Raw genomic sequence first — 56377 nt, 5'->3', positions numbered from 1 at the left:
GCCGTCACGAGGCCGTTACGGGCGAACGGGTCGTTGGTGAAGAGCTGTTCCACGGCCGCCGCGTCGGCGGCGTCGACGAGGATGAACGCGCCGCTGCCGTCGGCGAACGGGCCGGACGACACGACGGTCTTCTGCTCGGCCAGTTCACCGAGCCACTCCCGGTGGGCGGGGCGATGCTCGTCGCGTCCGGCGACGGTATCGGCCGAATACGTGTACTCCACTACGAACAGGGACATGTTCTCGCTCTCTCGGGACGGGTACATCTGACAAAAAATGGGATCAGGCCCCATCTGTCTCACGCACTGGGATTTCAGAGGGTGAGAAGCATTCGGGTGTTGCCGAGGGTGTTCGGCTTGACGTAGCTCAGGTCGAGGAACTCGGCGACACCGGTGTCGTACGAACGGCACATCTCCGCGTACACCTCGGCGGTCACGGGTGTGCCGTCGATCTCGACGAACCCGTGCTTGCCGAAGAAGTCGACCTCGAACGTGAGAACGAACAGACGCTCGAGTTCGAGTTCCCGCGCGACCTCGATCAACTTGGCCACCACATGATGGCCGGCACCCTGGCCCTTGGCCGACGGATCGACCGCGATCGTGCGTACCTCGCCGAGGTCCCCCCACAGCACGTGCATTGCGCCACAACCGATCACGTTGCCGTCGCGTTCGGCCACCCAGAACTCCTGAACGGATTCGTACAGGGTCACGAGGTTCTTCTCGAGCAGGATCTTGCCGGAGTAGATGTCGATCAGACGCTTGATCTCGGGAACGTCGGAGGTTCGTGCTCGCCGCACGATCAGCTGATTGTCGGCGGTGTCCGGCGTCCGAGAAGTCATGTCGTGAACATTAGCCAACGGCCGTACCGATATTCTTAGGCACGTGCCGGTACGACCTACGAATCCCTCCCACTCCCCGCCGCGTCCCGGGGTGCAGTTCGACGCTGCGGTGCTCCGATGAGCGCGCAACGTGAGGAATGGACGGCCGCCGACACTCCGGCGGCCCCGGATCCGTCGGTCGAGCCCGCGAGTGAGACGGCCGTACCACTGCTGAACATCGCGAACATCCTGACGATCCTCCGGATCCTGCTGGTCCCCGTCTTCCTGGTTGTGCTGTTCGTCGGCGACGGACACTCGACGACGTGGCGCCTGATCGCCACCGGTGTGTTCGCCGTCGCCGCCATCACCGACCGGATCGACGGGCAACTCGCCCGCAAGTACGGCCTCGTCACCGATTTCGGCAAGCTCGCCGACCCCATCGCGGACAAGGCGCTGATCGGTGCCGCGCTCGTGGGGCTGTCGATTCTCGGGGACCTGCCCTGGTGGGTGACCGCGGTGATCGCGGTCCGGGAACTGGGCATCACCCTGCTCCGGTTCGCGGTCCTGCGGCACGCCGTCATTCCCGCGGGCCGGGGCGGCAAGCTCAAGACTCTCGTCCAGACGATCGCGATCGGCTTCTACCTGCTGCCGCTGCCGGACGGATTCGACATCCTCGGATGGGTGCTGATGGGTGCTGCCGTGCTGCTGACCGTCGTCACCGGGCTGGACTACGTCGTGCAGGCCGCCCGCCTGCGGGCCGGGGTGCACAAGGTCGAGGCGAACGCGAGCACCGGCGCGTGACCGACCCGCTGGTGGACGGCACGAGGGCCGCCGACCTCGTCGCCGTGCTCACTGCTCGCGGCGAGACCGTCGCGACCGCGGAATCGCTCACCGCGGGACTGCTCACCGCGACCATCGCCGGTGTGCCCGGCGCGAGCAACGTGCTCCGCGGCGGACTCGTCGTCTACGCCACCGACCTGAAGGCCACCCTCGCCGGGGTGGATCCCACCCGGCTGGCGGAGGACGGGCCGGTGGCGGCGTCCACGGCACACGCACTGGCGGACGGTGCCCGCGACCGCTGCGGCGCCGACTGGGGCGTCGGACTGACAGGTGTCGCCGGCCCCGACACGCAGGACGGACATCCCGTGGGCACGGTGTTCCTGAGCATTTCCGGGACGGCCGGAACGTCGGTCCTCGAGCTCGGATTGTCCGGCGACCGGTGGCATATCCGTAAATCTGCGGTTTCCGCCGCCGTGTCGGGACTCCTCGATCGTGTGCAGGAAACATCCGCAGGCTAAGGTCGGGAACCAATCGGTCCTGTTCGCGCGTTGAGATAGGCGAGACAGGTGACGGATGAAGGAGGAGCGAGATGGCGCTGCTATTGCGTGAGGCAATCGGTGACAGTCTTCGGCGTACGCGCGTTTCGCAGAGCCGGACCCTGCGTGAGGTCTCCAACAGTGCTCGTGTGAGCCTCGGGTACTTGTCCGAGGTCGAACGAGGGCGCAAGGAAGCCTCGAGTGAGCTCCTGGCGGCGATCTGCGACGCGCTGGCGGTCCCACTGTCCGACGTGCTCGTCGACGTCAGCGAATCGCTGTCCGACGGGTCTACGGCCAAGCGTGCGGACACCGAGCGGCACGCGGTCGAATCGACGCCCGCAGAGGCCCCTGCCGCGAGCGCACGACCGGGTTCGACGACCATCGCCCGCGACACCCGGGTGGTCATCCCTGCACCCGCGCAGGCGCTGGCTGCCGCATAGCAACACCCGTGCCGAACCGATAGATTTCAGTCAACCGCCGATCTCGTCGGCGGTTGAGCCAGGTAGTCGGGGCGCAGCCCTTGTTCCGGTGCGTGACGGTCGCGTATCGGGTCGCGCATCGCGCGGCGCAACAGATGGAGGCAGGATCAAACCCATGGCTAATCCTTTCGTCAAGGGATGGAAGTACCTGATGGCGCTCTTCAATTCCAAGATCGATGAGAAGGCTGACCCCAAGGTTCAGATTCAGCAGGCGATCGAGGATGCGCAGCGTCAGCACCAGGCCCTGTCTCAGCAGGCCGCGTCTGTCATCGGCAACCAGCGCCAGCTCGAGATGAAGCTCAGCCGCCAGCTCGACGAGGTGGAGAAGCTCAACGCCAACGCCCGTCAGGCCGTCAACCTGGCAGACCAGGCGCAAGCCGCCGGCGACACCGAGAAGGCCATCCAGTACACCAACGCCGCCGAGGCGTTCGCCGCGCAGCTCGTCACCGCCGAGCAGGGCGTCGAGGACCTCAAGGCACTGCACGACCAGTCGCTGCAGGCAGCTGCCCAGGCGAAGAAGGCCGTAGAGCAGAACGCGATGGCCCTGCAGGCCAAGGTCGCGGAACGCACCAAGCTGCTCAGCCAGCTGGAGCAGGCCAAGATGCAGGAACGGGTCAGCGAGTCGCTGCGCTCGATGGACAGCACACTCTCCGCTCCCGGCAACACACCCAGCCTCGATGCTGTGCGCGACAAGATCGAGCGGCGCTACGCCGATGCCCTCGGTTCCGCAGAGTTGGCGCAGAACTCGGTGTCGGGCCGCATGATGGAAGTGCAGCAGGCGAGCATCCAGATGGCCGGACACAGCCGGCTCGAGCAGATCCGGGCCTCCATGAAGGGCGATGCCCTGCCCTCCGGCGGTGCCGCAGGCGCACCGGCGACCCCCGCCGCCAACCCGAACCTCGACAAGCAGCCGCCGGCCGCGGGCCAGACCGGCACGGCGCAGTAACCGAATCGCCTGTGAGCATGAGTTCCACCCGACGTGGCCGACCTGGACGTGCAGTCCGGTCGGCCACTGTCGTGTCCGGGCTCGCCGGGATCCAGGGCGCACTGCGCGAGGCCGGTGAGTCCGTTGCGGACGCGGCGCAGCGGTGGCGCGACCCTCGTGAACGTCTCCTGCGCAAGAAGCGGCGGGCCCGGCGTCGCGCGAAGCGCTACGGCATCGTGTCCGGATCCTCGGCCACCGGCGCCGCCGGTCTCGCGCTGATGGCTGCGCCGGAGTGGTCGATGCTGATGGCCGGTGGCGGCGCGGTCGTGTTCGCGGTTCCCGCGGTGCTGGCCGTCAGCCGTTACCGCAAGCTCGACGCCGTGACCCTGCCGCCGGGTCTGCCTGCCCGCCGGGTGCTTCCGGCGCCGTCCTCGGCGGCCCGCGAGCCGATGGAGAGGCTCGTGCACAGCGAACGAGCACTGCACGGCATCCTCGGCGTGCTCTCTCGGTCCGGGACCATCAGCGCCGAGGACATCGAGGACACCCATTCCACGGCCCGCTCCGCGGCAGCCGCGTTGCAAGCGGTAGCCCTCGACATCACGTCCATGGAGGACGCCGCCCAGGGGAGCCGGGCCGCGGCAGCGCCGCTCCAGCGGGCGATCGCCTCGGCCGCCGGGCAACTCGGCGACGGCGTCGAGCAGTTCGAAGAACTGGTGGCCGCTGCCGCCGAGGTCGCCGTGCCCGGAACGGCGAGTGCCGTCGGCGAACTCGCCTACGAACGCGCGGAACTCGTGTCGGCGACCGAAAAACTCGCCGGCCTCGCGGCGGCCCTCGGCGAGATCGACGACATCGTTCGCCGCTACCGCTGACCCGGTCGACCGACACGAGAAACTCTGGGACCTTGTGTGGGGGAGAACCCTGATCTTTCCCTGATCTTTACGTTGACCTGGTGATTTACCCGAGCCGGCGTGCCAGGCTGGTGTGCGTACCCGATACATGGGGTCGACCGGACGTCGGGCGCAGAAATCGATCGGGGAGACGTGAGTGGAGGAAATCATGTTCTGGAAGATTGTTCTGGCTGTCGCGGCGATCTGGATCGCTCTCGCAGTGGTCGGTGCCCTCGTCAAGGGCCTGTTCTGGATTCTCGTCGTCAGCGCCGTTGTATTCGGTGTGTACCTGTTGATCAAGGCGATGTCGGGATCCGGCGAGAAATCGGACATCACGCGTAGCTGACGGGCATGCTCTACCCATGGAACCGGTACCGGAGGACTGGCATCGTGGGCTCGTCGTGGTCGCGCACCCCGACGACATCGAATACGGCGCAGCGGCGGCCGTGGCGCGCTGGACCGGGCAGGGCAAGGACATCCGCTACGTGCTCGCCACCAGCGGAGAGGCCGGGATCGCGGGCCTGAACCCGACGGAGTCGGGCCCGCTGCGGGAGGCGGAGGAGCGGCGCTCCGCGGCCGTGGTGGGGGTGACCGACGTCGAGTTCCTCGGTTACCCCGACGGCACTCTCGTCGAGAGTCTCGCGCTCCGACGCGACCTCGCCACGGCGATCCGTCGTCATCGCCCGGATCTCGTGGTCACGGCGAACTTCGGCGACACCTGGGGGCCGGGGCAGCTGAACAGTGCGGACCACCGTGCGCTCGGGCGAGCCGTCCTCGACGCCACCGCGGACGCCGCGAACGAATGGATCTTCCCCGAACTGGGGGAGTCCGGGTTGCCGCCGTGGCGCGGAGTCCGGTGGGTGGCGGTCCACACGATGACCCCCACCCACGCCGTGGACGTCACCCACACGGTGGATCGGGCGGTGCTCTCCCTGGCCGAGCACGTCCACTACCTGGAGGCGCTCAGCGACGTGCCGGTGGGGCAGCAGGCACGGGCGCAGGTCGAGATGGTGACCGGGCCGGAACCGGGATTCGACGCCGAACGCGCGGTGGGGTTCGAGCTCTACTACTTCGGCTGAGTTCGCGAGTGACCGTGATCGTGACGATGCGCGGGATGGTGCCGGCGAGGCATTCATGCGTTACGGTGTTACATACAATGTCTATTCGTAATCCACCGTCGCGTGACGACACCTCAGCGAGCGTCGAAGACTCCATCCTCGACGCCGCACGCTCGTGCATCCTCGATTTCGGACTGCGCCGCACCACCCTCGCGGAGGTCGCGCGGAGGGCCGGCGTCAGCAGGCCGACCGTCTACCGGCGCTGGTCGGACACCAGGGCGGTGGTCGCCGATCTCATGACCCGCGAGATCGCTGCGGTGATGCCCGAATTCTCCACCGAGGAATCGGTTCACCGCCAACTGGTCGACGCCGTGGTCCACGTGTCCACCGAGGTGCGTGACCATCCGCTGTTCGTGAAGATCCTGCGCTCGGATCAGGAACTGTTCACCACCTACATCCTCGAGCGGCTCGGTACCAGCCAGCGGGCGATCATCGACCAGGTCTCGGCCGCGGTGTCGGCGGGGCAGGCCCAGGGCTCGATCCGCGCGGGGGACAGCCGTCAGATCGCCACCATGGTGCTGCTGATCGCACAGTCCGCGGTCCAGTCGGCCGTGATGGTCGCCGAGGAACTTCCCGGCGACGCCCTGACCGAACAACTCCGGCACGCCGTCGGCACCTATCTGGCACCCGACGCAGCCGACACCCACTCGACAAATCGAGGAGACCGGTGAGCAACTCCAGCACGCCGCCCGTGAGCCGCTCGTCGGCGCTGAACGCCGCGCGCCGGACACGCGAACTCGACCAATTGTCGGACGGCGCACGCGTCGACGTCCTGGTGATCGGCGGCGGCGTGACCGGCGTCGGTGTCGCGCTCGACGCGGCGTCACGCGGCCTCGACGTCGTGCTCGTGGAGAAGCGGGACCTCGCGTTCGGGACCAGCCGGTGGAGTTCGAAACTTGCCCACGGCGGATTGCGGTACCTGGCGTCGGGCAACGTCGGCATCGCCCGCGAGAGCGCGGTCGAACGCGGAATCCTCATGACCCGCACCGCACCCCACCTCGTCCGGGCGCTGCCACAGCTCGTCCCCGTACTCGATTCCACGACGCTGTTCGGAAAGTCTCTCGTCCGCACGGGATTCCTCGCCGGTGACCTGCTACGTGCGAGCGCCCGCACACCGTCGGCGGTCCTGCCGCGATCGCGGACGGTCCGGGCGGACCGGGTGGTCGAACTGACCCCCGCGGTGCGCCGGGACGGTCTTCGGGGGGGTCTGATGGCATTCGACGGCCAGTTGGTCGACGACGCCAGGCTCGTGGTGTCCCTCGCGCGCACCGCTGCGCTGCACGGCGCGAAGGTGCTCACCCGGACGGGCGCCTACGACGTGACCGGGACCTCCGCGACCCTGCGCGACGAGCTGACCGGCGCGGAACTGTCGATCACGGCGCGCGCCGTGGTCAACGCGGCAGGAGTGTGGTCGGGTGAGATCGATCCGTCGATCACGTTGCGGCCCAGTCGCGGCACACATCTGGTCCTGCCGGCGGAACGACTCGGGAACCCGACGGCGGCGCTCACGGTTCCGATCCCCGGGGAGACCAATCGCTTCGTCTTCGCGCTGCCCGCACAGCTCGGCCGCGTGTACCTCGGCCTGACCGACGAGGCGGCGCCGGGACCCGTCCCCGACGTCCCGGAAGCGTCGGAGCAGGAGATCGACTTCCTGCTCGACACGGTGAACACCGCACTCGAAGTGCCGTTGCAGCGTTCGGACGTCCTCGGCACGTTCGCCGGACTGCGACCGCTGCTCGACACCGGCGACGGATCGACCGCCGACCTCTCGCGCAACCATGCAGTCCTCCGCTCGGACACCGGTCTGGTCAGTGTGGTGGGCGGCAAGCTGACCACGTACCGCAAGATGGCGGAGGACGCCGTCGATGCCGCGGTGGCGGCGGCGGGGCTGGACGCGCGCCCCTGCCGGACTCGCGCCCTCCCGCTCGTCGGCGCCGCGACTCCCGAAGCGCTGCGGCAGGTTTCGGCCCCGCCGGCGCTGCTCGCCCGCTACGGAACGGAGGCGGCGCTGATCGCCGCGGCCGACCCGGAACTGCTGGCCCCGATCGCCGAGGGCGTGAACGTGAGCCGTGCCGAGTTCGCGTTCGCGGTGACCCACGAGGGCGCACTCGACGTCGACGACCTCCTCGACCGGCGCACCCGGATCGGGCTCGTCCCCGCCGACCGTGCGCGGTCCCTCGCCGCCGCCGAAGCCGTGTTCGAGAAACGGTGACGCCGGCCGTGTGACACCCTGTGCTTCGTGCGAGTCGCCGTGGTCGCCGGGCCTGATCCCGGACATGCCTTTCCCGCCCTGGCGTTGTGCCTCGCCTTCATCGAGGCCGGGGACGAACCGGTCCTGTTCACCGGCACCCGGTGGGTCGAGCCCGCGCGGGCAGCGGGTGTGCCTGCGGAGGTGCTGAAAGGTCTCGCACCCCGCCCGACGGACGACGACCTCGACGCGGGCGCGCGCATCCACGCCCGCGCCGCGCACATCTCCACCGAGTTGCTCCCCGACCTGCGCGCGATGGGACCCGACCTCGTGGTCTCGGACATCCTCACCGCAGGTGGCGGCATGGCCGCGGAGCGGCTGGGGATCCCGTGGGTCGAGTTGTCCCCGCACCCGCTGTACGCGGCGTCCCGGGGATTGCCGCCCATCGGAAGCGGGTTGGCTCCGGGGGTGGGAATCCGGGGCCGGGCCCGAGACACGCTCATGCGGGCGGCGACGGCGCGGTCGATCCGGCAGGGCGAGCGGCAGCGCTCCGAGGCCCGGGTCGGCGTCGGGTTGCCTGCGAAGGATCCGGGACCGGTGCGCCGGCTGATCGCGACGCTCCCCGCGCTCGAGGTGCCGAGACCGGACTGGCCCGCCGAGGCGCACGTGGTCGGGCCGCTGCTGTGGGAACCGACGAACAAGGTGCTCGAGCCGCCGGACGGCACTGATCCGCTGGTCATGGTGGCCCCGTCGACCGCGTTCACCGGTGTCGAGGGCATGCTCGAGACGACGCTCGCCGGGCTCGACGGGGCCGGCGTCCGCGTGATCGCGTCCATCCTGGAGGGATCGTCGGCCGCGGTTCCGCCCTGGGTGCGAGCGGGTCTCGGCCGTCAGGACGCGATGCTCCGCGAGGCCTCCGCCGTCGTCTGCGGCGGGGGGCACGGGATGCTGGCGAAGGCCCTGCTCGCGGGTGTCCCGGCGGTGGTGGTCCCCGGCGGCGGCGATCAGTGGGAACTCGCGAATCGCGCCGCGCGGCAAGGGAGTGCCGTCGTGGTGCGTCCCCCGAGCGCCGAGGCGCTCCGTGCGGCGGTCGACCAGGTGCTCTCGAACGGCGCCCACGCGGAGGCCGCGCAGCGCGCCGCGCGGAGCGTCACGGATGTGGCGGATCCGGTGGAGGTCTGCCGCGACGCGCTGCGGTGAGAGCCCCGCTCGGGGTTCGGCTAGCGTGGAAGCGTGCGACTGACAGAATTTCACGAACTCGTCCGCGAAGAGTTCGGGCAGATGCGCGGCGACGCACTACTGGTCGACCACGTGCTGCTCAGCCTCGGGGGCAAGACCGCCGCCGAGGCCATCGAGGACGGCCGGGAACCCCGCGAGGTGTGGCGTGAACTGTGCGCCGAGTTCGACGTCCCACCGCAGCGCCGGTAGAAATCCGGCGTGTCGAACGGACCGGTCGCACCAATCGAACACACGTTCCCCTATGCTGGAGATGTTCGGTGGTCACGGTTCTTGTCGGTACCTGGATCTAACCTGACCGCAGATCACTGATGAGACTCGAGAATGGGGACGACGATGGCACCACAGGCACACGATCGAGACAAGGCGCTCGACCTCGCGCTGGCGCAGATCGACAAGAACTTCGGCAAGGGCTCGGTGATGCGCCTGGGCGAAGGTGTCCGTCAGCCCATCGCCGTCATCCCGACCGGCTCCATCGCGCTGGACGTCGCCCTCGGTATCGGCGGGCTGCCCCGCGGCCGTGTCGTCGAGATCTACGGCCCGGAGTCCTCGGGTAAGACCACCGTCGCTCTGCACGCGGTCGCCAACGCCCAGGCGGCCGGCGGCATCGCCGCGTTCATCGACGCCGAGCACGCGCTCGACCCCGACTACGCCCAGAAGCTCGGCGTCGACACCGACGCGCTGCTGGTGTCGCAGCCCGACACTGGTGAGCAGGCGCTCGAGATCGCAGACATGCTGATCCGCTCCGGCGCCCTCGACATCCTCGTCGTCGACTCCGTGGCGGCTCTCGTCCCGCGCGCCGAGATCGAGGGCGAGATGGGCGACAGCCACGTGGGTCTGCAGGCACGTCTGATGAGCCAGGCGCTTCGTAAGATGACCGGTGCGCTCAGCAACTCCGGCACCACCGCGATCTTCATCAACCAGCTGCGCGAGAAGATCGGCGTCATGTTCGGTTCTCCCGAAACCACCACCGGTGGTAAGGCGTTGAAGTTCTACTCGTCCGTGCGCCTCGACGTGCGGCGGATCGAGACCCTGAAGGACGGCACCGACGCGGTGGGTAACCGCACCCGCGTCAAGGTGGTCAAGAACAAGGTCGCGCCGCCGTTCAAGCAGGCCGAGTTCGACATCCTCTACGGCCAGGGAATCAGCAAGGAAGGCTCGCTGATCGACATGGGTGTCGAGCACGGGTTCATTCGCAAGTCGGGTTCCTGGTACACCTACGAAGGCGACCAACTGGGGCAGGGCAAGGAGAACGCCCGCAAGTTCCTGTTGGAGAACACCGACATCCGGGACGAGATCGAGAAGAAGATCAAGGAAAAGCTCGGAATCGGCGCCGACGTCACTGCTGCTGCTACGGACGACGCCGCACCGGTCGAATTCTAGGCGCTGCCGTGCGTCCCACGGACGAAGGTGGAACGGAGACGCAGGCCAAGGATTTGTGCCTGCGTCTCCTGACGGACCGTGCCCGGAGTCGAGCGGAGCTGTCCGACCGTCTGGCGAAGAAGGGGTACTCGGCCGACATCGCCGAGCGCGTACTCGATCGGCTCACCGAGGTGGGGCTGGTCAACGATGCCGACTTCGCCCAGCAGTGGGTGCATTCGCGGCACACGTACTCCGGCAAGGGGAAACGTGCGCTCGCACTGGAACTGCGCCGCAAGGGCATCGGTCAGGAAGACGCCACCGAGGCGCTCGCTCAGATCGACAGCGAAGACGAACGAGCGCGAGCCACCGAACTGGTCGCGAAGAAACTGCGCACCGTGTCGGCGGACGACCGTGACCGGGCGGTCCGCCGGCTGGTGTCCATGCTGGCGCGTCGCGGGTTCCCCCAGGGCATGGCGTTCGAGGTCGTCAAGGAGCAACTCGACCGTGCCGGCGCGGAGACCGACGGCCTGTTCGACGAGACCTGACTCGGACACTGCCTGAATTGGACACGACGACCAACAACACTGCGGTCGGACGGGAACCGAGTTCCCATCCGACCGCAGTTGCCGTCTCGGACACAGTGCCGTGTCAGGAGCAGTGCCGGGTCACAGCCGCTTGTCGGTGATGTCCATGCCCGGGACCGATACCGCGGGAAGTTCGGGAACGGCCCCCTTGGGCCCTCCGCCCTTGCGGGCGGCCCGCAGCCGCTTCTCCACCCTGGTCGCCACCACGGTGAGCGTGTAGTTGAGGACGATCATGATGATCGCCACGACGATCAGGGCGGGCAGGTAGTTGCCGTAGAACGCACCGAGTTGCTGACCGGACCGCACCACTTCGACGTACCCGATGAGGTAACCGAGCGCGGAGTCCTTCAGGGCGACCACCATCTGCGAGATGATCGCGGGGAGCATCGCCGTCACGGCCTGCGGCAGCAGGATGGTGCGCATGACCTGGCTCTTGCGCATGCCCAGTGCCATGGCGGCCTCGCTCTGGCCCTTGGGGAGCGAGTTGATGCCGGCCCTGACGATTTCGGCGATCACCGAGCCGTTGTACAGCGTGAGGCCCACGATGACCGCGGCGAGCGCCAGGTATTTCGACTTGAAAACCTCGTACTCGGCGAACAGCTGGTACGAGAAGATCATCAGGATCAGCACCGGGATGGCGCGGAACAGTTCGACGATTCCGCCCGCCACCCATCGCACCAGGCGGTGGTCCGACAGGCGTCCGATGCCGAGGATCGCGCCGAGGATCAACGCGAACACGATCGACACGGCGGCCGCGACGAGGGTGCCGCGGATACCGGGAATGAGATACGTGGTCCACGAGGTCGATTCGGTGAACGGTTCCCATTTCGCCGCGGTCAGCTGGCCCTTGTCGTCGAGTGCGGCGTAGACGAGGTAGCCGATTCCCAGCAGTGCGAGGGCGACGGCGACGGAGATCAGGCGGTAGACGTTCTTCGCCTTCGGGCCCGGCGCGTCGTAGAGGACGGTGGCGGAATTGCTCATCGTGCAACCTCGAATCGCTTGCTCAGGTATCCGAAGAGAAGCCCCATCGGCAGGGTCAGGATCACGAATCCGAGCGCGAAGATGCCACCGACGACGAAGATGGCGGCCTCGTTCTCGATCATTTCCTTCATCAGAAGCGATGCCTCCGCCACGCCGATCACCGAGGCGATGGTCGTGTTCTTCGTCAGGGCGATCAGCACGCTGCCGAGGGGTGCGGTGACCGCGCGGAATGCCTGCGGCAGCACGATGAGCCGCAGATTCTGGGAGAACGTGAGGCCGAGCGACCGGCCCGCCTCCGCCTGGCCGACGTGCACGGTGTTGATACCGGACCGCAACGACTCGCAGACGAAGGCCGCGGTGTAGATGCTGAGGCCGAGCACGGCGAGCCGGAAGTTGTTCTGCTCGAAGAACGTCGGTGACTGCTCGGGGGCGAGCTTGACGCCCATCGTCTGGAACAGCCCGAACGAGCAGAAGATGATGATCAACGTCAGGGGAGTGTTCCGGAAGATCGTCACGTACGCCGCGCCGACACCGCGTGCGACCGGGATCGGTGACACCCGCATCGCCGCGAGGATCGTGCCGAGTATCAGAGCGCCGACAGCCGAGAACGCGGTCAGCTGCACCGTCGTCCAGAACGCGTCGATCAGCTGATCGCTGTATTTGCTCAGTAGGTCCACTTACCGTCTCCCCAGGTCACCGGTGGTTGGTGTCGAACCGGGCCGGACGACTCCACGAAAGGGGAGTCGTCCGACCCGGATGAGTGAGTTGCTCAGTACCGATCGACGGTCGGCGGTGCGGGGATCGGGTAGCCCGACGCGCCGACGGTCTCGTTGAACGCACGCGCCCACGAACCGTCCGCGATCATCGCCTCGATGGCGTCGTTGATCTTGGCGCGGGTCTCGTCGTCGCCCTTGGCCAGGCCGACGCCGTAGCGCTCCTGGGTGAACGGCGCGCCGACCACCTTCAGCTCGCCCGGGTACTGCGCCGCGTAACCGGCGAGGATGATGTCGTCGGTGGTGACGGCGTCGACTGCGCCGTTCCGCAGCGCCTCGACGCAGGCGGAGTACGTGTCGAACTCCTGCAGTTGCACGTCCTTCGCGTACTGGTCCTTGACCTTCTGCGCCGGGGTGGACCCGGTGACGGAGCACAGCTTCTTGCCACCGTTGAGCGACTCGGGGCCGGTGATGTCGGTGTTGTCGGACTTCACCAGGAGCGACTGTCCGGCGATGAAGTACGGCCCGGCGAAGTCGACCTTCTCCTTGCGGGCGTCGGTGATCGAGTAGGTGGCGACGATGTAGTCGACCTCACCGTTCTGAATCAGCGTCTCGCGCTGAGCCGACGGGGACTCCTTGAACTCGATGTTCTCGGGCGCGACACCCAGCTTGCCCGCGATGTACTCGGCCACCTCGACGTCGAAACCGCTGAAGGAACCATCGGGGTTGCGCAGTCCGAGGCCGGGCTGGTCGTACTTGATTCCGACCGTGAGCTTGCCCTCCGACGCGCTCTGGGAGGCGCTCTTCTCTTCACCTCCGCCACAGGCCGATGCGACGACGGCGAGCGCCATGACGCCGATTCCCACACGAATCGAGCGGTTGATCCTCATCGAGTTCCTCCAATTGAAATGACGGGTGTTGCCTGTGGAGCACGGTCGACCGGGAGGGCACCGCAGCGGCGCCCTCCCGGTCAGTGGCTGAGAATTTTGCCGAGGAAGTCCTTCGCGCGCTCGGATTTGGGAGCGGTGAAGAACGTGGCGGGCTCGGAATCCTCGACGATCTGGCCGTCGGCCATGAAGAGGACACGGTCGCCGGCCTTGCGGGCGAAGCCCATCTCGTGGGTCACCACGAGCATGGTCATGCCTTCCTTGGCGAGTGAGGTCATGACGTCGAGGACCTCGTTGACCATTTCCGGGTCGAGCGCGGACGTCGGCTCGTCGAACAGCATGACCTTGGGGTTCATGGCGAGTGCGCGGGCGATCGCGACGCGCTGCTGCTGACCGCCCGACAACTGCGCCGGGTACTTGTCCGCCTGGTTGGCGATGCCGACCCGTTCGAGAAGTTCGTAGGCCGTCTTCTTCGCGTCGGCGCTGCTCTTCTTCCGCACCTTGACCGGTGCGAGCATCACGTTCTCGAGGATCGTCTTGTGGGCGAACAGGTTGAACGACTGGAACACCATCCCCACGTCGGCGCGCAGCGCGGCCAGTGCCTTGCCCTCGGCAGGCAGCACCTTGCCGTCCACGGCGATCTCACCGGAGTCGATGGGCTCGAGGCGGTTGATGGTGCGGCACAGCGTCGACTTCCCGGATCCGGACGGTCCCAGGACGATCACGACCTGTCCCCGAGGAACTTCGAGGTCGATCTCCTGCAGGACGTGGAGGGCGCCGAAGTGCTTGTTCACCGATTTCATCGAGATCATGGACGGGGCCGCGCCCGTGGGGGGTGTCGGCGTCGCGTCGTCGGCTTGCGTCATAGTCGATGACCCTATGTGCTGCGAGCGGGAGCACCTGTCATTTGCTCCGAGAATCCTCGGGATGTCACGGAAACTTTACTGTCCGGCTTCGGTCGTGTGTCCTGGCGCACACCGGCCGCGACGAGGCGATTTGGCGCGGGCCGTACCCTGGCATACGTGGACACGATCGACCAGACCCCTCACCGCAGCTACGAGGTGCGCACGTACGGCTGCCAGATGAACGTGCACGACTCCGAGCGGTTGTCGGGGCTCCTCGAGGACGCCGGCTACACGAAGGCGGCCGCCGGGCAATCGCCGGACCTCGTCGTCTTCAACACCTGCGCGGTACGGGAGAACGCCGACAACAAGCTGTACGGCAACCTGAGCCATCTGGCGCCGGCGAAGGAACAGAATCCCGACATGCAGATCGCGGTCGGCGGGTGCCTGGCGCAGAAGGACCGCGACGTCGTCGTGAAGAAGGCGCCGTGGGTGGACGTCGTGTTCGGCACCCACAACATCGGGTCGCTCCCGGCGCTGCTGGACCGGGCGCGCCACAATCAGCGGGCCGAGGTCGAGATCCTCGACGCGCTCGAGGCGTTTCCGTCGACGCTGCCCGCCAAGCGGGAGTCGGCGTACGCCGGCTGGGTGTCCATCTCGGTGGGATGCAACAACACGTGCACGTTCTGCATCGTGCCCGCGCTGCGCGGCAAGGAGGTCGACCGGCGGCCCGGCGACATCCTGGCCGAGGTGCAGGCCCTGGTGAACGAGGGCGTCGTCGAGGTGACGCTGCTCGGGCAGAACGTCAACGCGTACGGCGTGTCGTTCGCCGACCCCGACCAGCCCCGCGACCGGGGCGCGTTCGCCGCGCTGCTGCGTGCGTGCGGCGACGTCGACGGGCTCGAGCGCGTCCGCTTCACCTCGCCGCACCCGGCCGAGTTCACCGACGACGTCATCGAGGCGATGGCCGAGACCCCCAACGTGTGCCCTCAGCTGCACATGCCGCTGCAATCCGGTTCGGACCGCGTCCTCAAGGCGATGCGTCGCTCCTACCGGAAGTCGCGGTTCCTGGGGATCATCGAGAAGGTCCGCACCGCGATGCCGCACGCGGCGATCACCACCGACATCATCGTGGGGTTCCCCGGTGAGACCGAGGAAGACTTCCAGGACACGCTCGACGTCGTCCGGCAGGCGCGCTTCACCAGCGCGTTCACCTTCCAGTACTCCAAGCGGCCCGGCACCCCGGCAGCGGACATGGATGACCAGCTGCCCAAGGCCGTCGTGCAGGAACGGTACGAACGTCTCATCGCGTTGCAGGAACAGATCACGCTCGAGGAGAACCAGAAGCTCGTCGGCGCCGAGGTGGAACTGCTCGTCGCCGCCGGGGAGGGCCGCAAGAACGCGGAGACCGCCCGGATGAGCGGGCGCGCCCGCGACGGCCGGCTCGTCCACTTCCGGCCGGAGGGAAACCTCGACGGAAACGTCCGGCCCGGCGACGTCGTCACCATCGTGATCAGCGCCGCCGCCCCGCACCACCTCGTCGCGGACACCCCGGTCCTGACCCACCGCCGCACCCGCGCAGGCGACTCCTTCGAGAAGGGCGTCACCCCGAAGACCCCGCCGATCGGAGTGGGACTCGGACTGCCGCAGATCGGTGCGCCCGCACCACTACCCGCTCAGATGGGATGCAACGCATGACCCCGCAGTTCGACGAACAGCGCCACGACGACCCGAGTGACGCGAACGAGCCGATCGAGAGCTACCTCAAGGACTTCGACGCCGCCGAGAAGAAGGTGGCCGGTGAGATCGATCCCGGGGCGCGTGCGCTCGTCGTCGCCGTCGCGGTGGTCGTGCTCCTGGGCTCGCTGACGTTGCCGCACTCCGGCATCGCCAACGGCTGGGAGGTGCTGGTGTACGGGGACGACGCCCTCGCGGAGACGATCAAGCTGCCGTCGCGACTGTTCGTGTGGTTCGAGGTGGTGTTCGGGGTCGTCGTGTCGATGCTGGCGCTCGTCACCCGCCGTTGGGCTCTCGCGTGGGTGGCCCTCGCGGGAACTGCCGTGTCCATCGTGTTCGGCATGCTCGCCATCTGGTCGCGGCAGACCCCGGCGCCCGGCGTCGAGGCGGCCGGGCCGGGCATCGGGCTGATCATCGGCTGGCTCACCGTCATCGTGCTGACGTTCCACTGGCTGAAGGTGGTCTGGAGCCGGACCGCGCTGCAACTGGCCGCGGAAGAGGAACGCCGCGCCGCTGCCGCCGAAGCGGAGCGACGCGGCGACTGGAACGTCGGCTGATCGTGCCTACTGGCCGCTGACGGCGCCCTCTGCAGCCTCGGCCCATTCGCGCCACTGCTGGGCCTGCGCGAGGGCGCTCTCGGCGTCCTTCGTCTTGCCCGCCGCGGTGGCCTTGGCCGCCTGCTCCTCGAACTGTGTGACCCGCTCCCGGAACTGCGCGGCCCGGGCGAGCGCCTCCGGGTCGGTGCGGCGCCATTCCTCGTCGGCGGCGTCGCGGACCCGCTTCTCGATGGCACGCAGCTTGCCCTCGAGGTCGTGCATCCGTTCGCGGGGCACCTTCCCGATGGCGTCCCACTTCTCCTGCAGGTCACGGAGTGCGGCCCTCGCCCCGTCGATGTCCTTGGAGGGATCGATGTGGCCGGCGTTCTTCAGCAACTCCTCCTTGGCGACCGCGTTCTCCTCGAACTCGGCGTCGCGTTCGGAGGATGCGGCGTTGCGGGCGGCGAAGAACACGTCCTGAGCGCCCTTGAAACGCTTCCACAGGTTGTCGTCGGCTTCCCGTGGTGCGCGTCCGGCGGCCTTCCATTCGGCGAGCAGATCGCGGAAGGCTCCGGCCGTGGGACCCCAGTCGGTGGAGTCGGATAATGCCTCCGCCCGCTCGACGAGTTCTTCCTTCTTGGTCTTGGCGGCGGCGCGCTCACGGTCGAGTTCGGCGAAATGCGCGCCTCGGCGCCGGTTGAACGCCTCCCGCGCCTTGGAATACCGCTTCCACAGCGCGTCGTCGACCTTCCGGTCGATCCCGCGGATCGTCTTCCACTCGTCCAGGATCTCGCGCAACCGGTCGCCGGCGGCCTTCCACTGCGTGGACTCGGCACCGATCTGTTCCGCCTCGGCGGCCAGTTCTTCCTTGCGTTCGGTGTGCGCCTGCCGCGACAGTTCCTTCTCGTGCTTGGCGTGGGCGGCGGCCTCGTCGGACCCGGCGATGATGACGTCGAGTCGCGCGGCGAGCGAGTCGATGTCACCGATCACCGCGGCGGTCGGGAGGGATTCGGCGAGAGCGATTGCCGCCGTCTTCGTCTTCTTCGCGTCGCCCGCACCGGAATTGAGCCGGGCCTCGAGGAGGGCCACTTCGGTGGCGAGATCGTCGAAGCGCCGACCGAAGTGCGCCAGGCCTTCGGCCGCGTCTCCGGCCTGCCACGACCCGATCTGCCGTTCGCCGTCCGCGGTCTTCACCCAGGCGGTGCCGTCGTCGTCGACGCGGCCGAACTCGCTCGGATCACTGTGTGCGGGGGCGGCGACGGCGGGGGCGGAGAGGGCGTGCGTCGGTGTGGGGTGGGGCTTGGGTGCACCCGGTTTCGCGGCGGCACCCGGCTTCGGGACGCTGGGCTTCGGTGTGTCGTGCTGCTGAGCGGCAGGCTCCACGGCGGGCTTCGCGTCGCTGCTGTCGGTCATCGGTTCCTCATCTCTGCCGCGCGTCACGGCTGCCTGAACGCAATACTGGCTCCATACGACCCGGGACGGGTGCTGGCTCCATTCAACCCGGTACGGGCCCTGTGGACTATTGAATCAGGTCGGACGGTCCGTGTTGGTACCGATTGACGGCAGTGCCCGAATCGGATGTCGGGTCCGTGCCAGCGGTCGACTAGCGTGACTGTGTGTTCACCGCTGCCATCCTCGTGCCGTCCCCACCGTTGCTGGTACCCGAACTGACCGGGGCGGCCGCTGCGGAGACGGCGCCGCTGCGGGACGCGGTCCAGGCGGCGGCGAAGGCCTTGTCCGCGATCGCCACCGAATGGGTGGCGGTCGGCGCGGCGCCCATCGCGGCGGAGGTGCGGGCCGACGCGCAGGGCACCTACCGCGGCTACGGCGTCGACGTGCGGGTCACGCTGCGGCCCGGTCCCGCCGGCGAGCCCGACCCGGACCTGCCGCTCGCGGCGCTGACGGCCGGGTGGATCCGGGGAACGTGCGCGCCGGACGCCGTCGTCGACGCGCGGATCCTCGCCGCCGACCTGTCGCCGCAGCAGTGCGCCGCGTACGGCGCGGAACTGCGCACATTTCTCGACCGGGACCCCGAGCCGCGCGGGCTGGTGATCGTCGCGGACGGAGCGAACACCCTCACGGCGAAGGCGCCGGGCGCGTTCGACCCCCGTGCGGAAGGTGTGCAGGCCCGCGTCGACGCGGCCCTCGACATCGGTGACCGGGACGCGCTGCTCGCCCTCGACCCCGCCGAGTGCGCCGCCCTCGGCATCGGTGGGCGGGTCCCGTGGCAGGTGCTCGCCGGAGTGTTCGACGCTGCGCCCGCCTCCTGCCGGACGTTGTACAGCGCCGCGCCCTACGGAGTCGGCTACCACGTGGGGGAGTGGCGTCCGTGACCTCACCCGTCCCGATCGCCGTCGTCGGACCGACCGCCACCGGAAAGTCGGATCTCGCGCTGGACCTGGCGGAACGACTCGGCGGCGAAATCGTCAACATCGACGCCATGCAGCTGTACCGCGGCATGGACATCGGCACCGCCAAACTCGCCCCGGCCGAACGCCGCGGAATACCGCATCACCAACTCGACGTGCTCGACGTGACGCAGACGGCCACCGTCGCGAACTATCAGCAGGCCGCGGTCCGCGACGTGGAGGCGATCGCCGCCCGCGGCGCCGTGCCGGTCATCGTCGGCGGATCGATGATGTACGTGCAGTCACTGCTCGACGAGTGGAGCTTCCCCGCCACCGATGCGTCGGTGCGGGCGCGGTGGGAAGCCGTCCTCGCCGAGCAGGGCGTCGCGGCCGTCCACGCCGAGCTGAGCCGGGTGGATCCCGACGCCGCCGCATCGATCCTCCCCACCGACGGCAGGCGCCTGGTCCGTGCCCTCGAAGTCGTCGAGATCACCGGCAGGCCGTTCGCGGCGTCCGCCCCGCGCATCGGCGAACCACGCTGGGGCGCACACATCGTCGGCGTCGACCGCGACACCGCCGAACTCGACGACCGGATCCGGCTCCGCACCCGGCTGATGTTCGAACAGGGACTCGTCGACGAGGTGCGCGGGCTCATCGACGTGGGACTGCGCGACGGCGTCACCGCGCCCCGGGCCATCGGTTACGCGCAGGTCCTCGCGTGGCTCGACGGCGAATACGACCTGGCCGAGGCCGAGGAACGCACGTTCATCGGCACCCGGCGCTACGTGCGCAGACAACGGTCCTGGTTCCGCCGCGACCCCCGCATCCACTGGCTCGACGGAAACACCCCCGACCTCGCGGACGCCACGATCCGCACCCTCGACGAGACGCGAACACTGGGAGAACGATGAGCCGAACACCGTCCGGGCGGCACCGTCCGGCCTCGTCCGTGCTGGTGACCACCCGCAACGCCCGCTTCCAGCAGTGGCAGTCGTACCTCACCAACCGCGCCAAGCGGACGAAGGCCGGACGCTTCCTGATCCAGGGCGTGCGCCCCCTCAACCTCGCCCTGGAACACGACTGGCCGATCGAATCGCTACTGCACCGCATCGACGGCCCGCCGCTGTCCGACTGGGCGCGGGAACTGCTCGCGACCCGATCCGTCGAACAGATCGGTGTCAGCGCCGAACTGATGACCGAACTCGGCGAGAAGACCGACACCGCGCCGGAACTGATCGCGGTCGCGAAGACCCGCGCACCGCGACTGAAGGACCTGCGACTGCAGTCCGTCCCCCTCATCGTCGTGTTCGACCGGCCCACCTCACCCGGAAACCTCGGTACCCTCGTCCGCTCCGCCAACGCGTTCGGCGCGGACGCGGTCGTCGTGGTCGGCCACGGCGCCGACCCGTTCGACCCCCGCAGCGTCCGCGCCTCCACCGGATCGCTCTTCGCGATGCCCGTCGTCACCGTGTCGTCCGTCGACGAGATCCTCGCCTTCCGCGAAGCGAGGAGAGCGTCCGGAACCGAACTGCACATCGTCGGGACGGACGAGACCGGTTCCGTCACCGTCGACGCCCACAACTTCGGTGGCGGCACCGTGCTCGTGATCGGCAACGAGACCCGCGGGATGAGCGCCGCGTGGCGCAGCGCCTGCGACACGGTCGTCAACATCCCGATCGGGGGCGCGGCCAGTTCCCTCGGCGCCCCCTCCGCCGGCGCCGTCGCCCTCTACGAAATCGCCCGGCAGCGCAGATGAGAACCGGTACCTCCTCGGCCGTTGGTTAGAGTGGTGCGCATGGATTTCAGCAAGGGACACGGCACCGAGAACGACTTCGTGGTCCTCCCCGATCCCGACGTCCGCATCGACCTGTCTGCCCCGCGGGTGGCGGCGCTGTGCGATCGCAGGCGCGGACTCGGCGCCGACGGAATCCTGCGCGTCGCCAAGGCCGGTGCGCTGGCCGCTGCCGGTGTGCTCGCCGAACTCCCGGACGGCACGTCCGAGGACGACTGGTTCATGGACTACCGCAACGCCGACGGGTCGATCGCGGAAATGTGCGGCAACGGTGTCCGCGTCTTCGCCCACTACCTCCGGTCGACCGGTCTCGAGACGCGCGACGAGTTCGTGGTCGGCAGCCGGGCCGGCGGCAAACCGGTGATCGTGCACTCGGCCGACGGCTCCGTCGGCGAGGTCACCGTCGACATGGGTGTGGTGCGCGATCTCGGAACGAGCGCCGCGACCATCGACGGCAAGGTGTTCAACGGCATCGGCATCGACGTCGGCAATCCGCACCTGGCGTGTGTCGACGCGCACCTCACGGCGGCGTCCCTGTCGGCCCTCGACCTGACGGCCGCACCCGGCTTCGATCCCGGTTTCTTCCCCCACGGCGTCAACGTGGAGATCCTCACCCGCATCGAATCCGGCGCTGTGGACATGCGGGTGCACGAGCGCGGGGTCGGCGAGACCCGGTCGTGCGGCACCGGCACGGTGGCCGCGGCCACCGCCGCACTGCGCTTCGACGGCGCCGATTCCGGTGAGGTGAATGTCCGCATTCCCGGTGGTCAGGTCACGGTGGCGCTGTCCGGCGGCCGGGCGACGTTGCGCGGCCCGTCGGTCCTGGTGGCGTCCGGGAACCTCGACGACAAGTGGTGGAACGGCCTCGCCTGATCGCCCTGCGCGAAATGCACGTGCACGCCCTCGACATTCCGTGGGATCATGAGGGTGTATGACGAAATCACATCGCACAGAAGAATCGCCGATCTCCGACTCCACCGAGTTCGCCTACGACGACGGGCGCCCTTCGGTCGGCGAGATGCAACTCGAGGACCGCAGCGCGCTGCGCCGGGTTGCCGGGCTCTCCACCGAGCTCACAGACGTCACCGAGGTCGAATACCGGCAGCTGCGCCTCGAACGCGTGGTGCTCGTCGGTGTCTGGACCCAGGGAACCGCGGCGCAGGCCGAATCCAGCATGGCCGAACTCGCCGCGCTGGCCGAGACCGCCGGATCCGAGGTCCTCGAGGGCCTCGTTCAGCGGCGGGACAAGCCCGACGCGGCCACCTACATCGGGTCCGGCAAGGCCGAGGAACTCCGTGAGGTCGTCCTCTCCACCGGCGCCGACACCGTCATCTGCGACGGTGAACTCACCCCTGCGCAGCTGACCGCGCTGGAGAAGGTCGTCAAGGTCAAGGTCATCGACCGGACCGCTCTCATCCTCGACATCTTCGCCCAGCACGCCACGTCCAGGGAGGGTAAGGCGCAGGTGGCGCTGGCCCAGATGGAATACATGCTGCCCCGACTGCGCGGCTGGGGTGAATCGATGTCCCGGCAGGCGGGTGGTCGCGCCGGCAGCAACGGCGGCGTGGGTCTGCGTGGTCCCGGTGAGACCAAGATCGAGACGGACCGCCGTCGTATCCGTGAGCGGATGGCGAAACTGCGTCGCGAGATCAAGGGCATGAAGGCCGCCCGCGACACCAAACGCACCAGGCGTCTGCGCAGCGAGACCCCGTCCATCGCGATCGTCGGTTACACGAACGCAGGCAAGTCGAGCCTGCTCAACGCGTTGACCGGGTCCGGGGTGCTGGTGCAGAACGCGCTGTTCGCCACCCTCGATCCCACCACCCGGCGGGCGGCGCTGGACGACGGCCGCGAATACGTCCTCACCGACACCGTCGGCTTCGTGCGGCATCTGCCGACGCAGCTGATCGAGGCGTTCCGCTCGACGCTCGAGGAAGTGACGGACGCGGATCTGCTGCTGCACGTCGTCGACGGTTCCGATCCGCTGCCCACGGATCAGATCAAGGCGGTCCACGAGGTGATCACCGAGGTGATCCGGGAGAACGACGCCGCGGCCCCGCCCGAGCTCATCGTGGTGAACAAGATCGACGCCGCCGACCCGGTCACGCTGACCCAGCTGCGTGGCCTGCTGCCCGGTGCGTCGTTCGTCTCCGCCCGGACCGGCGAGGGCATCGCCGAGTTGCGGGCACATCTGAGCGACGTCCTGGTCCGCCCGGAGATCGAGGTCAGCGTTCTCCTCCCGTACAACCGGGGCGACCTGATGGCCCGGATCCACTCGGACGGTCAGATCCTCGACTCCTCCCACGAGGAGGACGGCACACGCGTCCACGCGCGGGTGCCCGAAGCGCTGGCGTCGGCACTGGTCGAGTACAGCGGCAGTGCCTGACCGCTCACGGTGGTCCGCCCGCGTGGCGGTCGCCGTGCTCGCGGCGTGCGCACCGCTCGCCGCGGCGGGAGTGGGGTCCGCTGAGCCGTTCTTCCGCGACCAGACCGCGGTCGACGCGTCGGAGTTCGGCGCGCTGTGCACTCCCGACGATTCCGCGGTCGGCACCCCGGACGAGGCCTCGCTCGAGGAGTTGTCGGGGCTCGTGTCGGCGGGCGGGCTGTTGTACGCGGTCGGCGACAGCGGGTCCGATCGGGCGGTCGCGGTGATGGACGGGAACTGCGCCGTGCAGCGCTGGCTTCCGCTGCCGGTCGATCCGTACGACGTCGAGGACCTGGCGTCCGGCCCCGACGGCCGGCTGTGGCTGGCCGACACCGGCGACAACGCACGCAGGCGCGAGACGGTGGCGTTGATCGCGATGGACCGTGACACGGGCGCGGGAGAGCTGCATCGGCTGACGTATCCGGACGGCCCCCACGACGCCGAGACCGTCCTGGTCCAGCGCGACGGCACCCCGTTGATCGTCACGAAGGAAGTGTTCGGGGCGGGCAACGTGTACCGGCCCGTCGGCGGTGTCGCCGTGGGCGACCTCGCGAGCCCCGGCCCGACCCCGCTGGAGAAGGTCGGAACGCTGGACGTCGCGGCGACGAACGGCGTCGACGACGCGACCACCGGCAGTGGCACCACGGCACCGGCCGTGCATTCGACGATGTTCACCGGCGGGGCCGTGTCCGCCGACGGGACCGTCGCCGCCGTGCGCAGCTATTCCGACGTGTTCCTGTTCTCCGCCCCGGACGGCGACCTGGCGGCGGCATTCGCGGCCGGACCCGTCGTGCGCGCCCACGTGCCGGAGCAGCCGCAGGGGGAGTCGGTCGCGTTCACCGAGAATGGCGACCTGCTGATCGCCTCCGAGGCCAGGGAGGGGCCCGTGCCACCGATTCGGGTGCTACCCGGGGCGGTGTCGAGGGTGCAGGAGCAGGCCCGTGTCCAGGCCATTTCGGACGAGGTGTCGACGCAGTCGCCGGGAACGCTGTGGGGGATCGGGGTCGCGGGCGGCGCAGTAGTGCTCGTCGTGGTCGCCGGCTACCTCGTCCGCCGTCGTGCCCGATAGGTCTGATTTGCGAGAAATGTTGCGAGCCTGATTCTTTCGGCGGGTGACACGGTGTGAATACTGGGCGCTGTGCACGCCCACGAGTTGTTGTCGCATATCGCCCACCTGTCGCTCGAGCACGGTCGCGCCCGGTTCGCGTTGACGGCGGCCGTGCTGGCAGGCCTCGTCGTGCTGCTCGCGGTGACTCGTTCGGTCAGGCCCCGGGTCGTCGGCGCCGCGGCGGTCGCGGTGCCCGTGACCGCCGTGATCGGAGGCGTCGTGTGGGCGGCGTACCGCCCGCTGCCCAATCAGATACCGCTCACCGGGTACGCCTGGATCTGGCTCGCCGTCGGCGTTCTCGTCCTCGCCGTGGCGCTCCTGCTCCGGAAACCCGGAGTCCGGCGGGCCGGAGTGATCGGTGTGGCGGCCGCCGTGGTCGCGGCCGCGGCGGTGGGCCAGGTCAACGCGGAGGTCGGGGTCTTCCCGACCGCAGGCTCGCTGGTGGGGCACCGTCCACCGGCCAGTGTCCAGCCGGTGTCGTTCGGTGACGTCTCCGGGTTCGAGGACGCGGTGCAGTCGGGGACCCCGATGGACTCGGCGTGGACACGTCCGGTGCGTACACCCGGCTCCGGCGTGGTGACCGAAGTGGAGATCCCGGGCACCGAGTCCGGATTCGCGGCCCGGCCGGCCGTGCTGTACCTGCCGCCGGCGTACCTGACGTCACCCCGGGCGGTGCTCCCCGTCCTGGTGATGATCGCGGGACAGCCGGGGCGGCCCCAGGACTGGTTCAGCAGCGGACGACTGGGGTCGACCGTGGACGCGTATGCCGCACGGCACGACGGACTCGCACCGGTCGTCGTGGTGGTCGACGCGCTGGGGTCGCAGGACGCGAATCCGCTGTGCCTGGATTCGGCGCTGGGCAACGCCGCCACCTACGTGGCCCACGACGTCCCCGCCTGGATCGAGACGTCCCTGCAGGTGTCGCACGATCCGGTGCAGTGGGCGATCGGCGGATTCTCCTACGGCGGAACCTGCTCGATCCAGCTGGCGGTGAACTATCCGCAGATCTTCCCGACCTTTCTCGATTTCCTCGGTCAGGACGAGCCCTCGCTCGGCGATCACGCGGGAACGGTCGCGGCGACGTTCGGCGGCGACGAGCGCGCGTTCGCGGCGGTCAATCCGGCCGACGTGCTGAAGACACGGCAGTTCCCGGAGTTGACCGGGGTGTTCGTGGCCGGTGCCGCCGACGACGAATACCGCCCGCAGCAGCAGCGAATGTTCGCTGCCGCGCGGGCGGCCGGTCTGAACGTGCGGTACTACGAGCTTCCCGGTGGCCACGAGGGCGCCACCTGGAGTGCGGCACTCGAACGCGAGATGGACTGGACCGGCCGTCGGCTGGGGCTCACCAGCTGACGGCCGGAAACCGGTCAGGCGTCGAGGTCGGCCGCCACAAGCTGGGCGACCTTCTCGACGGCGTCGGCGTCGTCGCTGGTGACCGTGACGTCGGTGCCCTTGGTGGCGCCGAGCGTCATGATGAGCAGTGCGGAACCGGCGTCCACGGGTTCGCTGTCCGCCACGGCCAGCGTGACGGGCACACCGGCGGCGGCAACCGCTTCGGCGATGACGGCGGCGGGACGGGCGTGCAGGCCGATGGACGAACCGACGGCGACTGTGGTGCTGGGCATGGACTCTCTCCTCTGTCGGTGGGGTTGGTGTGGGTCGAGCGGGTCGATCTGCTTCTCTTACGCTGCGACTGTCGCAACGTCGGGGTCGAGTTCGGCGTCGGACGCGCCGGGCTTGATGAATTCCTTCGCGCCGACGACGCACAGTGCGGAGACGACGACACCGGCGGCCAGTGACACGACGAACCACAGCAGGTTGCCGATGGCGAAGAAGACGAAGATTCCGCCGTGCGGTGCGCTGAGCGTGACGTTGAACGCCATGATGAGGGCGCCGGTGACGGCGCCGCCGGCCATCATCGAGGGGATGACGCGCAGCGGGTCGGCGGCGGCGAACGGAATGGCGCCTTCGGAGATGAACGCCGAGCCGAGGAGCCAGGCTGCCTTGCCGTTCTCCCGTTCCGCCTCGCTGAACAGGCTGGGACGGAGGACGGTCGACGCCAGGGCCATGGCCAGCGGCGGGACCATGCCCGCAGCCATCACGGCCGCCATGATCCGCAGCGACGCGGTGTCGTTGACGTTGAGGCCGGCCACCGCGAACGCGTATGCGGCCTTGTTGACGGGGCCACCGAGGTCGAAGCACATCATCAGTCCGAGGATGATGCCGAGGAAGATGACCGAGCTACCGGACAGGCCGTTGAGCCAGTCCGTCATGCCCGTCGTGATCGCGGCCAGCGGTCGGCCCAGGACCAGGAACATGAGTGCGCCGACGATCAGCGTCGCGAACAGCGGGATGATCACCACGGGCATCAGGCCGCGCAACCACTGGGGCACCGGGATCCGGCTGATCCACAGCGCGACGCCACCGGCGATCAGACCGCCGACGAGGCCTCCGATGAATCCGCCGCCGACGAAGACCGCCACCGCACCGGCGGTGAATCCCGGCGCCAGACCGGGCCGGTCGGCGATCGCGAAGGCGATGTAACCGGCCAGTGCGGGGACGAGGAAGCTGAACGCGAGCGAACCCAGCTGGAACAGGACCGCGCCGAGGTACGTCGTCAGGCCACCGTCGGGGAGTTGGCCGAGGGAGTTGTTGAGGACGATGTCCTCCGCGGGACCGGAGATCTCGTAGCCGCCGAGCAGGAACCCGAGGGCGATCAGCAGACCACCCGCGGCGACGAACGGGATCATGTAACTGACACCGGTGAGCAGCACCTGACGCAGGTGGGTGCCCCAGCCGATCGATCCGGCCGGCTCGTCCGCGGCGCTGCCCGCGCTACCCGCGTCGACGGTCGCCGCAGACGGGTTCATGCCCGCACGCAGCGCCTCGGTGATCATGGTGTCGGGCTCGTTGATCGCGCGCTTGACGCCCGACGCGACCACCGGCTTGCCAGCGAAACGCTCCTTGCCCTTCACCCCGACGTCGGTGGCGAAGATGACGGCGGATGCGCCCGCGATCACGCCGGCTGCGAGCGGTGTGCTGCCGCTCGAACCCTGCGTCTCCACGTGGACGACGACGCCTGCGCGTTCGCCGGCGGCGACGAGGGAGTCGGCGGCCATGTAGGTGTGGGCGATGCCGGTCGGGCAGGCCGTGACCGCGACGATGTGCTTCGGCCCCGTCTCGGGCTCCGGTTCCTTCTCCGGGGCGACCGGTTCGGGCTTCGGTGCCGGAGCCGCGGCCGCAGCGGCGGCGGGTGCTGCGGCGGCCGTCGCGGCAGCGGGTGCAGCGGCGGGTGCGGGTGCCAGGACGTCGTTCACCAGGGTGACGATCTCGGCGGGTGTCTTCGCATCACGCAGCGCGCCGACGAACGCCGGGCGGACCAGCGCCCGGGCGAGCGAGGACAGCAGCTTCATGTGCTCCGCGCCCGCACCCTCGGGTGCGGCGATGAGGAACACCAGATCGGCCGGTCCGTCGGGGGCGCCGAAGTCGACCTTCGGGGCGAGCCGGGCGAATCCGAGCGATGCCGCGACGACGGCCTCCGAGCGGCAGTGCGGGATCGCGATCCCGCCGGGAAGTCCTGTGGCCGATTGTGATTCACGCGCCAGCGCGGCGTCGCGGAGAGCATCCGCCTCCGTGGCGCGGCCGGCGTCCGCCAGACGCTGGGAGAGCGCGGAGATCACGTCCTCCTTGGTGGCTCCGAGGTCGGTGTCCAGGGAGATCAGATCTTCGCTGATGATCTGCGGCCCCGAATCGCGGTCGGGTGTCGAGTGAGACATGGTGTTTCCTTCTGGTTCAGGCCGGATCGGGGGCGGGGGAGCTGAGGGCGGTGACGGTGACGGCGTCGATGTGGACGTGTTCGGGGGTCGGCAGGGTGGTGCCCGGGAGGGCGGCCGCCGCGCTGCCGTAGGCGACGGCGGATCGGAGGCAGTCCGCGGGCGACGCGCCGGACAGGTGCGCTGCCAGATAGCCGGCCAGAGAGGAATCGCCGGCGCCGACGGTGCTGCGCGCGACGATCGGTGGTGGCGTGGCCCACCAGGCGCCGGCCTCCGTCACGAGAACGGCGCCCGCGGCGCCGAGCGTGGCGAGGACGGCTTCGACCCCACGGTCCACGAGTTGCCTGCCCGCGTGGGCGGTGGCCGTCGGATCCCCGCGCAGCGCCGACTCCTCGAGCAGGTGCCCGTCGGCGCCGGTGAGTTGCGCGAGTTCCTCGCTGTTCGGTTTCACGAGGTCGGGGCAGCCCGCCGGGAACCGGTCCGCGAGTGCGAGCAGTGGTGCGTCCGACGTGTCGACGGCGACCCGGCACGACGCCGAACGCAGTGCCTCGACGAGTGTGGCGTACCAGTCGGTGGGAATGCCCGGGGGAAGGGAACCGGACAGCACCACCCAGTCGGCCCGGGACCCGCGTTCGATGATCTCCGACTGCAGATCGGCGAGGGACCCGGCCGACATCGTGACACCGGGTTCGTTGATCTTGGTGGTGGTGCCGTCGGGTTCGGTGATGGTGATGTTGGTGCGTGCCGAACCGGACGTCGCCACGGTCACGTGCTCGATCCCGTGCTCGGACAGGGCGGTGAGCAGCGGGTCGCCCGCGTTGCCGGGCAGCACGGCGACAGCGTCGACACCAGCGGACGTGAGCGCGCGGGCGACGTTGACGCCCTTGCCTCCGGGGTCGCTGTGGGTCGCGGCTGCGCGCAGGACGGTTCCCCGTTCGAGGCGCCCGAGCAGGTTGACGGTGCGGTCGATGCTCGGATTGGCGGTCAGCGTGACGATCATGCGATCACCACCTCGATTCCCTGGTCGTGGAAGTGGGCTCGGTCTGCGGAACTGATCTCGGCGTCGGTGACGAGGATGTCGACGCTGTGGATGGGGGCGAAGCTGACGAGGTGCTCCCGGCCGACCTTCGACGAGTCGGCGACCACGACGACGTGGTTGGCGCACCGGACCATCGCGCGCTTGACCGCGGCCTCCTCGGTGTCCGGTGTGGACAGGCCGTGGCCGACGCTGAGCGCATTGGTGCCGATGAACGCGACGTCGACGCGAAGCACGTCGAGGATGCGCAGGGCCTCCTCGCCGACGGCGGCCTGCGTGATGCCGCGCACCCGCCCGCCGAGCATGTGCAGGGTCACCGAGTTGAGTCCCGCGAGCCGGGCCGCGATCGGCACCGAGTTGGTGATCACGGTGAGGTCCAGATCGGACGGGAGTTCCGGGATGATCCGCCCGGTGGTGGTCCCCGCGTCGAACAGCACGCTGCCACCGGACGGCGGTAGGTAGGCGGCGGCGCGCTTGGCGATCCGGTCCTTCTGCTCGGCGCGGGTGTGATCGCGCTCCGTCATGCCGGGCTCGGTGACGGTGAGGGAACCCGCGGGCACCGCGCCGCCGTGCACCCGGCGGACGTGGCCGAGGCGTTCGAGTAACGCGAGGTCGCGGCGCACGGTCTCGGTGGTGACGCCGAATGTGTCGGAGAGGTCGGCGACCGACATGCGCCCCCGCTGCGAGATCAGCGTGGTGACCGCTTGCTGGCGTTCTTCCGGATACACCGTGACCCCGTTCCTGTTCTCGTCGATGAAGTGTTCGGTCATGCGATCCGTTATGGTCTGCATCACACGAAATGTTGTGTCATGTTGTTTTACGCCCGAGTGTGTTGACATGTCAAGAGTTGAGAGTAATCTCCGTCACATAGTCGATTCGCATTTCCGACTGTGTGACGACAGAACGAGCCGGCCAGGAGGACCCGATGACCGAAGACCGTGAAATCGTGCGAGGTACGCCGGTGGTACCGGGCATTGCCTACGCCCCGGTGATCTGGCCGGCCCCGCGACCGGAGGTCGCACCCGGATCCGCCCGGATCGACGAGGCGTCGCGCGACGCGGAGAAGGTCCGCTTCGAGGAAGCGGCCGCCGTGGTGTCGCAGCGACTCCGCGACCGCGCGGCGAGCGTCTCCGGCGCGGCGGCAGAGGTGCTGCAGGCGAACGCGGCGATGGCCGCCGACCGCGGCTGGCTGGGTGCGGCGCAGAAGCTGATCGCGGGCGGAACCCCCGCCGGGGAAGCGGCCGCCGAGGCCACCGAGCAGTTCGTCACCCTGTTCACCAAGATGGGCGGGCTGATGGCCGAACGCGTGACCGACCTGCGCGACATCCGCGACCGCGTCGTCTCCGAACTCCTCGGCCTGCCCGAGCCCGGCATCCCCGTGCCCACGACACCGTCGATCCTCTGCGCCCAGGACCTCGCGCCCGCCGACACCGCCGGTCTCGATCCCGAACTGATCGTCGGACTCGTGACCGTTCTCGGCGGCCCGACGAGCCACACCGCGATCATCTCGCGGCAGTTGGGCATCCCGTGTGTCGTCGCGGTGCGTGATCTCGAATCCGTCGTCTCGGGCACCCCGGTCCTCCTCGACGGCTCGGCGGGCGAACTCGTGATGGAACCGGACCCCGTCGAGGCCCGCGCCGCCGTGGAACACGGCCGCGCCGAACGGCTCCGCATCGAGTCGTGGGAAGGACCCGGCCGTACCAGCGACGGACACGCCGTGTCGATCCTCGCCAACGTGCAGGACGGGGCCGGGGCGCGGTCGGCGTCCGGCACCGCCGCGGAGGGCGTCGGACTGTTCCGCACCGAGTTGTGCTTCCTGGACCGCGATTCCGAGCCCGGCGTCGACGAGCAGGCCGAGATCTACGGTGAGGTGCTCGACGCGTTCGCGGGCCGGAAAGTGGTGATCCGGACCCTCGACGCGGGATCGGACAAGCCGCTGCGCTTCGCCAACCACGCCGACGAGGCGAACCCGGCGCTCGGGGTCCGCGGCATCCGCATCGCCGAACAGAACCCGGGCATCCTCAGCAGGCAACTCGACGCCGTCGCCGCCGCGGCGAAGCAGACGCAGTCGCAGCCGTGGGTGATGGCGCCGATGATTTCGACTCCCGCCGAGGCCGAATCCTTCGCGGCCGAGGTCCGCGCCCGCGGCCTCGTGCCCGGGGTGATGGTCGAGGTGCCTGCCGCGGCGCTGCTGGCCGACCGCCTCCTGCGCCACGTCGACTTCCTGTCCATCGGCACGAACGACCTCGCGCAGTACACGATGGCCGCCGACCGGATGTCCTCCGACCTGGCCTCGCTCACCGATCCCTGGCAGCCGGCCGTCCTCGCGCTCGTCGCGCGCACGGCCGAGGCCGGCGTCGCGGCAGGAAAACCGGTCGGCGTCTGCGGCGAGGCGGCCGCCGACCCGCTGCTCGCCTGCGTGCTGATCGGACTCGGCGTCACATCGCTGTCCTGCGCGGGTGCCGCCGTGTCCGGAGTGGGGGCCAAGGTGGGATCGGTCACGCTGGACGACTGCCGCCGAGCCGCCGAGGACGTGCTCGCCACGAGCGATCCCGCGGAGGCGCGCGCCGCGGCGGTGCGGGTGCTCGGCACGTAGTCCCGGTTCCCCGTCACGATTTTCGGCGGGATTCGGTCCCGAGGGCGCGAAACTCGCAGATCATGCCTACGATTGGCCAACTGTGACGAAACGAGAAACCGGCGCACCCGGCACCCCCGACGGTCCGGTCGGCGGCTCTGCCGAGGTGTCCGCCCCCACGCGGGCCTTCGGGTGGACACTGCACGGCGACGGCAGGCGGATCGGCGAGGGCGAGGTGGTCGCTCCCGGCGAGCGCCTCACCTGGCCGCGCACGGTCGGAATCGGGATGCAGCACGTCATCGCGATGTTCGGCGCCACCCTGCTGGTGCCGACGATCACCGGGTTCCCGGTCACCACGACGCTGCTGTTCTCGGGGATCGGGACCGCCCTGTTCCTGCTCATCACGCGCGGCCGCATCCCCAGCTACCTGGGGTCGTCGTTCGCATTCATCGCACCGCTGACGGCGTCGCAGAGTTCCGGTCCCGCAGCCCAACTCGGCGGCGTCGCGGCCGCGGGTCTGCTGCTGCTCGTCATCGGTGTCGCGGTGAAGCTGGCCGGGTCGCGGGTCATCGACGCGGTGATGCCGCCGGTCGTCACCGGTGCCGTGGTGGCGCTGATCGGGCTCAATCTCGCGCCCACCGCGGTGGATTCGTTCGAGTCGCAACCGCTGATCGCCGGGGTCACCCTGCTCGCGATCCTGCTCGTGACCGTCCTCGGCCCGGGGTTGCTGGGCCGCCTGGGCATCCTCGTCGGCGTCGTCGTCGGCTGGGTGTTCGCCGCGGTGACCGGCGGTCTCGCGGAGGAGCGGGTGACGGCGTTACGGGACGCGGCCTGGTTCGGCGTGCCCGAACTGCGGGGGCCGACGTTCGACTGGTCCGTGATCGCGCTGACCCTGCCGGTGGTGATCGTCCTGATCGCCGAGAACGTCGGTCACGTCAAGGCGGTGTCGGCCATGACGGGTCGCTCCCTCGACGACGTCGCCGGCAATGCCCTCGTCGCGGACGGACTGGCCACCACCCTCGCCGGGTTCGGCGGCGGGTCCGGTACCACCACCTACGCCGAGAACATCGGCGTCATGGCCGCGACGCGGGTGTACTCCACCGCTGCCTACTGGGTCGCGGCCGCCACGGCCGTGGTGCTCGCGTTCTCCCCGAAGTTCGGGGCGCTCGTCTTCACCGTGCCGAACGGTGTCATCGGCGGCGCCACCCTGGTTCTGTACGGACTGATCGGCGTCCTCGGCGTGCGCATCTGGATGGACGCCGACGTCGACTTCACCGACCCCGTCAACCTCACCGTGGTGGCCGCGGCGCTCGTCGCCGGCATCGGCGACCTGACGTTGACGGTCGGATCGGTGGAACTCGGTGGCATCGCATGGGGTTCGGTGGGAATCCTCGTCGCCTACCCGGTGATGCGCCGGCTCGCGCGGTTTCGCAAACCCTGACACGGTGACCGGATGGGTCACGAATCCCGATCACCTGGGTCATTCACCCCGTAGTTCCTCGCCTCTACCGTCGAACGAGACGTAACAGACAGTTGATACGAGGAGTCGGCGTGGAGCGCACCCTGTTCGAACCGGAGCACGAACTGTTCCGGGAGTCGTACCGCAAGTTTCTCGCACAGCACGCCGAGCCGAACCACGCCAAGTGGGAAGAGCAGAACATCGTCGACCGCAGCCTCTGGGTCGAGGCCGGAAAGCAGGGCTTCCTCGGCATGGCCGTGCCGGAGGAATTCGGCGGCGGCGGCGTGCGCGACTTCCGGTACAACGCGATCATCACCGAGGAGACGACCCGCGGCGGGTACAGCGGCATCGGCTTCACGCTCCACAACGACGTCGTCGCGCCGTACCTGCTCGAACTGAGCAACGAGGAGCAGAAGCAGCGGTGGCTGCCCGGCTTCGCGTCGGGTGAGCTCATCACGGCGATCGCAATGACCGAACCGGGAACCGGCAGCGACCTGCAGGGCATCAAGACGCGCGCCGTGCGCGACGGCGACGACTGGGTCCTCAACGGTTCCAAGACGTTCATCACCAACGGCATCAACGCCGACCTCGTGATCGTCGTCGCGTGTACCGATCCCGACAAGGGAGCGCAGGGATTCAGCCTCCTCGTGGTCGAACGAGACATGCCGGGCTTCGAACGCGGCCGCAACCTCGACAAGATCGGGATGAAGGCGCAGGACACCGCGGAGCTGAGCTTCACCGACGTCCGCGTCCCCGCCGCCAACCTCCTCGGTGAGGAAGGCATGGGATTCCTCTACCTGATGAAGAACCTTCCGCAGGAGCGGCTGTCGATCGCCGTGGTGGCCGCCGCCGCAATGGAATCGGCGCTGGACATGACGATCCAGTACTGCCGCGACCGGAAGGCCTTCGGAAAGTCGATCGGCAGCTTCCAGAACACGCGCTTCGTGCTCGCCGAACTCGCCACCGAGGCGACGGCCGTCCGGGTCCTCGTCGACAAGTTCATCGAACTGCTCAACGACGAGAAGCTGTCGGTGCAGGAAGCGGCGATGGCCAAGTGGTGGACCACCGAGGCGCAGGTCCGGCTGATCGACCGGTGCCTGCAGCTGCACGGCGGCTACGGGTACATGAAGGAGTATCCGATCGCGAAGGCGTACATGGATTCTCGGGTCCAGACCATCTACGGCGGGACCACCGAGATCATGAAGGAAATCATCGGTCGCGGACTCAATCTCTGACGACGCGCGACCTGCGTATCTGCAAACGAACTCCGGCCTCCGGCCGTACCCGGGTGGATGCGAGTGGGCCCCACGGCGATCGCCGTGGGGCCCACTCGTGTCTGCCGACGGCAGGGACTGGATACGGCAGGACTAGATCTTGCGCATGACGGTGACGACCTTGCCCAGAATCGCCGCGTCGTTGCCGGGGATCGGATCGAACAGCGGATTGTGCGGCATCAGCCACACCTCGCTGTCGGTGCGCTTGAACGTCTTGACGGTGGCTTCGCCGTCGATCATCGCTGCCACGATGTCCCCGTTGTCCGCCACGTTCTGCTGACGGACCACCACCCAGTCGCCGTCGCAGATCGCGGCGTCGATCATCGATTCGCCGACGACCTTGAGCAGGAACAGCGAACCCTGGCCCACGAGTTCACGGGGGAGCGGGAAGACGTCCTCGACGGCTTCCTCGGCGAGGATCGGGCCACCGGCGGCGATCCGGCCGAGGACGGGTACGAACGTGGGCTCCGGCAGGGGTGTGCCGTCGGTCCCGGACTTGACGGCGGCCAACCCGGCAGCGGCGCCTGCGTTCGCGGCGGCGCCCGCCGCGACCTCGTCGAGACCGCGCACGTCGACGGCGCGCGGACGGTTCGGGTCCCGGCGGAGGAAGCCCTTCCGCTCCAGCGTCCGCAACTGATGGGCAACGGACGACGTGGAGGTGAGCCCCACCGCGTCGCCGATCTCGCGGATGCTCGGCGGGTAACCGCGCTCGTTGACCGATGTGCGGATCACCTCGAGGACACGGCGCTGCCGGTCGGTCAACCCGGCGGCGGAGCCACCGCTCACACGTGGAGTCGAACCGTCGGTCGAGCTGTCGTCCTTCATGGCGAGGTGCCTCCGTCTGTGTGTCGATCTTGTCGGTATGGGTCGCATGTGACTGCTGTGCCGCGTGACACGAATCTATCCCGCTTTCCTCGGAGTTTCAAACATCTGTTCGACACGTGTCGCGAGAAGTAGAGACATTGTCGGAGGGTCGTGGTAGAAATCGAACATGTGTTCTTTCGAACGCGTGATCGAACACTTGCCCCGGAGCGAATCGACATCAAAGTCCGACCTCAAAAGTTCGACATCAATAGTTCGACATCAATAGTCCGACACGGATACGAGCAGCGGAGGTACCGATGAGCAACGCAGTTCTCCATCGGCAGGCAGTGCTGAACCGGCAGGCACTCGAGCGGGGTGTCGTCCGTTCCGGCGCCGCGCGGTCGTACCGCACCGAACCGCGTCGCCGGCGCACCGACGGGGAGTTGCGCCGTCCGTCGTCCGGCGCCGTCGCGTACCGGCCCACCCACACCGGCGTCTCCCGCGCCGACCACGAACGCGGGGCGAACGACGTCGGCTGGCGGACGGTGCTCGCCGGGGTCGTGATCACCGCCGGTGTGTTGTGCGGGCTCGCCGGGGTCGCCCAGCTGGCCACCGGCGGCAGTGTGAGCAATTCGGCGGCCACGGAGGTCGTGCAGGTGCAGCAGGGCGAGAGCCTGGCCGCGGTCGCAGCGCGGATCGCACCGGAAATGCCGGTGGCGCAGGTGATCGAGCGGATCATGGAGCTCAATGCCATGTCCAATTCGGCGCTGCACCCGGGCCAGAGTCTGATCGTCCCGTCGTCCGCGACCCGGTGACGGGGGTGGCTCTGCATGACTGTCCCGTCGGACGGCCGAGTAGTCTCGGAGGCTGTCAGTCCCACCACCGCGTGTGGTCGCGTCGAGATCGTGCATCCGCTGCGTGAATCCGTTTTCGTCGGTTCGCCATCGGGGGAGGCGAACAGTTGCGGCCACGACGGCTACGACGAAGGAATCGCCATGCACTGCCCGTTCTGCCGGCACCCCGATTCACGTGTGGTCGATTCGCGCGAAGCCGACGAGGGACAGGCCATCCGCCGCCGCCGGTCGTGCCCCGAGTGTGGTCGACGGTTCACCACCGTCGAGACCGCCGTCCTGTCGGTCGTCAAACGCAGTGGGGTCACCGAACCGTTCAGCCGGGAGAAGGTGGTGCGGGGTGTCCGCCGCGCCTGCCAGGGCCGGCAGGTCGACAACGACGCACTGAATCTCCTTGCCCAGCAGGTCGAGGACGCGGTCCGCGCGTCGGGTTCCGCGGAGATCCCGAGCAACGAGGTGGGCCTCGCCATCCTCGGTCCGCTTCGTGACCTCGACGAGGTCGCATATCTGCGTTTCGCGTCCGTGTACCGGTCGTTCAGCTCCGCCGAGGACTTCGCGCGCGAGATCAAAGAGCTACGCGAACACCGCGAATCCCGCGACGGCGCCTGAGCCTGCGCGTCAGCGCATTTCTTGTATTGCCCGCGCGTCAGCGCACCTTCTGCATGGCGCTCAGAACCCGCTTCTCGGAGACCGGGACCGGTGTTCCGAGGGTTTGAGCGAACAGACTGACGCGCAGTTCCTCGATCATCCAGTGGATCGCGTCGACCTCGGGTGAGTGCTGCCGTTCTTCCGGCAGGCCGGCGAGCATGCGCTCGTATCCGGCGTACACCCGGTCGAGGGCATCCATCCCCTTCTGGTCGCGCGGTGCGCTCCCGGGGAGGGCTTCGAGACGTGCGACCGCGGCAGCGAGGTAGCGGGGCAGTTCGCGGAGGCGGGTGGCGCCGATGTCGGCGACGAATCCGGGAAACAGCAGCGACTGCCGTTGTTCCCGCACGTCGTCGGCGGCCTCACCGGTGGCGCGTTCCAGCACGACGGCGAGCCGGTGGTCCGCTTCGAGCACCGGCGACACCAGTCGCACGAGCACCGCCACGTTCCGGGCCATCTCCGCACGCGCTTTCACCACGAGGGCGTCGAATTCCTGCGGTGTGCGCACCGGGGTGCCGTGCGCGGCGATCAACTGGTTCGCGGCGGCGGTGCGACAGTCGTCGATCAACGCGTCGAGGCTGCCGTCGGGGTTCTGCCCGAGCGCCAGTCGCTGTGCGTTGCCCAGACCGGACGTCACCGTCTTCGCCTGGGTGGGAACGGCGGCCAGCAGCAGCCGGCGCGTTCCGTCGCGCATCGCGGTTCGCTGGGCGGCGGCGGTGCTGAGGACGCGGACGGCGACACCGTCACCCTCCGGGACCAGGGCGGGGTAGCCGGTGACCTTCTGCCCGCCGAGTTCGCGTGTGACGGTGGCCTCGAGGGAACCGAGGGTGGCGGGGGTCCACGTGAGTGCGGGCGGTCGCTCCGAGTTCGACGCCGCCTTCGCCACTTCCACCTGGACGCGGGGTGCGAGCGACTTGCGCAGCGACGCGAGGTCCTTGTTCCGGCCGAGGACGGCGCCCTTCTCGTCCACGGCGACGAACGTCATGCGCAGGTGGTCGGGGAGTGCGGTGACGTCGAAATCCTTCGGATCGATGCGGCAGGCACCGAGCCGGGACAGTTCGCGTGCCATCGCCGTGGTGAGCGGTTCGGAGCGGGGTTTCACCGCGGCCAGTGCGGCGGCCGCGAAGTCCGGTGCCGGAACCACCTGTCGGCGAAGGGTCTTCGGGAGCGTCTTGATCAGTGCGGTGACCAGTTCGACGCGCATGCCGGGGACCAGCCAGTCGAAGCCGACGGCGCGCAGCCCCGCGAGCAACGCGATCGGGATGCGGGCGCTGACGCCGTCGTCTTCGTTGCCGGGTTCGAACTGGTAGGTGAGCGGGACCTGCATGTCGCCCTGACGCCACGCGTCGGGGTATTCGCCGCCTAGTACCGCGGCCGAATCGGCGTTGACGACCGTCGACTGGGTGAACGTGAGCAGGTCCGGATTCTTGCGGCGGGCAACTTTCCACCACGAGTCGAAATGCCGGGCGGAGACCGCCTCCGGGCCGACGCGCTGGTCGTAGAAGTCGTAGAGAGTGTCGTCGTCGACGAGGATGTCGCGCCTGCGGGCGCGGTGCTCGAGTTCCTCGACGTCTTCGAGTAGCGCGCGGTTGGCGTGGAAGAACTTGTGCTGCGTCTGCCATTCACCCTGCACCAGGGCATGGCGGATGAACAGGTCCCGGGACGTCTCGGGATCGATGGTGCTGTAGGTGACCGCACGCCGGGCGACGAGGGGGATCCCGTACAACGTCACGCGTTCGTAGGCCATGGCGGCGCCGCGTTTCGACGACCAGTGCGGTTCGGAGTAGGTGCGCTTCACGAGGTGCGGCGCCAGTTTCTCGGCCCATTCGGGTTCGATCCGGGCCGACATCCGCGCCCACAGCCGGGACGTCTCGACCAGTTCGGCGGCCATCACCCATCGCGGCGGCTTCTTGAACAGGCTCGAGCCGGGGAACACCGCGAATCGGCTTCCGCGGGCCCCGAGGAAGTCCCGCTTGTCACCCTCGCGCAGCCCGATGTGCGACAGCAGACCGGCGAGCAGGGACTGGTGGATCGCCGCCTCGCCTGCCGGGGTGCCGGTGGTGTCCCAACCGAGGCCCCGGGTGATCTGGCGGAGTTGACCGTGCAGGTCCTGCCATTCGCGGATGCGCAGCCAGTGCAGGAATTCGTTTCGGCACATCTTGCGGAACTGGTTGGACGACAACTCGTTCCGCTGCTCGCGCAGATACTTCCACAGTTCGAGGTAGGCGAGGAAGTCGGAATTCTCCACGGCGAACCGGGCGTGCTTCTCGTCGGCCGCCTGCTGGAACTCGGCGGGACGTTCCCGCACGTCCTGGATGGAGAGGGCGGCGACGATCACGAGCACCTCGGACAGGCAGCCGTTCCGGTGCGCCTCGACGAGCATCCGCGCCATGCGCGGATCGACGGGGATCTGCGCGAGTTCGCGTCCGACCGGGGTGAGGACGGGCTGCTCGTTCTGGGCCTTCCGTTCGATCGCGCCGAGTTCCTCGAGCAGACCGATGCCGTCGCGGACGGCCCGCGGGTCCGGCGGCTGCACGAACGGGAACGCGGCGACGTCGCCGAGGCCGAGCGCCGTCATCTGCAGGATGACGGACGCGAGGTTGGTGCGCAGGATCTCCGGCTCGGTGAACGCGGGCCTCGACTCGAAGTCCTCCTCGGAGTAGAGGCGGATGCAGATGCCTTCGGCGACACGGCCGCAACGACCGGACCGCTGGCGGGCGGACGCCTGCGAGATCGGTTCGATCGGCAGGCGTTGCACCTTGGTGCGCACCGAGTAGCGGGAGATGCGGGCGGTGCCCGGGTCCACGACATATCGGATGCCGGGCACGGTGAGCGATGTTTCCGCGACGTTCGTCGACAGCACGACCCGCCGCCCGGTGTGCGGGGTGAACACCTTGTGCTGTTCCGCTGCCGACAATCGCGCGTACAGGGGGACGATCTCGGTGCCGCGCAGTCTGCGGTCGCGGAGGGCGTCGGCGGTGTCGCGGATCTCCCGTTCGCCGGAGAGGAAGACGAGGATGTCGCCGTCGCCCTCGCCGGAGAGCTCCTCGACCGCCTCGCAGACCGCGTCGACGGGGTCGCGGTCGAACGTCTGCTCGCCGACTTCCACCGTGAGCGGTCGGTACCGCATCTCGACGGGGAACGTGCGCCCGGACACCTCGACGATCGGCGCGGGCACGCCGTCGGCGGCGAAGTGTTCCGCGAAGCGTTCCGGGTCGATCGTCGCCGACGTGATGATCACTTTCAGGTCGGGTCTGCGGGGGAGCAGCTGGCGCAGGTATCCGAGGATGAAGTCGATGTTGAGGCTGCGTTCGTGCGCCTCGTCGATGATCAGGGTGTCGTACCGGCGGAGCATCCGGTCGCGCTGGATCTCGGCGAGCAGGATTCCGTCGGTCATCAGCTTCACCAGCGTGCCGTCCGACACCCGGTCGGTGAATCGCACGGTGTAGCCGACGGTCTCACCGAGTTCGCTGTGGAGTTCCTCGGCGATCCGTTCGGCGACCGTCCGCGCGGCGAGACGGCGGGGCTGGGTGTGTCCGATGAGGCCGCGGACGCCGCGGCCGAGTTCGAGGCAGATCTTCGGGATCTGCGTGGTCTTGCCGGATCCCGTCTCGCCGGCCACGATGACGACCTGATTCTCGGCGATCGCCTTCGCGATGTCGTCGCGGCGCCGGCTGACCGGCAGTGCGTCCGGGTATTCGATGGCGGGGACGCTGTCGAGTCTCCGGGTGATGCGGCCGCGTGCGGCGTCGATCTCGTCGGACAGGGAGGCGAGGGCGGCGGGGGTGCGGGCACGGTCGAGTCGCCGGCGGAGCCGGTGTTCGTCGCGCAGAGTGAGTTCGCCGAGGCTGTTGTTCAGTTCCCGCCGGCTGGGTGCTGTGGTGGACATGCTGGACCCCAGCCTAGCCAACCCGGTGGATCGCCCTGTGCCGCGCCCGCCCGTGTGCGAATATCGGCGGATGGACGCCGCCGTCGTCACAGAGCTGCGAGGTCAGAGGATCGTTCGGGTTCTGCGGGCGGCGTTCGCCGTCTACGGGCTGATCGCGCTGCTGTGGATTCCGCTCCGCAACGTCGGCAGCGCCGACTTCTCGACGGCCGACTACCTCAGCTATTTCACCATCGAGAGCAACATCCTCGCCGTGGTCGTCCTGGTGATCGGCGCGGTCCGGGATCCGCAGTCGCGGCGCTGGCAGCTGTTCCGCGGCGCGACGACGCTGTACATGGTCATCACCGGAATCGTGTACGCGGTGCTGCTGGCGAATGTCGACGTCATGCTGCAGGACGCCTGGATCAACACGGCCCTGCACCGCTTGCTGCCTCTCGTTCTGCTGCTCGACTGGGTGCTCGCCCCGTCCCGGGTGCGGATCTCCGACGCCCAGAGCCTCGGCTGGCTGATCTTTCCGGCCGTGTACGGCGCCTACTCCCTGATCCGCGGCCCGATCGTCGACTGGTACCCGTATCCGTTCCTGGACCCCCGGGATCAGGGGTACCTCCAGCTGACCGTCACCGCGGTCGTGTTGCTGCTGGCGATGGCGTTGATGGCGCTCGCCGTGAACGCGGTGGGACGCCTCGGTGCCCGCCGCCGGTACGGCGAGGACCGGTAGCGGCGCAGCCTCGCACAGCCGATTCGCAGGCCGCGCTATCCTCCACACGACAGGCGTCCACGCGATCATCCGTGACTTCGGCAACGGCTGGGAGACTATGTTCGACGAGTTCGCAGGGGAGACCTTCGACCTGCTCACCCGCGACCGCGGCAGTGTCGTCGCCGCCGACGACGGGGTCCCCCTCGCGGTGCGCGAGGTTGGTCCGGCGTTCGCCCCGCTGACCGTGGTGTTCGTCCACGGCTTCTGCAACCGCATGACCGGCTGGCACTTCCAGCGGGTTCAGCTCGAGGAGACGTGGGGCTCGACGATCCGCATGGTGTTCTTCGACCTGCGGGGCCACGGCAGCTCCGGGGTGCCGCGCCGGGACACGTGCACGATCCCGCATCTCGCGCAGGACGTCGACGCGGTGATCCGAGCGCTGGTGCCGGAGGGACCGGTCGTGCTGGTCGGCCACTCGATGGGCGGTATGGCCGTACTCTCGTACGTCGGCCGGAATCCCGATCTGATCGGTTCCCGCATCGTCGGGGTGGGTCTGATCGCCACCGCTGCGGAGAAGCTCGGTGACGTGGGGCTCGCGCGCACCCTCAACACGCCCGTCGTCGCCGGATTCAGCACCGCGGCCCGTCACCTGCCCCGGGTGGTCCAGAGCGGTCGCGGCGCGAGCAAGCGGGTGCTGGCGCCGATCCTGAGGTCGGCGTCGTTCGGTGACCGCAGCATCAGCCCGGCGATCATGTGGCACTCCGAGCAGATGATCAACGACACGTCCCTCAAGACGCTGGTCGACTTCCTTCCGTCGTTCAAGAATCACGACGAGACGGCCGCGGTGCCGTTGCTCGCGCCGATCGAGACGCTCGTGGTGTGCGGCGACCGCGACCTGCTGACCCCGTTCCGGTATTCGAAGGCCATCGCCGGTCATCTGCCGGACGTGGAACTGGTAAAGGTGCCCGGTGCGGGGCACATGGTGCAGCTGGAGCGCGCGCAGCTGGTCACGGACGCGATCGATCGTCTCCTGATCCGTTCCGTCGAAACCCTGCCCACACCGAGTGCCTGGAGCGAGTGGGTGGGGGTGGCCACGGACTACGTGGACCACGTGCGGCACTGGGTCGCCCACGGCGGGCCCGCCGCCTGGTGGCGCGGGCTACGCGGTCGTCCCGTCGTCGGTCCCACGTTCCGGTAACGCGCAGAATTCGTTGCCCTCGGGGTCGGCGAGGACCGCCCCGCGAACGTGGGGCGTCGACCAGCTGGAACACCGGCGATGCGGATCGCGGCGTCCGTAAATGGCAAACTCGCGACAACACGTGCCACTCGGGACACAATGAGGGAACGCGAAAACCGGCCCGAGGAGGCGGGATCTATGGCATCGGCGAATTCTTCAGACGAGCAGGAAACGCTCCCACCAGGTGTTCTCCGGCGCGCGATCGCGGCGTCGGCGATGGGCAACGCCACCGAATGGTTCGACTACGGTGTGTACGCGTTCACGGTGTCGTACATCTCGGCCGCGTTCTTCCCCGGCGACACCGGTTCCGCCACCCTCTACGCGCTGCTCGTGTTCGCGGTGTCGTTCGTCGTGCGACCGCTCGGCGGTCTCGTGTGGGGTCCGCTGGGTGACCGGCTCGGACGCCGCCAGGTGCTGGCGCTGACGATCGTCCTGATGGCGGGTGCGACGTTCTGCGTCGGCCTCGTGCCGAGCTACGACGCCATCGGGTTCTGGGCGCCCCTGCTGCTGGTGCTGCTGCGCATGATCCAGGGCTTCTCGACGGGCGGCGAATACGGCGGCGCGGCAACGTTCATGGCCGAGTACTCGCCGGACCGCAAGCGCGGATTCTGTGGAAGTTTCCTCGAGTTCGGCACCCTCGGCGGTTACGCGCTCGGCGCGATCGTGGTCCTGGTGGTGGAGCTGTTCTCCAGTGATCCGTTCATGTCCACCTGGGGCTGGCGTATCCCGTTCCTGATCGCCGGGCCGATGGGCCTGATCGGCCTCTACCTGCGGACCAAGCTCGAGGAGACACCCGTCTTCCGGGAACTGGACGCGGAAGGCGCGGTGGAGTCGGGGACGACCCACGAGTTCAAGGACCTGGTCACCGAGTACTGGAAGCCGCTGCTGCTGCTCGGCGGACTCGTCATCGCGTTGAACGTCACCAACTACACGCTGCTCAGTTACATGCCGACGTATCTGGAGACGCAGATCGGGCTGACGTCCACCGCGTCGCTGACCCTGTTCATCGTCGGGCAGATCGTGATGATGGCGGTCATCCCGTTCGCGGGTGCGCTGTCGGACCGGGTGGGCCGGAAGCCGTTGTGGTACGGCTCGCTGGTGGGTCTGATCGTGCTCGCCGTCCCCATGTACCTGCTCATGCGTCAGGGTTTCGGATGGGCGATCGTCGCCTTCGCGGTGCTCGGGTTGCTGTACGTCCTGCAGCTGTCCACGATTTCGGCGACGTTCCCGGCGATGTTCCCGACCCACGTGCGGTTCGCGGGTTTCGCCATCGCCTACAACGTGTCGACGTCGTTGTTCGGCGGCACCGCCCCCGCGGTCAACGAACTGCTCATCGAATGGACCGGCAACACCCTCATGCCGGCCTTCTACATGATGGCCGCGTGTGCGGTCGGACTCGTCGCGCTGTACTTCGTGGCGGAGACCGCGGGCGCGTCCATCCGCGGTCGCGGGATCCCGGGCATCGACACGGAGGCTCACCCCACCGCCCTGGCGCACAAGTGATGCGCCACGATCCTTCCGGGCGCGCCGTGGCATAGTCGGCTCGGGCGGGGTTTCACGAAGGGATCAGCATGGCGTCGGCACTGTGGCACGGATTCGCGGACATGGGTGCGGTGGAACAGAAGGGCGCCTTCGTGGTGTCCCGCGGCGAGGGCGCGTACATCTGGGACGATCGCGGCAACCGGTACCTCGATGCGACGGCGGGTCTGTGGTTCACCAACGTGGGGCACGGCCGCGCGGAGATCGCGGACGCCGTCGCGGAACAGTTGCGGACCGTGGCTCATTTCTCGAATTTCGGTGACTTCGTTCCCGAGACCACCGCGGCCCTGGCCGATCGGCTCGCGACCATCGCACCGGTGCCGGGCAGCAAGATCTTCTTCACCTCGGGTGGTTCGGACTCCGTGGACACGGCGGCCAAACTGGCCCGCCGCTACTGGCACGAAATGGGCAAGCCGTCCAAGACGATTGTGGTCGGCCGTCAGAAGGCCTACCACGGGATGCACGTGGCGGGCACTGCGCTGGCGGGGATCCCCGCCAATCGCGAGGGCTACGGCGAGTTGATGCCCGACAGTGCCACCGTCGCGTGGAACGACGCCAAGGGCCTGCTCGAGCTGATCGAGAAGGTCGGCGCCGACACGATCGCCGCGTTCTTCTGCGAACCCGTCATCGGCGCGGGCGGCGTGTACCTGCCGCCGGAGGGCTACCTCGCGGAGGTCCGCGACATCTGTCGCGAGCACGACATCCTGTTCGTGGTCGACGAGGTGGTCACGGGATTCGGCCGCATCGGCGGCGAGTGGTTCGCGTCGACGCGATTCGATCTGCAGCCCGACATGATGACGACCGCGAAGGGTCTCACCTCCGGGTACGTCCCGATGGGTGCGGTGTTCATCGCCCCGCGGGTGGCCGAGCCGTTCTTCGCCGGCGGCGTGTGGTGGCGGCACGGCTACACCTACGGCGGGCATGCGGGTGCCGCCGCGGCCGCACTGGCCAACCTCGACATCATCGAGCGCGAGAACCTGCTGGCGGAGTCGAAGCGGCTCGAGTCCTCGTTGCACGAGCACCTCGCGCCCCTCGCCCACCACCCGCGGGTCGAGGAAGTGCGCAGCGGTCTCGGCGCGGTCGCTGCCGTGCAGTTGGCCGATCCGGCGGAGGCGCTCCCGTTCGTGAACACGTTGCGCGAGTTCGGAATCTCGGGCCGCGCCGCCGGGCAGGGCGCGATGCAGATCTCGCCGTCGTTCGTGATGACGGACGATCAGGTCGCTCAGCTCGCGGACGGGTTCCGCCGGGCGCTGGGCTGATCCGAGCCGGCGCCCCGCCTGCGGAGGCGGTGCAGGGCGCCGGTGACCCGGTCCCGCCACGTCGGCGCCGACAGCGCAATCTCCTGCTGCCCGTCGTGCGCGGCGTACGCGCGGGTGTAGCGCTCGTGCAGGCGGGCCCGCACCTCGTCGGGCGTGTACGCCTTGCGTTGCCGATCCGCGCGGACCGCGACGACCCCGGTCGCGGCGACACCCACCACACCGGCGAGTCCGAGAAGTTTCCACCATTGCCTGCCACGGGGTCGCATCCTTCTAGGCTAGGGCCCATGGACGCGCCACGGCACACGGACGCACGACGACACGGTTCCACCATCGACCTCGACACCGCGGTCGAGGTCACCCGCACCGGCGACATCTGGATCTTCCGCGGAGAATCCCCGGCCGACAGGGCGATCCAGACGCTGACGAACAGTCCGGTCAACCACGTGGGCATGTCGGTGGTGCTCGAGGACCTTCCACCGCTGATGTGGCACGCCGAGCTCGGGCATTCGTTGCAGGACATGTGGACGGGCCGCTTCCAGCGTGGTGTGCAACTCCACGACCTGCGCGCCGCCGTCCAGGTGTGGGGTGCGCGGTACGGGCAGCGGGGATGGCTGCGTCAGCTCGCCGAACCGGCGACGCCGCAGCAGGAGGACGCGTTGCTGCGGGCGATCGCGCGGCTCGACGGCACGCCGTTCCCGTCCACCGCGAAACTCGCGTCGCGGTGGTTCGGTGGGCGCCTGCCCGGGTTGCGCCGTCGGCAGGAGCAGTCGGCCAGTCTCGAAAGCGCCTATTGCGCCGAGGTGGTCGCGCAGACGTACGAGGAGATGGGTCTGATCAGCGGTCGCAGGCGCACCAACTGGTACGACCCCGGCAAATTCTGGAGCGGCGACCGGCTTCCCCTCTCGCCCGGTGTGACGCTGGGCCGGGAGATCGAGGTGAGCCTGAGCGAGGCCGACCTCGCCGCGGACCGGGGCAGGCGACCGTCGTCAGAGGGTGCGTGACTTCTCGGGGTGGACCCGTCCGCCGACCTCGACCCAGCCGGCGGGGTCGTACGTGGTGCGCAGTTCGGATCCTTTGCCCTGGGTGATCAGGAGGGCGTGCCGCAGGTGCGCGGTGATCCGGACGGCAGCGGCTCCGGTGGCCTCGTCCTCGGTGATGCCCATGTCGGGGGCGAACATTCGCGACCGGATCGCATGCTCGACCTTGTCGGTCCACGCCCACAGGTAGTGGTGCCCGGCACCGAACTTCTTCGGGTCGGCGGCCTGAACCTCGCGCACGCTGCCCATGGGGTACAGCGAGAACTCCGGCGCCCATTCGGGCCGGGCCCGCACCCAGGTGATCGCGCCGGAACGCCGGGTGGCGACGGGGCCCGCGGGCACGTCCAGAGTCTTGACGGCGGCGCCGCGCTCGTGCAACCACCAGGACAGCCCGACGGTGGGATGTCCGGCGAAGGGCAGTTCGGTGGTCGGGGTGAAGATCTGGGCGCGCGCGTGCTCGTCGTCGGGCCCGGGAATGTCGACGAAGATCGTCTCGCTGTATCCGAGCGTGCGGGCGACGGACTGCCGATCCTCCGGCGGGACGGCCGAGGAGTCGACGATGCCGAGCGGATTGCCGTGGCGTCCTTTGTCGTCGGTGAACACCCGGACGACGTCTACGTGGATGGGCATTGACGCACCCTATCGCTCCCGGTGTTCCTGCATTGTGCAGGAACCCGTCCAACAGGCCGAGGCGATGGACGGCATTAGGCTGATAGGCATGGCCGATCAGAGTTATCAACCCACACTGTCGCAGCTGCGTGCGTTCGTGGCAGTCGCGGAGTACCGCCACTTCGGCACGGCGGCAGCACGATTGAGTGTGAGCCAACCCACACTGTCGCAGTCGCTGGCGGCATTGGAGAACGGTCTCGGTGTGCAGCTCATCGAGCGCAGCACCCGGCGCGTCCTCGTCACCGCGGCGGGGGAGCGGCTCCTCGGTCAGGCCAAGGTCATCCTCGAGGCCGCGGACGGTTTCGTCGCGACGGCCGCGGGTGTCGGCGACCGGTTGGCCGGCCCCCTGCGGATCGGACTCATTCCCACCGTCGCCCCCTACGTGCTGCCTGCCCTGTTGCCGGCGCTGCGCGAGGAGATGCCCGCACTGGAGCCGCAGGTCATCGAGGACCAGACGGCGCGACTCCTCGAGGCGCTGCGTGTGGGCTCACTCGACGTCGCGGTGCTGGCCCTGCCGAGCGGTGTCGGCGGTCTTGTCGACATCCCCTTGTACACAGAAGATTTCGTGATGGTCGTCCCGAAGGGGCACCCGCTGGCCGGTCGCACCGACATCTCCCCGCCGATGTTGGACGAGCTTCCCCTCCTGCTGCTCGACGAGGGACACTGCCTGCGCGACCAGACCCTCGACCTGTGCCGCTCGGTGGACGCGCATCCGGTGGCGGGCGACACCCGCGCCACGTCGCTGTCGACGGTGGTGCAGTGCGTCGCCGGCGGACTCGGCGTGACTCTGGTGCCAGAATCCGCCGTCCAGGTCGAAACCGGACGGGGGCCGCTCGCGACCGCCCGCTTCGCCGCCCCCGCGCCCGGTCGCACGATCGGCCTCGTGTTCCGGTCGTCCAGTGCCCGCGCGGACGACTACGGACAACTCGCGCGCCTGTTCACGAAGACGGCACCGGTGGGCACCCCCGCCTGACGGGCGCGGAGTGTCAGGACCGCCGCCGCGGTTTGCCCTTCTTGCCACCTTTGGGTTTGCCGCCCTTGGCTCCGGATCCGGGCCGCGGCGTCCTCGCCCCCGCCGCCGGTTTCTGGCGTGCGGACGAGGACGCGGCGGGACGCTTCTTCTTCGGCTCGGCCGCCGTCGGGGTGCGGCCCCGGGAACTGTTGACGGTGCGACCCCGGACGATGCCGATGAACTCCTCCACCAGCTCGGTGGTCTCGTCCTCGGGCCACGACAGCGCGATCCGCGACTCCGGGCCGTCCGACACCGTCCGGTAGACGAGGTCCTTGCGGTGGTGGAGCCGGGCGAGCGACTGCGGGACGACGAGCAGCCCGACCCCCGCGGCGACCAGTTCGATCGCGTCGGCCGTCGTGGCCGGACGGTCCGCGGCGGGCAGTCCCGGCACGCGCTCCCACACGAGGACGTCGTCGAGGGGGTGCTGGATGATCTCGTCCGCCAGATCCGCGATCGACACCTCGTCCACCGCCGCCACGACGTGATCCTTCGGTGCCACGACCACCGGGATCTCGGTGTACAGCGGGATGGCGCTGAGACCGGTCCGGTCGATCGGCAACCGCACCAGGCCCACGTCCGCACTCCGGTCCCGCAGCTGATCGGGTGCGTCCGCGGCGGACACCGGGACGAGCGTGAGGGGGACGTCGGGCAGCCGTTCGGCCCAGATCCGCACCCACTTGGTGGGGGTCACGCCCGGGACATACGCGAGCCGGAAGGGAGAGGATGCATCCGCGTCTGTCACTCCGTCAGGCTACCGGGCGTGGTCAACGGCACCGCACACGCTCGTTACTCTTGACACCATGACGTCGCACAAGAGCCCTCAGACTATGAAGCCCGCCACCGCGGCGAAGAAGCTGGGTGTGTACCTCGAGGCCACCCCCGCGGAGTTCCAGGAGGGTGTCGTCTCCCGCGACGAGCTCGGCGCACTGCAGAGCGATCCGCCGGAATGGCTGCTCGAGCTGCGCCGCAACGGCCCGCACCCGCGTCCCGTGGTCGCGGCGAAGCTGGGGGTGTCCATCGCGGGCCTCGCGCGCGGCGGCATCACCGAGGCGCTCACCACCGAGCAGATCGACGCCCTCATGGCGGATCGCCCCGAGTGGCTGCAGCAAGAGCGCGCGACCCAGGCCGAGGTCCGCAAGGAGACCGTCCGCATCAAGGAGAAGAACGCGGCCCGGCGTGATCAGCCGCGCCGGCCGCGTTCCTGACCGCTACCCCTCGACGATGCTGAGCTCGTCGAAGATCACTTCACCGGCCGCGTCGGACTCGGGGAGGTCCACGACCGCCGTCAACGCCCACCCGTGATCACCCTGCGGGTCCTCGAGAACCTGCCGGACCCGCCACAGCTCGGGCGCGGTCTCCACCTGGAACAGCTGGGGGCCGCGCGCCGAGGGTCCGGTGCCGAGCGAGTCGTACTCGTCGAAGTACGGCTGAAGCTGGTCCTCCCACTCGTCGGCGTCGATGCCGTCGTCCAGCCCCTCCAATTCGGCCCATCGCCGCCGCGACGCGAGGTCGATGCGCCGGAACATGGCGTTGCGCACCATCACCCGGAATGCCCGCGTGTTCGCCGAGATCGGGCGCGGCACGTCGGCGCCGAACGCGACCTGCTGGTCGTCGCCCTCGGCCCCGGGGTCGGTGAGTGATTCCCATTCGTCGAGCAGGCTCGAGTCGACCTGACGGATCAGCTCACCCAGCCACTCGATGAGGTCGTCGAGTTCCTCCGTCCGGGCCTCGGTCGGAACGGTCTGGCGCAGTGCGCGATACGCGTCCGCGAGATACCGCAGGACGAGCCCTTCCGAACGGGCCAGACCGTAGTGGCTGACCATTTCGGCGAACGTCATGGCCCGCTCGACCATGTCCCGCACGACCGACTTGGGCGACAGCGCGAACTCCGTGATCCACGGATGCCCAACCCGGTACATCTCGAACGCCGGGAACAACAGGTCCGCGAGAGGCTTGGGCCAGGTGACCTCCTCGAGCAACTCCATGCGTTCCTCGTATTCGATCCCGTCGGCCTTCATCTGCGAGACCGCCTCACCGCGCGCGAAGTGCTGCTGCGCCATGAGCACCTGCCGCGGGTCGTCGAGGGTCGACTCGATCACCGACACCACATCCAGTGCATAGGAATCGGATTCGACGTCGAGGAGTTCGAGGGCGGCCAGCGCGAACGGCGACAGCGGCTGGTTGAGGGCGAAGTCCCGCTGCAGTTCCATCGTGAGCCGGGCCATGCGGCCGTCGGCGTCGGGTTCGTCGAGTCGCTGCACCACGCCGGCGTCGATCAGCCCCCGGTACAGCGACAGCGCCTTGAGGATGTGCTTGCGCTGGGCCGGCCGCGGCTCGTGGTTGTCCTCGAGGAGGTGCCGCATGGACTCGAAGCAGTTCCCCGGGCGTGCGATGACGTTGAGCAGCATGGAGTTCGACACGGAGAACCGGGAGACGAGCGGCTCCGGCGACGCGGCGACGAGGCGATCGAACGTGGCCTCGCCCCATGACACGAACCCGTCCGGCGCCTTCTTGCGCTGCACCTTCCGGCGTTTCTTGGGGTCGTCGCCCGCCTTGGCCAGTGCCCGCAGATTCTCGACCTCGTGTTCGGGGGCCTGCACCACCACGGTGCCCAGCGTGTCGTAGCCGGCGCGTCCCGCACGTCCCGCGATCTGGTGGAACTCGCGGGCCCGCAGGTGCCGCGTGCGGGTGCCGTCGAACTTGGTCAGCCCGGTCAGCAGCACGGTGCGGATGGGGACGTTGATCCCCACACCGAGCGTGTCGGTGCCGCAGATGACCTTCAGCAGACCGTCCTGCGCCAGTTTCTCGATGAGGCGCCGGTACTTCGGCAGCATGCCCGCGTGGTGGACGCCGATGCCGTGCCGGACGAGACGTGAGAGCGTCTTGCCGAATCCGGTGGTGAACCGGAAACCGCCGAGGGCGTCGGCGATGGCGTCCTTCTCCTCGCGCGAACAGAAGTTGACGCTCGTCAGGGCCTGCGCGCGTTCCAGGGCAGCGGCCTGGGTGAAGTGGACGACGTACACCGGGGCCTGATTGGTGGTCACCAGTTCCTCGATCGTCTCGCTCACAGGCGTCGTCGCGTACGAGAACATCAGCGGAACGGGGCGCTCGGTGCCCGCCACGACGGTGGTGGGCCGCCCGGTCCGGCGGGTGAGGTCGGACGAGAAGAAGTCGACCTCGCCGAGGGTGGCCGACATGAGCAGGAACTGGGCGTGGGGGAGTTCGACGAGGGGGACCTGCCACGCCCAGCCGCGGTCGGGTTCGGAGTAGAAGTGGAACTCGTCCATCACGACCTGGCCGATGTCGGAGTCGGGGCCCTCGCGCAGCGCGAGATTCGCGACGATCTCGGCGGTCGCGCAGATGATCGGTGCCCGGGAGTTGACGGCGGCGTCGCCGGTCATCATGCCGACGTTCTCGGCGCCGAACACCTCGCACAGGGCGAAGAACTTCTCGCTGACAAGGGCTTTGATCGGGGCCGTGTAGAACGTGCGCTTGCCGGTGGCCATGGCGTAGAAGTGGGCGCCGACCGCCACCATCGACTTACCGGATCCGGTGGGCGTCGCCAGGATCACATTGGCCCCGGACACCAGCTCCATGACGGATTCTTCCTGGGCGGGATAGAGCGTCAGTCCCCGTTCTTCGGTCCAGGAGGTGAAGGCGTCGAAAACGGAATCGGAATCCGCGTTCTCGGGGAGCAGGTCGGAGAGAAGCACTGCTACAGGCTAGCCGGACGGCCGTGCGCCGCTGCCGGGCCTATGTCGCGCTGCGTTCGTCCGATCCCATCGCGTCGAGAACCGCCATGCGGGTGGACGCGCTGCCGGTGATGGTGCTCTCACCGACGCCGGTGACGAGCATCTGCCGCCACTTCGCCTCGTCGAACTGCAGGGGATGGGTTCCGGACAGGAACTTCTCGATGGTGCGCAGGAAGCGCATCGGGTCGTCGCGGAACGGGAAATGTCCTGCGCCGCGGAAGATCTCGAGGTGAGATCCGGGCATCGCCGCGTGCGCGAGGTGGGCGTGGCTCACCGGAATGACGGCGTCCTGATCACCCCAGATGAGCTGCACCGGGAGGTTCTCGGTCAGATAACATCGGTCGAGCATCGTGACGACCTGCCCGCGCCAGTCGACGACCGCGCGGAGGGTGCGCAGGTACGCCTCGTACGCGGTGGGGTCGTACAACTCGGCGAGTACCCGCACCAGGTCGGGAGTGTCGTGGAGCATCGCACCGGGGCGCAGGCGTGTGCCGTTCAGCTGACTCAGCACGTTTCCCACCAGCCGCACGGTGGGCATCGCGCCGGGAATGCGCAGCAGCTTCAGGGCCTCGTTGACCACCGGGACGGACGCGAGCCGGAGCAGCGGGTGGACGTCCTTGGTGACGCCGCCTGCCGACACCAGGACGAGGCGGTCGACCATCTGCGGGAACTGGTAGGAGAACTGCATGGCGACGCCGCCGCCGAGCGAGTGACCGACGACGGTGACCTTGTCGATGCCCAGGGTGGACAGCAGGTCGCGCATGCCGTTGGCGTACGCCGCGACCGAGTAATCGGCCCGCGGCTTGTCGGAGCGTCCGTGACCCAGCAGGTCGGGGGCGATGACGGTGTAGTTCTTGGCGAGATGCGGGATGATCTCGGTCCACGTGGACGAGTTGTCGCCGATGCCGTGGATCAGCAGCAGTGCGGGACCCTCGCCCGCCATGCGGAACGCGCGACGGTAGCCGTGGATCGTGCGGAACATCATGCGGGTTTCGGCGTTCGGAACAGGCCTGAGCTTACGAATGCGGTTGTCGCTCATGTCGCCTCCTGAACTAGGTGCATTTCCCGAATGTTGACAGCTCAATCATCCGCTCGGTCTCGACGCTATTGCACCGGTCCCGGCCGAACAACTGGACCGTGCGGTCGCACAGTGCCGGGAGGGCGACCGCACAACCGCTACCCGATCAGGCCCCGCCCTGTGATCCCCCCTCCTCGTCGGAGTTGCCGCTCTCACCGTCCTGCATCGCCTGTTCGGCCAGGAAACGCTCGAATTCCGCGCCGAGTTCGTCGCCACTCGGCAGGTCTTCCTCGCTGGCCAGGAGCGTGGACTGCTGTTCTTGAGCTGTTACGTAGGCATCGTACTGACGTTCCAGGGCGTGGACGACGGTTTGTACCTCGTCGTTACCTGCGATGTGCTCGTCGACCTGTTCGCGGACGCGGGCGGCGGCCTCGCCGAGCGCGGCCAGCGGCAGATCCAGGTCGGTGACGTCACTCACGTTCTCGAGGAGGGTTTCCGCCGCCCCCGGGTAGTCCGTCTGCGCCAGGTAGTGGGGAACGTGCACCGAGAAACCCACCGACTCGTGGCCGTGCTGCGCCATCCGCAACTCGATCAGTGAGGACGCGCTGCCCGGCACCTGCAATTCACCCGACCAGCGTTGGTGGTCCTTGATCAGGTCCTTGTTGGTGGAATGCGCGGTCACACCGAGCGGACGGGTGTGCGGGATGGCCATCGGGATGGCGTTGATGCCCACGGTCCGGCGCACACCGAGTTGCTCGGCCAGCAGGCGCACCGCCGTGGTGAACCGCTCCCAGCGCAGATCGGGCTCCATGCCGGCCAGCAGCAGGAACGGGGTACCCGCCGTGTCCTTCAGCGCATACAGGTTCAGTTCGGGCTGGTCGTAGTCCGAGAAATGATCGGCCTTGAACGTCATCGTGGGCCGACGGGAGCGGTAGTCCACGAGCTCGTCGACCGCGAAGGAGGCGACGAGCTCGCTCTCAAGACTCTCACGGAGATGCGTCGTGGCGAGTTTGACGGCGTGGCCTGCGTCGGAGAAGCCCTCGAGTCCATGGATCAGCACAGGTCCCTGCCCGTCCACGGAGGACAGCTGCGGTGCCGGGAACTCCAGCTCGTACATCTTCGACTGTTCGTCCATTACAGACCTCTTCTCCTTCGTGCCTGGCCTCCAGTGTCCCCTATCGTCTCCGGCATCGATACGTCGGACTTTGCTCTCGGAGGCCCTGCTCTGGGGGAACACGCCACGCGCGACCGATAATTCCCGCCGGACGGCCTCCGGTGTTCGCCCACAGCGAGATCCCGCGCACGGTCTGTGGCAATGTGAGGAACGGCACGATCCGAGACGGACGACCTGGAGGTGCGCATGTCGACACGGGTAGGAGCGATACGGGCACGAGCGATACGGGTACGGGCGATACGGGTACGGGCGACACGGCGATCGGAGGTTTGGTCGTGAGCGTGCGCATCGACCGGGTGGTCACCTCCGGCACCTTCAGCCTCGACGGCGGCACCTGGGACGTCGACAACAACGTGTGGATCGTCGGTGACGACGCCGAAGTCGTCGTGATCGACGCAGCGCACACCGCCGCGCCGATCGTCGAGGCCGTCGGCGGCAGGCGCGTCCGGGCGATCGTCTGCACACACGGTCACAACGACCACGTCACCGTCGCCCCCGAACTGTCGGCGGCTCTGGACACCCCGATCTTCCTCCATCCGGCCGACGACGTGTTGTGGCAGCAGACGCACCCCGGCCTCGCCTACACGCCGATCGAGGACGGGCAGGAGATCGCGGTGGCCGGGACCGATGTCCGCGTACTCCACACTCCCGGGCATTCCCCCGGCTCCTGCTGCCTGTATCTGCCGGAGGCAGGGGAGTTGTTCAGCGGCGACACCCTGTTCTCGGGCGGGCCGGGAGCCACCGGGCGCTCCTACTCGGACTTCCCGACGATCATCGGATCCATTCGCGATCGCCTGTTCGCGCTGCCGGCGTCGACGACGGTCCGCACCGGGCACGGCGACGGCACCACCGTCGGCACCGAAGCCCCGCATCTGGAGGAATGGATCGCTCGCGGCAGCTGAGCCGCAGCCTCCCCGCCGTCGGTGCGTCGGCGTGGCAGAGTGGCGGAAAGGGCACATCCGACACGGGAGGACGACGGTGACATCTCGGCGCACAGCGGTACGGACAGCCGTCGTCCCGGTGGTCGCGGTTCCGGTGGTCGCGTTGGCCGCGGCGGCGATTCTCGCCGGGTGTACCTCGACCGTCTCCGGTGAACCGCAGCCGAGCACCACCATCGCGGCGGGTTCGCCGTCCGGAAAGGGACTGTCGACGCTCCTGGTCGATCCGGCCGACTTCCCCGCCCCGTACGAGGCGATCGTGCTGCCCGCCCAGGCCGTGTCGATGGCGGCGCCCGACCTGACGGGGGTTCCGCAGGGTGCGGTGGTCGATCCCGCGGACTGTGCGCCTCCTGCGCAGGACTACGGACCGACCGGCACGGTCATGGCGGTCGGTACCGATAATGCGAGCCGTTCGACGATCTCGGTCGAGCTGATCAGGACCGATTCACCCCTCGACGACCTGGCGGAACAAACGAAGACGTGCGGTGAGGTCACCGTGACGGACAGCGGGGCCGAGTCCACCGTCACCACCGAGATCACTCCGGCCCCTCCCATCCGGGCGGACGACACCCTCGCGCTCCGGCGGACCGTCAGATCCGGCACCGGGAGCGAACAGGTCACCCAGTCGATGGTGACGCTGATCGCGCAGGTGGGCGACGTGCGGGTGTCCGCGACCTTTATGTCGTTCGGTGACGCGAAGGCCGATACCGTCGCGCTCGACGACGTGTTCACCGCCGCGGTGCAGAAGGTCCAGAACAGCTGAGCAAGCCCTAGCACAGGGCTCCGACGACTTCTCGGCCGAACGGCGCGTCCGCCCGGCGCGGCGGACGGGTTGTCCACAACCCGTCGCCCATCCACAGCCCTCTGTGTTTCCCCAGTTCGCCCGCCGACCCCCGCGACGTCAACCCGACAGAGTCTGGGGCATGACGACACACGCATTCCCCCACGGTTCCGGCTTCTCCGACGATCCCGGCGGGGAACTGCCCCCGCAGCAGCACACGGTCACGCTGTCCGCTCCGGACGACCTCCTCGCCTCGATTCCCGCACTGCTCGGATTCCGGCCGGCCCGGTCGATCGTGGCGGTGTGCCTGACCGGGAAGCACAACTCGTCGGTCGGCGCCGTCATGAGACACGACCTGGTCCTCGGAGGTGCCGCAGGGCCGACCCCGACGATGTGCGCGGCGCTCGGCCAGTTCGCCACCGTCTGTGAGCGCGACCGCGCCGGCGGGGTGATCCTGGTTCTCGTCGACGACCGCTTCACCAGCCCGGCCGCGCTCTGCCTCGACGAAATGTCCGCGATCGTCGAAGAATTCGAGGAGCTCCTCGACTTCACGCCGACCGGCCTTCTCGACGTCTTCGTCACGGCCGAGATCGCCTCGGGCGGTGCATGGTTCAGCTTCTTCGGCGGCAATTACGGCATCCAGTCCGATCCGGCGGCGTCCCGCGTCGCGCTCGCACGGGTCC

The 56377-nt window shown here is 68.7% G+C and carries 56 protein-coding genes (2 of these 56 running past the window's edge); 37 read left to right on the top strand and 19 right to left on the bottom strand.

Annotation, left to right across the window (positions count from 1 at the left end; all coding sequences use genetic code 11):
* Positions 1-236, bottom strand: the 5' portion of a protein-coding gene (locus JWS13_RS07755; protein ID WP_124392888.1) for a YciI family protein. It extends 49 nt beyond the left edge of the window; 236 of the gene's 285 nt are visible here — the first part of the coding sequence; it begins with the start codon at positions 234-236; its stop codon lies beyond the left edge, outside the window.
* A 74-nt stretch (positions 237-310) separates the two neighbouring features.
* The gene (locus JWS13_RS07750; RefSeq protein WP_087555781.1) at positions 311-835 is read right to left on the bottom strand and encodes an amino-acid N-acetyltransferase; all 525 of its coding nucleotides are present in this window, start codon (positions 833-835) and stop codon (positions 311-313) included.
* 117 nt (positions 836-952) lie between these two features.
* Between JWS13_RS07750 and pgsA the strand changes: the two genes are divergently transcribed.
* The 13 genes from pgsA to recX all read left to right on the top strand — a co-directional run bounded on the left by pgsA (position 953) and on the right by recX (position 10870).
* Positions 953-1615 carry a CDP-diacylglycerol--glycerol-3-phosphate 3-phosphatidyltransferase gene (pgsA, locus tag JWS13_RS07745; RefSeq protein WP_206005175.1) on the top strand — a complete coding sequence of 221 codons (663 nt, stop codon included), beginning with the start codon at positions 953-955 and terminating at the stop codon, positions 1613-1615.
* The gene (locus JWS13_RS07740) at positions 1612-2112 is read left to right on the top strand and encodes a CinA family protein (RefSeq protein ID WP_124392890.1); all 501 of its coding nucleotides are present in this window, start codon (positions 1612-1614) and stop codon (positions 2110-2112) included. Before pgsA ends, JWS13_RS07740 begins: the two co-directional genes overlap by 4 nt.
* 71 nt (positions 2113-2183) lie before the next feature.
* A complete protein-coding gene (locus JWS13_RS07735; protein WP_124392891.1) occupies positions 2184-2570 on the top strand; it encodes a helix-turn-helix domain-containing protein in 387 nt (128 codons plus the stop codon).
* A 154-nt stretch (positions 2571-2724) separates the two neighbouring features.
* Positions 2725-3555, top strand: coding sequence for a PspA/IM30 family protein (locus JWS13_RS07730; protein WP_124392892.1), 831 nt, complete (start codon positions 2725-2727; stop codon positions 3553-3555).
* A gap of 17 nt (positions 3556-3572) precedes the next feature.
* The gene (pspM, locus tag JWS13_RS07725; RefSeq protein WP_241032129.1) at positions 3573-4403 is read left to right on the top strand and encodes a phage shock envelope stress response protein PspM; all 831 of its coding nucleotides are present in this window, start codon (positions 3573-3575) and stop codon (positions 4401-4403) included.
* 187 nt (positions 4404-4590) lie between these two features.
* Positions 4591-4767 carry a hypothetical protein gene (locus JWS13_RS07720; protein ID WP_007296377.1) on the top strand — a complete coding sequence of 59 codons (177 nt, stop codon included), beginning with the start codon at positions 4591-4593 and terminating at the stop codon, positions 4765-4767.
* 16 nt (positions 4768-4783) lie between these two features.
* Positions 4784-5500 carry a PIG-L deacetylase family protein gene (locus JWS13_RS07715; protein ID WP_206005174.1) on the top strand — a complete coding sequence of 239 codons (717 nt, stop codon included), beginning with the start codon at positions 4784-4786 and terminating at the stop codon, positions 5498-5500.
* A 77-nt stretch (positions 5501-5577) separates the two neighbouring features.
* Positions 5578-6210 carry a TetR/AcrR family transcriptional regulator gene (locus JWS13_RS07710; protein ID WP_206005173.1) on the top strand — a complete coding sequence of 211 codons (633 nt, stop codon included), beginning with the start codon at positions 5578-5580 and terminating at the stop codon, positions 6208-6210.
* On the top strand, positions 6207-7751 hold the full coding sequence (locus JWS13_RS07705) for a glycerol-3-phosphate dehydrogenase/oxidase (protein WP_206005172.1): 1545 nt from the start codon (positions 6207-6209) through the stop codon (positions 7749-7751). Before JWS13_RS07710 ends, JWS13_RS07705 begins: the two co-directional genes overlap by 4 nt.
* A 27-nt stretch (positions 7752-7778) precedes the next feature.
* Positions 7779-8927, top strand: coding sequence for a glycosyltransferase (locus JWS13_RS07700; RefSeq protein ID WP_206005171.1), 1149 nt, complete (start codon positions 7779-7781; stop codon positions 8925-8927).
* 33 nt (positions 8928-8960) lie between these two features.
* The gene (locus tag JWS13_RS07695; protein WP_015890433.1) at positions 8961-9155 is read left to right on the top strand and encodes a DUF3046 domain-containing protein; all 195 of its coding nucleotides are present in this window, start codon (positions 8961-8963) and stop codon (positions 9153-9155) included.
* A gap of 144 nt (positions 9156-9299) precedes the next feature.
* A complete protein-coding gene (gene recA, locus JWS13_RS07690; protein ID WP_087555792.1) occupies positions 9300-10346 on the top strand; it encodes a recombinase RecA in 1047 nt (348 codons plus the stop codon).
* An 8-nt stretch (positions 10347-10354) separates the two neighbouring features.
* Positions 10355-10870: a recombination regulator RecX gene (recX, locus tag JWS13_RS07685; RefSeq protein ID WP_206005170.1), complete on the top strand. Its 516-nt coding sequence runs from the start codon at positions 10355-10357 to the stop codon at positions 10868-10870.
* A gap of 120 nt (positions 10871-10990) precedes the next feature.
* Here recX and JWS13_RS07680 read toward each other — a convergent pair whose 3' ends face one another.
* From JWS13_RS07680 to gluA, 4 genes are all read right to left on the bottom strand, one after another.
* Complete coding sequence (locus JWS13_RS07680) at positions 10991-11890, bottom strand: amino acid ABC transporter permease (protein ID WP_206005169.1); 900 nt, start codon at positions 11888-11890, stop codon at positions 10991-10993.
* Positions 11887-12567, bottom strand: coding sequence for an amino acid ABC transporter permease (locus tag JWS13_RS07675; protein WP_072942416.1), 681 nt, complete (start codon positions 12565-12567; stop codon positions 11887-11889). Before JWS13_RS07675 ends, JWS13_RS07680 begins: the two co-directional genes overlap by 4 nt.
* A gap of 92 nt (positions 12568-12659) precedes the next feature.
* Positions 12660-13493, bottom strand: a complete 834-nt coding sequence (locus JWS13_RS07670; RefSeq protein ID WP_124392899.1) for a glutamate ABC transporter substrate-binding protein — start codon at positions 13491-13493, stop codon at positions 12660-12662.
* Positions 13494-13573: 80 nt separating this feature from the next.
* Positions 13574-14302 carry a glutamate ABC transporter ATP-binding protein GluA gene (gene gluA, locus JWS13_RS07665; RefSeq protein WP_087555993.1) on the bottom strand — a complete coding sequence of 243 codons (729 nt, stop codon included), beginning with the start codon at positions 14300-14302 and terminating at the stop codon, positions 13574-13576.
* Between the two features lie 210 nt (positions 14303-14512).
* Here gluA and miaB point away from each other — a divergent pair, with 210 nt between their 5' ends.
* The gene (gene miaB, locus JWS13_RS07660; RefSeq protein ID WP_206005168.1) at positions 14513-16030 is read left to right on the top strand and encodes a tRNA (N6-isopentenyl adenosine(37)-C2)-methylthiotransferase MiaB; all 1518 of its coding nucleotides are present in this window, start codon (positions 14513-14515) and stop codon (positions 16028-16030) included.
* Entirely contained in the window at positions 16027-16626 is a 600-nt protein-coding gene (locus JWS13_RS07655; RefSeq protein ID WP_206005167.1) for an Rv2732c family membrane protein, read from the top strand. The genes miaB and JWS13_RS07655 overlap by 4 nt, the downstream gene beginning before the upstream one ends.
* 6 nt (positions 16627-16632) lie before the next feature.
* On the opposite strand, the gene JWS13_RS07650 is transcribed toward JWS13_RS07655, so the two are convergent.
* Complete coding sequence (locus JWS13_RS07650) at positions 16633-18018, bottom strand: DUF349 domain-containing protein (RefSeq protein ID WP_087555798.1); 1386 nt, start codon at positions 18016-18018, stop codon at positions 16633-16635.
* A gap of 203 nt (positions 18019-18221) precedes the next feature.
* Here JWS13_RS07650 and JWS13_RS07645 point away from each other — a divergent pair, with 203 nt between their 5' ends.
* The 7 genes from JWS13_RS07645 (at position 18222) to JWS13_RS07615 (ending at position 25631) form a co-directional block, all read left to right on the top strand.
* Positions 18222-18938: a class III extradiol dioxygenase subunit B-like domain-containing protein gene (locus JWS13_RS07645; RefSeq protein WP_206005166.1), complete on the top strand. Its 717-nt coding sequence runs from the start codon at positions 18222-18224 to the stop codon at positions 18936-18938.
* Complete coding sequence (miaA, locus tag JWS13_RS07640; protein WP_206005165.1) at positions 18935-19864, top strand: tRNA (adenosine(37)-N6)-dimethylallyltransferase MiaA; 930 nt, start codon at positions 18935-18937, stop codon at positions 19862-19864. Before JWS13_RS07645 ends, miaA begins: the two co-directional genes overlap by 4 nt.
* Positions 19861-20709 (top strand): TrmH family RNA methyltransferase, encoded by an 849-nt coding sequence (locus JWS13_RS07635; protein WP_206005164.1) that lies wholly within the window; start codon positions 19861-19863, stop codon positions 20707-20709. The genes miaA and JWS13_RS07635 overlap by 4 nt, the downstream gene beginning before the upstream one ends.
* 39 nt (positions 20710-20748) lie before the next feature.
* Entirely contained in the window at positions 20749-21618 is an 870-nt protein-coding gene (gene dapF, locus JWS13_RS07630) for a diaminopimelate epimerase (protein WP_206005163.1), read from the top strand.
* Positions 21619-21676: 58 nt separating this feature from the next.
* A complete protein-coding gene (gene hflX, locus JWS13_RS07625; RefSeq protein ID WP_206005162.1) occupies positions 21677-23131 on the top strand; it encodes a GTPase HflX in 1455 nt (484 codons plus the stop codon).
* Entirely contained in the window at positions 23124-24239 is a 1116-nt protein-coding gene (locus JWS13_RS07620; protein WP_206005161.1) for a hypothetical protein, read from the top strand. The genes hflX and JWS13_RS07620 overlap by 8 nt, the downstream gene beginning before the upstream one ends.
* 69 nt (positions 24240-24308) lie before the next feature.
* Positions 24309-25631, top strand: a complete 1323-nt coding sequence (locus JWS13_RS07615) for an alpha/beta hydrolase (protein ID WP_206005160.1) — start codon at positions 24309-24311, stop codon at positions 25629-25631.
* Between the two features lie 14 nt (positions 25632-25645).
* Here JWS13_RS07615 and JWS13_RS07610 read toward each other — a convergent pair whose 3' ends face one another.
* The 4 genes from JWS13_RS07610 to JWS13_RS07595 are packed head-to-tail and all read right to left on the bottom strand — an operon-like array spanning position 25646 to position 29815.
* Complete coding sequence (locus tag JWS13_RS07610; protein ID WP_005240765.1) at positions 25646-25903, bottom strand: HPr family phosphocarrier protein; 258 nt, start codon at positions 25901-25903, stop codon at positions 25646-25648.
* Positions 25904-25960: 57 nt separating this feature from the next.
* Complete coding sequence (locus JWS13_RS07605) at positions 25961-28054, bottom strand: PTS fructose transporter subunit IIABC (protein WP_206005159.1); 2094 nt, start codon at positions 28052-28054, stop codon at positions 25961-25963.
* Between the two features lie 16 nt (positions 28055-28070).
* The gene (gene pfkB, locus JWS13_RS07600) at positions 28071-29051 is read right to left on the bottom strand and encodes a 1-phosphofructokinase (protein ID WP_206005158.1); all 981 of its coding nucleotides are present in this window, start codon (positions 29049-29051) and stop codon (positions 28071-28073) included.
* A complete protein-coding gene (locus JWS13_RS07595; RefSeq protein ID WP_087555994.1) occupies positions 29048-29815 on the bottom strand; it encodes a DeoR/GlpR family DNA-binding transcription regulator in 768 nt (255 codons plus the stop codon). The genes pfkB and JWS13_RS07595 overlap by 4 nt, the downstream gene beginning before the upstream one ends.
* Positions 29816-30012: 197 nt before the next feature.
* Between JWS13_RS07595 and ptsP the strand changes: the two genes are divergently transcribed.
* The 3 genes from ptsP (at position 30013) to JWS13_RS07580 (ending at position 34356) form a co-directional block, all read left to right on the top strand.
* Positions 30013-31683 carry a phosphoenolpyruvate--protein phosphotransferase gene (ptsP, locus tag JWS13_RS07590; protein ID WP_206005157.1) on the top strand — a complete coding sequence of 557 codons (1671 nt, stop codon included), beginning with the start codon at positions 30013-30015 and terminating at the stop codon, positions 31681-31683.
* A gap of 82 nt (positions 31684-31765) precedes the next feature.
* Positions 31766-33103, top strand: a complete 1338-nt coding sequence (locus tag JWS13_RS07585; RefSeq protein ID WP_241032128.1) for a uracil-xanthine permease family protein — start codon at positions 31766-31768, stop codon at positions 33101-33103.
* Positions 33104-33213: 110 nt separating this feature from the next.
* A complete protein-coding gene (locus JWS13_RS07580; RefSeq protein WP_011598578.1) occupies positions 33214-34356 on the top strand; it encodes an acyl-CoA dehydrogenase family protein in 1143 nt (380 codons plus the stop codon).
* Between the two features lie 132 nt (positions 34357-34488).
* Here the strand turns inward: JWS13_RS07580 and lexA are convergent, their stop codons facing one another.
* A complete protein-coding gene (gene lexA / locus JWS13_RS07575; protein WP_206005156.1) occupies positions 34489-35220 on the bottom strand; it encodes a transcriptional repressor LexA in 732 nt (243 codons plus the stop codon).
* A 296-nt stretch (positions 35221-35516) separates the two neighbouring features.
* On the opposite strand from lexA, the gene JWS13_RS07570 reads away from it, so the two are divergent.
* Positions 35517-36014: a LysM peptidoglycan-binding domain-containing protein gene (locus JWS13_RS07570; RefSeq protein ID WP_206005155.1), complete on the top strand. Its 498-nt coding sequence runs from the start codon at positions 35517-35519 to the stop codon at positions 36012-36014.
* Between the two features lie 180 nt (positions 36015-36194).
* A complete protein-coding gene (nrdR, locus tag JWS13_RS07565; protein ID WP_124393031.1) occupies positions 36195-36659 on the top strand; it encodes a transcriptional regulator NrdR in 465 nt (154 codons plus the stop codon).
* 37 nt (positions 36660-36696) lie between these two features.
* On the opposite strand, the gene hrpA is transcribed toward nrdR, so the two are convergent.
* Positions 36697-40584, bottom strand: a complete 3888-nt coding sequence (gene hrpA / locus JWS13_RS07560; RefSeq protein ID WP_206005154.1) for an ATP-dependent RNA helicase HrpA — start codon at positions 40582-40584, stop codon at positions 36697-36699.
* A 70-nt stretch (positions 40585-40654) separates the two neighbouring features.
* On the opposite strand from hrpA, the gene JWS13_RS07555 reads away from it, so the two are divergent.
* The 4 genes from JWS13_RS07555 to JWS13_RS07540 all read left to right on the top strand — a co-directional run bounded on the left by JWS13_RS07555 (position 40655) and on the right by JWS13_RS07540 (position 45313).
* Positions 40655-41299: a Pr6Pr family membrane protein gene (locus tag JWS13_RS07555; protein ID WP_206005153.1), complete on the top strand. Its 645-nt coding sequence runs from the start codon at positions 40655-40657 to the stop codon at positions 41297-41299.
* A gap of 97 nt (positions 41300-41396) precedes the next feature.
* The gene (locus JWS13_RS07550) at positions 41397-42476 is read left to right on the top strand and encodes an alpha/beta fold hydrolase (protein ID WP_206005152.1); all 1080 of its coding nucleotides are present in this window, start codon (positions 41397-41399) and stop codon (positions 42474-42476) included.
* A gap of 177 nt (positions 42477-42653) precedes the next feature.
* Entirely contained in the window at positions 42654-44018 is a 1365-nt protein-coding gene (locus tag JWS13_RS07545; RefSeq protein WP_206005151.1) for an MFS transporter, read from the top strand.
* Positions 44019-44086: 68 nt separating this feature from the next.
* Positions 44087-45313 (top strand): aminotransferase family protein, encoded by a 1227-nt coding sequence (locus JWS13_RS07540; protein ID WP_206005150.1) that lies wholly within the window; start codon positions 44087-44089, stop codon positions 45311-45313.
* Here JWS13_RS07540 and JWS13_RS07535 read toward each other — a convergent pair.
* Positions 45277-45579, bottom strand: a complete 303-nt coding sequence (locus JWS13_RS07535; protein ID WP_124392918.1) for a hypothetical protein — start codon at positions 45577-45579, stop codon at positions 45277-45279. The genes JWS13_RS07540 and JWS13_RS07535 overlap by 37 nt on opposite strands.
* Positions 45580-45597: 18 nt before the next feature.
* Between JWS13_RS07535 and JWS13_RS07530 the strand changes: the two genes are divergently transcribed.
* Positions 45598-46314: a C40 family peptidase gene (locus tag JWS13_RS07530; RefSeq protein WP_206005149.1), complete on the top strand. Its 717-nt coding sequence runs from the start codon at positions 45598-45600 to the stop codon at positions 46312-46314.
* On the opposite strand, the gene JWS13_RS07525 is transcribed toward JWS13_RS07530, so the two are convergent.
* On the bottom strand, positions 46300-46980 hold the full coding sequence (locus tag JWS13_RS07525) for a PhzF family phenazine biosynthesis protein (RefSeq protein ID WP_206005148.1): 681 nt from the start codon (positions 46978-46980) through the stop codon (positions 46300-46302). The genes JWS13_RS07530 and JWS13_RS07525 overlap by 15 nt on opposite strands.
* 88 nt (positions 46981-47068) lie before the next feature.
* On the opposite strand from JWS13_RS07525, the gene JWS13_RS07520 reads away from it, so the two are divergent.
* Positions 47069-47992, top strand: a complete 924-nt coding sequence (locus JWS13_RS07520) for a hydrogen peroxide-inducible genes activator (protein WP_124392921.1) — start codon at positions 47069-47071, stop codon at positions 47990-47992.
* Between the two features lie 13 nt (positions 47993-48005).
* Here the strand turns inward: JWS13_RS07520 and JWS13_RS07515 are convergent, their stop codons facing one another.
* Entirely contained in the window at positions 48006-48773 is a 768-nt protein-coding gene (locus tag JWS13_RS07515) for a LysR family substrate-binding domain-containing protein (RefSeq protein WP_206005147.1), read from the bottom strand.
* A gap of 58 nt (positions 48774-48831) precedes the next feature.
* Here JWS13_RS07515 and JWS13_RS07510 point away from each other — a divergent pair, with 58 nt between their 5' ends.
* Positions 48832-49236 carry a DUF5997 family protein gene (locus JWS13_RS07510; protein ID WP_072942367.1) on the top strand — a complete coding sequence of 135 codons (405 nt, stop codon included), beginning with the start codon at positions 48832-48834 and terminating at the stop codon, positions 49234-49236.
* A gap of 3 nt (positions 49237-49239) precedes the next feature.
* Here JWS13_RS07510 and JWS13_RS07505 read toward each other — a convergent pair whose 3' ends face one another.
* The 3 genes from JWS13_RS07505 to JWS13_RS07495 all read right to left on the bottom strand — a co-directional run bounded on the left by JWS13_RS07505 (position 49240) and on the right by JWS13_RS07495 (position 53936).
* Positions 49240-51744: a DEAD/DEAH box helicase gene (locus tag JWS13_RS07505; protein WP_206005146.1), complete on the bottom strand. Its 2505-nt coding sequence runs from the start codon at positions 51742-51744 to the stop codon at positions 49240-49242.
* Positions 51745-51784: 40 nt separating this feature from the next.
* Positions 51785-52822, bottom strand: coding sequence for an alpha/beta fold hydrolase (locus JWS13_RS07500; protein WP_015890471.1), 1038 nt, complete (start codon positions 52820-52822; stop codon positions 51785-51787).
* Positions 52823-52967: 145 nt separating this feature from the next.
* Entirely contained in the window at positions 52968-53936 is a 969-nt protein-coding gene (locus tag JWS13_RS07495; protein WP_206005145.1) for a proteasome assembly chaperone family protein, read from the bottom strand.
* Positions 53937-54250: 314 nt separating this feature from the next.
* On the opposite strand from JWS13_RS07495, the gene JWS13_RS07490 reads away from it, so the two are divergent.
* The 3 genes from JWS13_RS07490 to JWS13_RS07480 form a co-directional block, all read left to right on the top strand.
* Positions 54251-54877: an MBL fold metallo-hydrolase gene (locus tag JWS13_RS07490; RefSeq protein WP_206005144.1), complete on the top strand. Its 627-nt coding sequence runs from the start codon at positions 54251-54253 to the stop codon at positions 54875-54877.
* 133 nt (positions 54878-55010) lie between these two features.
* Positions 55011-55676, top strand: a complete 666-nt coding sequence (locus JWS13_RS07485) for a DUF5642 family protein (RefSeq protein WP_206011526.1) — start codon at positions 55011-55013, stop codon at positions 55674-55676.
* 160 nt (positions 55677-55836) lie between these two features.
* Positions 55837-56377, top strand: partial view of a DUF4192 domain-containing protein gene (locus JWS13_RS07480; protein ID WP_206005143.1) — the 5' end (the start) only. It continues 608 nt past the right edge of the window; 541 of the gene's 1149 nt are visible here — the first part of the coding sequence; it begins with the start codon at positions 55837-55839; the stop codon falls past the right edge of the window.

The sequence above is a fragment of the Rhodococcus pseudokoreensis genome, from assembly GCF_017068395.1.
Lineage (GTDB): Bacteria > Actinomycetota > Actinomycetes > Mycobacteriales > Mycobacteriaceae > Rhodococcus_F > Rhodococcus_F pseudokoreensis.
The sequence above is the reverse complement of the archived record's forward strand: the minus strand, read 5'-3'. Positions and strand labels throughout refer to the sequence as shown.

Excerpts from the sequence above, each read along its gene's own strand:
- JWS13_RS07750 (WP_087555781.1), bottom strand. The coding sequence starts at position 835 with ATGACTTCTCGGACGCCGGACACCGCCGACAATCAGCTGATCGTGCGG.
- pgsA (WP_206005175.1), top strand. The coding sequence starts at position 953 with ATGAGCGCGCAACGTGAGGAATGGACGGCCGCCGACACTCCGGCGGCC.
- JWS13_RS07735 (WP_124392891.1), top strand. The coding sequence starts at position 2,184 with ATGGCGCTGCTATTGCGTGAGGCAATCGGTGACAGTCTTCGGCGTACG.
- JWS13_RS07730 (WP_124392892.1), top strand. The coding sequence starts at position 2,725 with ATGGCTAATCCTTTCGTCAAGGGATGGAAGTACCTGATGGCGCTCTTC.
- pspM (WP_241032129.1), top strand. The coding sequence starts at position 3,573 with ATGAGTTCCACCCGACGTGGCCGACCTGGACGTGCAGTCCGGTCGGCC.
- JWS13_RS07720 (WP_007296377.1), top strand. The coding sequence starts at position 4,591 with ATGTTCTGGAAGATTGTTCTGGCTGTCGCGGCGATCTGGATCGCTCTC.
- JWS13_RS07715 (WP_206005174.1), top strand. The coding sequence starts at position 4,784 with ATGGAACCGGTACCGGAGGACTGGCATCGTGGGCTCGTCGTGGTCGCG.
- JWS13_RS07710 (WP_206005173.1), top strand. The coding sequence starts at position 5,578 with ATGTCTATTCGTAATCCACCGTCGCGTGACGACACCTCAGCGAGCGTC.
- recA (WP_087555792.1), top strand. The coding sequence starts at position 9,300 with ATGGCACCACAGGCACACGATCGAGACAAGGCGCTCGACCTCGCGCTG.
- JWS13_RS07680 (WP_206005169.1), bottom strand. The coding sequence starts at position 11,890 with ATGAGCAATTCCGCCACCGTCCTCTACGACGCGCCGGGCCCGAAGGCG.
- JWS13_RS07670 (WP_124392899.1), bottom strand. The coding sequence starts at position 13,493 with ATGAGGATCAACCGCTCGATTCGTGTGGGAATCGGCGTCATGGCGCTC.
- gluA (WP_087555993.1), bottom strand. The coding sequence starts at position 14,302 with ATGATCTCGATGAAATCGGTGAACAAGCACTTCGGCGCCCTCCACGTC.
- JWS13_RS07655 (WP_206005167.1), top strand. The coding sequence starts at position 16,027 with ATGACCCCGCAGTTCGACGAACAGCGCCACGACGACCCGAGTGACGCG.
- JWS13_RS07650 (WP_087555798.1), bottom strand. The coding sequence starts at position 18,018 with ATGACCGACAGCAGCGACGCGAAGCCCGCCGTGGAGCCTGCCGCTCAG.
- JWS13_RS07635 (WP_206005164.1), top strand. The coding sequence starts at position 19,861 with ATGAGCCGAACACCGTCCGGGCGGCACCGTCCGGCCTCGTCCGTGCTG.
- dapF (WP_206005163.1), top strand. The coding sequence starts at position 20,749 with ATGGATTTCAGCAAGGGACACGGCACCGAGAACGACTTCGTGGTCCTC.
- hflX (WP_206005162.1), top strand. The coding sequence starts at position 21,677 with ATGACGAAATCACATCGCACAGAAGAATCGCCGATCTCCGACTCCACC.
- JWS13_RS07610 (WP_005240765.1), bottom strand. The coding sequence starts at position 25,903 with ATGCCCAGCACCACAGTCGCCGTCGGTTCGTCCATCGGCCTGCACGCC.
- JWS13_RS07605 (WP_206005159.1), bottom strand. The coding sequence starts at position 28,054 with ATGTCTCACTCGACACCCGACCGCGATTCGGGGCCGCAGATCATCAGC.
- pfkB (WP_206005158.1), bottom strand. The coding sequence starts at position 29,051 with ATGATCGTCACGCTGACCGCCAATCCGAGCATCGACCGCACCGTCAAC.
- ptsP (WP_206005157.1), top strand. The coding sequence starts at position 30,013 with ATGACCGAAGACCGTGAAATCGTGCGAGGTACGCCGGTGGTACCGGGC.
- lexA (WP_206005156.1), bottom strand. The coding sequence starts at position 35,220 with ATGAAGGACGACAGCTCGACCGACGGTTCGACTCCACGTGTGAGCGGT.
- JWS13_RS07570 (WP_206005155.1), top strand. The coding sequence starts at position 35,517 with ATGAGCAACGCAGTTCTCCATCGGCAGGCAGTGCTGAACCGGCAGGCA.
- nrdR (WP_124393031.1), top strand. The coding sequence starts at position 36,195 with ATGCACTGCCCGTTCTGCCGGCACCCCGATTCACGTGTGGTCGATTCG.
- hrpA (WP_206005154.1), bottom strand. The coding sequence starts at position 40,584 with ATGTCCACCACAGCACCCAGCCGGCGGGAACTGAACAACAGCCTCGGC.
- JWS13_RS07555 (WP_206005153.1), top strand. The coding sequence starts at position 40,655 with ATGGACGCCGCCGTCGTCACAGAGCTGCGAGGTCAGAGGATCGTTCGG.
- JWS13_RS07550 (WP_206005152.1), top strand. The coding sequence starts at position 41,397 with ATGTTCGACGAGTTCGCAGGGGAGACCTTCGACCTGCTCACCCGCGAC.
- JWS13_RS07545 (WP_206005151.1), top strand. The coding sequence starts at position 42,654 with ATGGCATCGGCGAATTCTTCAGACGAGCAGGAAACGCTCCCACCAGGT.
- JWS13_RS07540 (WP_206005150.1), top strand. The coding sequence starts at position 44,087 with ATGGCGTCGGCACTGTGGCACGGATTCGCGGACATGGGTGCGGTGGAA.
- JWS13_RS07535 (WP_124392918.1), bottom strand. The coding sequence starts at position 45,579 with ATGCGACCCCGTGGCAGGCAATGGTGGAAACTTCTCGGACTCGCCGGT.
- JWS13_RS07530 (WP_206005149.1), top strand. The coding sequence starts at position 45,598 with ATGGACGCGCCACGGCACACGGACGCACGACGACACGGTTCCACCATC.
- JWS13_RS07525 (WP_206005148.1), bottom strand. The coding sequence starts at position 46,980 with ATGCCCATCCACGTAGACGTCGTCCGGGTGTTCACCGACGACAAAGGA.
- JWS13_RS07520 (WP_124392921.1), top strand. The coding sequence starts at position 47,069 with ATGGCCGATCAGAGTTATCAACCCACACTGTCGCAGCTGCGTGCGTTC.
- JWS13_RS07510 (WP_072942367.1), top strand. The coding sequence starts at position 48,832 with ATGACGTCGCACAAGAGCCCTCAGACTATGAAGCCCGCCACCGCGGCG.
- JWS13_RS07500 (WP_015890471.1), bottom strand. The coding sequence starts at position 52,822 with ATGAGCGACAACCGCATTCGTAAGCTCAGGCCTGTTCCGAACGCCGAA.
- JWS13_RS07495 (WP_206005145.1), bottom strand. The coding sequence starts at position 53,936 with ATGGACGAACAGTCGAAGATGTACGAGCTGGAGTTCCCGGCACCGCAG.